The sequence below is a fragment of the Streptomyces sp. C10-9-1 genome (assembly GCF_024497955.1).
GTDB classification, from domain to species: Bacteria; Actinomycetota; Actinomycetes; order Streptomycetales; family Streptomycetaceae; genus Streptomyces; species Streptomyces sanyensis.
Map to the genome: position 1 here is coordinate 282,127 of NZ_JANHKP010000006.1, position 56,240 is coordinate 338,366.

At 73.5% G+C, this 56,240-nt stretch carries 52 protein-coding genes (2 of these 52 only partly in view); 21 read left to right on the forward strand and 31 right to left on the reverse strand.

Features of this window, described 5'->3' with window-relative positions; all coding sequences use genetic code 11:
- Positions 1-675, forward strand: the 3' portion of a protein-coding gene (locus tag NPS70_RS11040; RefSeq protein ID WP_256523959.1) for an aldo/keto reductase. The gene continues 363 nt to the left of window position 1, outside the view; only the last 675 of its 1,038 coding nucleotides appear in the window; its start codon lies off the left edge, out of view; its stop codon occupies positions 673-675.
- Positions 676-706: 31 nt separating this feature from the next.
- Positions 707-1,288 carry a TetR/AcrR family transcriptional regulator gene (locus NPS70_RS11045; protein ID WP_256523960.1) on the forward strand — a complete coding sequence of 194 codons (582 nt, stop codon included), beginning with the start codon at positions 707-709 and terminating at the stop codon, positions 1,286-1,288.
- A gap of 81 nt (positions 1,289-1,369) precedes the next feature.
- Here NPS70_RS11045 and NPS70_RS11050 read toward each other — a convergent pair whose 3' ends face one another.
- Positions 1,370-2,752 (reverse strand): glycine--tRNA ligase, encoded by a 1,383-nt coding sequence (locus tag NPS70_RS11050; protein WP_256523961.1) that lies wholly within the window; start codon positions 2,750-2,752, stop codon positions 1,370-1,372.
- Between the two features lie 154 nt (positions 2,753-2,906).
- Between NPS70_RS11050 and NPS70_RS11055 the strand changes: the two genes are divergently transcribed.
- From NPS70_RS11055 to NPS70_RS11070, 4 genes are all read left to right on the forward strand, one after another.
- Positions 2,907-3,932, forward strand: coding sequence for a metal ABC transporter substrate-binding protein (locus NPS70_RS11055; RefSeq protein ID WP_256523962.1), 1,026 nt, complete (start codon positions 2,907-2,909; stop codon positions 3,930-3,932).
- Between the two features lie 25 nt (positions 3,933-3,957).
- Positions 3,958-4,722 carry a metal ABC transporter ATP-binding protein gene (locus NPS70_RS11060; protein ID WP_256523963.1) on the forward strand — a complete coding sequence of 255 codons (765 nt, stop codon included), beginning with the start codon at positions 3,958-3,960 and terminating at the stop codon, positions 4,720-4,722.
- Positions 4,719-5,624: a metal ABC transporter permease gene (locus NPS70_RS11065; protein ID WP_256523964.1), complete on the forward strand. Its 906-nt coding sequence runs from the start codon at positions 4,719-4,721 to the stop codon at positions 5,622-5,624. Before NPS70_RS11060 ends, NPS70_RS11065 begins: the two co-directional genes overlap by 4 nt.
- 149 nt (positions 5,625-5,773) lie before the next feature.
- Entirely contained in the window at positions 5,774-6,205 is a 432-nt protein-coding gene (locus NPS70_RS11070; RefSeq protein WP_256523965.1) for a transcriptional repressor, read from the forward strand.
- An 82-nt stretch (positions 6,206-6,287) separates the two neighbouring features.
- Here the strand turns inward: NPS70_RS11070 and NPS70_RS11075 are convergent, their stop codons facing one another.
- The 3 genes from NPS70_RS11075 to NPS70_RS11085 form a co-directional block, all read right to left on the reverse strand.
- On the reverse strand, positions 6,288-7,133 hold the full coding sequence (locus NPS70_RS11075) for an isoprenyl transferase (protein WP_256523966.1): 846 nt from the start codon (positions 7,131-7,133) through the stop codon (positions 6,288-6,290).
- Positions 7,134-7,208: 75 nt separating this feature from the next.
- Entirely contained in the window at positions 7,209-7,955 is a 747-nt protein-coding gene (gene recO / locus NPS70_RS11080) for a DNA repair protein RecO (protein WP_256523967.1), read from the reverse strand.
- Positions 7,956-8,037: 82 nt separating this feature from the next.
- A complete protein-coding gene (locus NPS70_RS11085; protein WP_256523968.1) occupies positions 8,038-8,253 on the reverse strand; it encodes a hypothetical protein in 216 nt (71 codons plus the stop codon).
- Between the two features lie 619 nt (positions 8,254-8,872).
- Between NPS70_RS11085 and NPS70_RS11090 the strand changes: the two genes are divergently transcribed.
- Complete coding sequence (locus tag NPS70_RS11090; RefSeq protein ID WP_256523969.1) at positions 8,873-10,240, forward strand: FAD-dependent oxidoreductase; 1,368 nt, start codon at positions 8,873-8,875, stop codon at positions 10,238-10,240.
- Between the two features lie 87 nt (positions 10,241-10,327).
- Here NPS70_RS11090 and NPS70_RS11095 read toward each other — a convergent pair whose 3' ends face one another.
- On the reverse strand, positions 10,328-11,020 hold the full coding sequence (locus tag NPS70_RS11095) for a TerB family tellurite resistance protein (RefSeq protein ID WP_256523970.1): 693 nt from the start codon (positions 11,018-11,020) through the stop codon (positions 10,328-10,330).
- Positions 11,021-11,632: 612 nt separating this feature from the next.
- On the opposite strand from NPS70_RS11095, the gene NPS70_RS11100 reads away from it, so the two are divergent.
- The 9 genes from NPS70_RS11100 to NPS70_RS11140 all read left to right on the forward strand — a co-directional run bounded on the left by NPS70_RS11100 (position 11,633) and on the right by NPS70_RS11140 (position 24,840).
- Positions 11,633-12,679 (forward strand): iron-containing redox enzyme family protein, encoded by a 1,047-nt coding sequence (locus NPS70_RS11100; protein WP_256523971.1) that lies wholly within the window; start codon positions 11,633-11,635, stop codon positions 12,677-12,679.
- 35 nt (positions 12,680-12,714) lie between these two features.
- Complete coding sequence (locus NPS70_RS11105) at positions 12,715-13,401, forward strand: 2OG-Fe dioxygenase family protein (protein ID WP_256523972.1); 687 nt, start codon at positions 12,715-12,717, stop codon at positions 13,399-13,401.
- A 75-nt stretch (positions 13,402-13,476) separates the two neighbouring features.
- A complete protein-coding gene (gene dapF / locus NPS70_RS11110; protein ID WP_256523974.1) occupies positions 13,477-14,385 on the forward strand; it encodes a diaminopimelate epimerase in 909 nt (302 codons plus the stop codon).
- Positions 14,382-15,518: a pyridoxal phosphate-dependent aminotransferase gene (locus NPS70_RS11115; RefSeq protein WP_256523975.1), complete on the forward strand. Its 1,137-nt coding sequence runs from the start codon at positions 14,382-14,384 to the stop codon at positions 15,516-15,518. The genes dapF and NPS70_RS11115 overlap by 4 nt, the downstream gene beginning before the upstream one ends.
- A 128-nt stretch (positions 15,519-15,646) precedes the next feature.
- Positions 15,647-18,820 carry an amino acid adenylation domain-containing protein gene (locus NPS70_RS11120; protein WP_256523976.1) on the forward strand — a complete coding sequence of 1,058 codons (3,174 nt, stop codon included), beginning with the start codon at positions 15,647-15,649 and terminating at the stop codon, positions 18,818-18,820.
- Between the two features lie 71 nt (positions 18,821-18,891).
- Entirely contained in the window at positions 18,892-20,247 is a 1,356-nt protein-coding gene (gene glyA, locus NPS70_RS11125; protein ID WP_374211981.1) for a serine hydroxymethyltransferase, read from the forward strand.
- Positions 20,244-22,700, forward strand: a complete 2,457-nt coding sequence (locus NPS70_RS11130) for an amino acid adenylation domain-containing protein (protein ID WP_256523977.1) — start codon at positions 20,244-20,246, stop codon at positions 22,698-22,700. Before glyA ends, NPS70_RS11130 begins: the two co-directional genes overlap by 4 nt.
- Positions 22,697-23,533, forward strand: a complete 837-nt coding sequence (locus NPS70_RS11135) for a thioesterase domain-containing protein (RefSeq protein ID WP_256523978.1) — start codon at positions 22,697-22,699, stop codon at positions 23,531-23,533. Before NPS70_RS11130 ends, NPS70_RS11135 begins: the two co-directional genes overlap by 4 nt.
- Entirely contained in the window at positions 23,530-24,840 is a 1,311-nt protein-coding gene (locus tag NPS70_RS11140) for an MFS transporter (protein WP_256523979.1), read from the forward strand. The genes NPS70_RS11135 and NPS70_RS11140 overlap by 4 nt, the downstream gene beginning before the upstream one ends.
- Positions 24,841-24,859: 19 nt before the next feature.
- Here NPS70_RS11140 and NPS70_RS11145 read toward each other — a convergent pair whose 3' ends face one another.
- Both NPS70_RS11145 and leuA read right to left on the reverse strand, forming a co-directional pair.
- The gene (locus NPS70_RS11145; protein ID WP_256523980.1) at positions 24,860-26,545 is read right to left on the reverse strand and encodes a BTAD domain-containing putative transcriptional regulator; all 1,686 of its coding nucleotides are present in this window, start codon (positions 26,543-26,545) and stop codon (positions 24,860-24,862) included.
- Positions 26,546-26,927: 382 nt separating this feature from the next.
- Positions 26,928-28,691, reverse strand: coding sequence for a 2-isopropylmalate synthase (gene leuA / locus NPS70_RS11150; protein WP_256523981.1), 1,764 nt, complete (start codon positions 28,689-28,691; stop codon positions 26,928-26,930).
- 296 nt (positions 28,692-28,987) lie between these two features.
- On the opposite strand from leuA, the gene NPS70_RS11155 reads away from it, so the two are divergent.
- Complete coding sequence (locus NPS70_RS11155; protein ID WP_256523982.1) at positions 28,988-30,055, forward strand: M4 family metallopeptidase; 1,068 nt, start codon at positions 28,988-28,990, stop codon at positions 30,053-30,055.
- Positions 30,056-30,141: 86 nt separating this feature from the next.
- Here the strand turns inward: NPS70_RS11155 and NPS70_RS11160 are convergent, their stop codons facing one another.
- The 10 genes from NPS70_RS11160 to NPS70_RS11205 form a co-directional block, all read right to left on the reverse strand.
- On the reverse strand, positions 30,142-31,101 hold the full coding sequence (locus NPS70_RS11160) for a PDR/VanB family oxidoreductase (protein WP_256523983.1): 960 nt from the start codon (positions 31,099-31,101) through the stop codon (positions 30,142-30,144).
- A gap of 77 nt (positions 31,102-31,178) precedes the next feature.
- Entirely contained in the window at positions 31,179-32,660 is a 1,482-nt protein-coding gene (locus NPS70_RS11165; protein WP_256523984.1) for a cytosine permease, read from the reverse strand.
- Complete coding sequence (locus tag NPS70_RS11170) at positions 32,657-33,001, reverse strand: Rieske (2Fe-2S) protein (RefSeq protein ID WP_256523985.1); 345 nt, start codon at positions 32,999-33,001, stop codon at positions 32,657-32,659. The genes NPS70_RS11165 and NPS70_RS11170 overlap by 4 nt, the downstream gene beginning before the upstream one ends.
- Entirely contained in the window at positions 32,998-33,855 is an 858-nt protein-coding gene (locus tag NPS70_RS11175; protein WP_256523986.1) for an iron-containing redox enzyme family protein, read from the reverse strand. Before NPS70_RS11175 ends, NPS70_RS11170 begins: the two co-directional genes overlap by 4 nt.
- Positions 33,852-34,655: a dihydrodipicolinate synthase family protein gene (locus NPS70_RS11180; protein ID WP_256523987.1), complete on the reverse strand. Its 804-nt coding sequence runs from the start codon at positions 34,653-34,655 to the stop codon at positions 33,852-33,854. The genes NPS70_RS11175 and NPS70_RS11180 overlap by 4 nt, the downstream gene beginning before the upstream one ends.
- 21 nt (positions 34,656-34,676) lie before the next feature.
- The gene (locus tag NPS70_RS11185; RefSeq protein ID WP_256523988.1) at positions 34,677-35,225 is read right to left on the reverse strand and encodes a DUF6190 family protein; all 549 of its coding nucleotides are present in this window, start codon (positions 35,223-35,225) and stop codon (positions 34,677-34,679) included.
- Positions 35,215-36,393, reverse strand: coding sequence for an aminotransferase class I/II-fold pyridoxal phosphate-dependent enzyme (locus NPS70_RS11190; RefSeq protein ID WP_256523989.1), 1,179 nt, complete (start codon positions 36,391-36,393; stop codon positions 35,215-35,217). Before NPS70_RS11190 ends, NPS70_RS11185 begins: the two co-directional genes overlap by 11 nt.
- 227 nt (positions 36,394-36,620) lie before the next feature.
- On the reverse strand, positions 36,621-37,322 hold the full coding sequence (locus NPS70_RS11195; protein ID WP_256523990.1) for a DsbA family protein: 702 nt from the start codon (positions 37,320-37,322) through the stop codon (positions 36,621-36,623).
- Between the two features lie 77 nt (positions 37,323-37,399).
- Entirely contained in the window at positions 37,400-38,203 is an 804-nt protein-coding gene (locus NPS70_RS11200; protein WP_256523991.1) for an MBL fold metallo-hydrolase, read from the reverse strand.
- Between the two features lie 35 nt (positions 38,204-38,238).
- Positions 38,239-39,177, reverse strand: coding sequence for a DMT family transporter (locus NPS70_RS11205; protein ID WP_256523992.1), 939 nt, complete (start codon positions 39,175-39,177; stop codon positions 38,239-38,241).
- A 133-nt stretch (positions 39,178-39,310) separates the two neighbouring features.
- Here NPS70_RS11205 and NPS70_RS11210 point away from each other — a divergent pair, with 133 nt between their 5' ends.
- Positions 39,311-39,967 (forward strand): TetR/AcrR family transcriptional regulator, encoded by a 657-nt coding sequence (locus NPS70_RS11210; protein ID WP_256523993.1) that lies wholly within the window; start codon positions 39,311-39,313, stop codon positions 39,965-39,967.
- A 51-nt stretch (positions 39,968-40,018) separates the two neighbouring features.
- On the opposite strand, the gene NPS70_RS11215 is transcribed toward NPS70_RS11210, so the two are convergent.
- Positions 40,019-40,714, reverse strand: coding sequence for a TetR family transcriptional regulator (locus NPS70_RS11215; RefSeq protein ID WP_256523994.1), 696 nt, complete (start codon positions 40,712-40,714; stop codon positions 40,019-40,021).
- A 474-nt stretch (positions 40,715-41,188) separates the two neighbouring features.
- Between NPS70_RS11215 and NPS70_RS11220 the strand changes: the two genes are divergently transcribed.
- Positions 41,189-41,455, forward strand: coding sequence for a protealysin inhibitor emfourin (locus NPS70_RS11220; protein WP_256523995.1), 267 nt, complete (start codon positions 41,189-41,191; stop codon positions 41,453-41,455).
- A gap of 136 nt (positions 41,456-41,591) precedes the next feature.
- Here the strand turns inward: NPS70_RS11220 and era are convergent, their stop codons facing one another.
- From era to NPS70_RS11255, 7 genes are all read right to left on the reverse strand, one after another.
- Positions 41,592-42,542 (reverse strand): GTPase Era, encoded by a 951-nt coding sequence (gene era, locus NPS70_RS11225; RefSeq protein WP_256523996.1) that lies wholly within the window; start codon positions 42,540-42,542, stop codon positions 41,592-41,594.
- Positions 42,543-42,636: 94 nt separating this feature from the next.
- A complete protein-coding gene (locus NPS70_RS11230; RefSeq protein ID WP_256523997.1) occupies positions 42,637-42,990 on the reverse strand; it encodes a cytidine deaminase in 354 nt (117 codons plus the stop codon).
- Positions 42,991-43,050: 60 nt separating this feature from the next.
- The gene (locus NPS70_RS11235) at positions 43,051-43,746 is read right to left on the reverse strand and encodes a hypothetical protein (RefSeq protein WP_256523998.1); all 696 of its coding nucleotides are present in this window, start codon (positions 43,744-43,746) and stop codon (positions 43,051-43,053) included.
- 125 nt (positions 43,747-43,871) lie between these two features.
- Entirely contained in the window at positions 43,872-44,228 is a 357-nt protein-coding gene (locus tag NPS70_RS11240) for an MmcQ/YjbR family DNA-binding protein (RefSeq protein WP_256523999.1), read from the reverse strand.
- A complete protein-coding gene (locus NPS70_RS11245) occupies positions 44,225-45,529 on the reverse strand; it encodes a hemolysin family protein (protein WP_256524000.1) in 1,305 nt (434 codons plus the stop codon). Before NPS70_RS11245 ends, NPS70_RS11240 begins: the two co-directional genes overlap by 4 nt.
- The gene (gene ybeY / locus NPS70_RS11250; protein WP_256524001.1) at positions 45,526-46,023 is read right to left on the reverse strand and encodes an rRNA maturation RNase YbeY; all 498 of its coding nucleotides are present in this window, start codon (positions 46,021-46,023) and stop codon (positions 45,526-45,528) included. The genes NPS70_RS11245 and ybeY overlap by 4 nt, the downstream gene beginning before the upstream one ends.
- Positions 46,024-46,035: 12 nt before the next feature.
- Positions 46,036-47,052, reverse strand: coding sequence for a PhoH family protein (locus NPS70_RS11255; protein ID WP_256524002.1), 1,017 nt, complete (start codon positions 47,050-47,052; stop codon positions 46,036-46,038).
- A gap of 228 nt (positions 47,053-47,280) precedes the next feature.
- Here NPS70_RS11255 and NPS70_RS11260 point away from each other — a divergent pair, with 228 nt between their 5' ends.
- A complete protein-coding gene (locus NPS70_RS11260) occupies positions 47,281-47,508 on the forward strand; it encodes a potassium transporter TrkA (RefSeq protein ID WP_256524003.1) in 228 nt (75 codons plus the stop codon).
- 10 nt (positions 47,509-47,518) lie between these two features.
- Positions 47,519-48,997, forward strand: coding sequence for a cation:proton antiporter (locus tag NPS70_RS11265; protein ID WP_256524004.1), 1,479 nt, complete (start codon positions 47,519-47,521; stop codon positions 48,995-48,997).
- A gap of 26 nt (positions 48,998-49,023) precedes the next feature.
- Here NPS70_RS11265 and NPS70_RS11270 read toward each other — a convergent pair whose 3' ends face one another.
- The 6 genes from NPS70_RS11270 to NPS70_RS11295 all read right to left on the reverse strand — a co-directional run.
- Positions 49,024-50,136, reverse strand: a complete 1,113-nt coding sequence (locus NPS70_RS11270; RefSeq protein WP_256524005.1) for a PfkB family carbohydrate kinase — start codon at positions 50,134-50,136, stop codon at positions 49,024-49,026.
- 115 nt (positions 50,137-50,251) lie between these two features.
- A complete protein-coding gene (locus NPS70_RS11275) occupies positions 50,252-51,160 on the reverse strand; it encodes a ribonuclease Z (RefSeq protein ID WP_256524006.1) in 909 nt (302 codons plus the stop codon).
- A gap of 6 nt (positions 51,161-51,166) precedes the next feature.
- Positions 51,167-51,526 (reverse strand): histidine triad nucleotide-binding protein, encoded by a 360-nt coding sequence (locus NPS70_RS11280; protein WP_256524007.1) that lies wholly within the window; start codon positions 51,524-51,526, stop codon positions 51,167-51,169.
- Between the two features lie 141 nt (positions 51,527-51,667).
- Positions 51,668-54,910, reverse strand: coding sequence for a S41 family peptidase (locus NPS70_RS11285; protein ID WP_256524008.1), 3,243 nt, complete (start codon positions 54,908-54,910; stop codon positions 51,668-51,670).
- Between the two features lie 112 nt (positions 54,911-55,022).
- On the reverse strand, positions 55,023-55,529 hold the full coding sequence (locus tag NPS70_RS11290) for a hypothetical protein (RefSeq protein ID WP_308315000.1): 507 nt from the start codon (positions 55,527-55,529) through the stop codon (positions 55,023-55,025).
- Between the two features lie 78 nt (positions 55,530-55,607).
- Positions 55,608-56,240, reverse strand: partial view of a 16S rRNA (uracil(1498)-N(3))-methyltransferase gene (locus NPS70_RS11295; RefSeq protein ID WP_256524010.1) — the 3' portion only. 111 nt of this gene lie beyond the right edge of the window; the window shows 633 of its 744 coding nt (coding positions 112-744); the start codon falls outside the window, past its right edge — the gene reads right to left on this strand; it ends in the stop codon at positions 55,608-55,610.

Below are 56,240 nucleotides of genomic sequence, written 5' to 3' on the forward strand. Positions count from 1 at the left end.
GCCTACAGCCTTCAGCGGCTCGGCCGGGAGCACATCGACGTCTACCGCATCGCCCGGGTCGACCCGGCCGTCCCGATCGAGGAGACCGTCGGCGCCATCGCCGAGCTCGTGCAGGCGGGGCACGTGCGATACATCGGACTGTCCGAGGTCGGGCCCGAGACCATCCGCCGTGCCGCCTCGGTGGCCCCCATCGCCGACCTCCAGATCGAGTACTCCCTGCTGTCGCGGGGCATCGAGAGCACCATCCTGCCGACGGTGCGCGAGCTGGGCATCGGCGTCACGGCGTACGGGGTGCTCTCCAGGGGGCTGCTCAGCGGCCACTTCACACGCGACCGCCGACTCGGCACCGGCGACTTCCGCGGGATGAGCCCCCGGTTCCAGGGCGAGAACCTGCACCGCAACCTCGATCTCGTCGAGCGGCTGCGGCAGGTGGCCGAGGCGCGGGGCACCGGCGTCGCGCGGGCGGCCATCGCCTGGGTGCTGTCCCGGGGCGAGGACATCGTCCCGCTGGTGGGCGCCCGCACCCGGGCCCGGCTGTCCGAGGCACTCGGTGCCCTGGAGGTGGAGCTGACGGCGGAGGACCTGGCCGCGATCGAGCGCGCGATACCGGCCGGTGCGGCCTCCGGGGAGCGCTACCCGGCCGCGCAGATGGCGCATCTGGACAGCGAGCGCTGAGGGCGGGCGGCCTGCGGGTACTGTCGGCACCATGGCCACCGGGACCCTGACCGCCGAGCGCATCCTCGAAGTCACCGAGGAGGTGCTGCGCCGCTACGGTCCGGCCAAGGCGACCGTGGTCGACGTGGCGCGCGCGCTGGGCGTCAGCCACGGCAGCGTCTACCGGCACTTCCGGACCAAGGCCGCGCTGCGCGAGGCGGTGACGCACCGCTGGCTGGGACGCACCGAGCAGGCGCTGGAGGAGCTCACCGCGGCGCCGGGGCCCGCGCCGGGCAAGCTGCACGACTGGCTGGCGACGCTCTTCGAGGCCAAGCGGCACAAGGCCGGGGACGACCCGGAGCTGTTCGCCACCTACAACGTGCTGATCGACGAGAGCAGCGGGGTCGTCGACCAGCATGTGACGGTGCTGGAGGACCAGGTGCGCCGGATCCTGGAGGAGGGCGTGTCCGCCGGGGAGTTCGCCGCCCCGGACCCGGCCGCCTCCGCACGGGCCGTGTTCGCCGCCACCGCGCGCTTCCATGACCCCTCGTACGCCCCCACCTGGGAGTCCGAGACGGCCGAGGAGGAGTTCGAGCAGGTCGTGGGCCTGCTGCTGCGCGGGCTTCGCCCCTGAGCACTCGGCCCCCGCGCACGGCGAAGGCCCCCGGCTCCGCTCGGGGCGGAGCCGGGGGCCTTCGCCGCCGGAGTCGGGGTGTCAGCAGCCGAGCAGGCGGCTGCCGAGGTAGCCCTGGATCTGGTCCAGGGACACGCGCTCCTGCTTCATCGAGTCGCGCTCGCGGACGGTCACGGCGTTGTCGTCGAGGGTGTCGAAGTCGACGGTGACGCAGTACGGCGTGCCGATCTCGTCCTGGCGGCGGTAGCGGCGGCCGATGGCACCCGCGTCGTCGAACTCGATGTTCCAGTTCTGCCGGAGGTCGGCGGCGAGGCCCTTGGCCTTCGGCGAGAGCTGGGGGTTGCGGCTCAGCGGCAGGACGGCGACCTTCACCGGGGCGAGGCGCGGGTCGAGGCGCATCACGGCGCGCTTCTCCATGACGCCCTTGGCGTTGGGGGCCTCGTCCTCGTTGTAGGCGTCGAGCAGGAAGGCCAGCATGGTGCGGCCGACACCGGCGGCGGGCTCGATGACGTAGGGGGTCCAGCGCTCGCCGGCCTCCTGGTCGAAGAACGACAGGTCAGTGCCGGACGCCTTGGCGTGCGCCGACAGGTCGTAGTCGGTGCGGTTGGCCACGCCCTCCAGCTCGCCCCACTCACCGCCGCCGAACTGGAAGCGGTACTCGATGTCGGCGGTGCGCTTGGAGTAGTGGGAGAGCTTCTCCGCCGGGTGCTCGTACCAGCGCATGTTCTCCTCGCGGAGACCCAGGCCCGTGTACCAGTTCCAGCGCTGCTCCATCCAGTACTCGTGCCACTGCTCGTCCTCGCCGGGCTTGACGAAGAACTCCATCTCCATCTGCTCGAACTCGCGGGTGCGGAAGATGAAGTTGCCGGGCGTGATCTCGTTCCGGAAGGACTTGCCCATCTGCGCGATGCCGAAGGGCGGCTTCTTGCGGGAGGTCTGCTGCACCTGGCCGAAGTTGGTGAAGATGCCCTGGGCGGTCTCGGGGCGCAGATAGGCCACGGACCCGGAGTCCTGCGTCGGGCCGAGGTGGGTGGAGAGCAGCCCGGAGAACTGCTTGGGCTCGGTGAAGGTGCCCTTGTTGCCGCAGTTCGGGCAGTTGAGGTCGGTCAGGCCGTTCTCGGGGAGCCGGCCGTGCTTCTCCTCGTACGCCTCCTCCAGGTGGTCGGCGCGGTAGCGCTTGTGGCAGGAGGTGCACTCGGTGAGCGGGTCCGTGAAGGTGGCGACGTGCCCGGAGGCCTCCCACACCTCGGTGGCCAGGATCACCGACGAGTCGAGACCGACGACGTCCTCCCGCGAGGTGACCATGTAGCGCCACCACTGGCGCTTGATGTTCTCCTTCAGCTCGACACCCAGCGGCCCGTAGTCCCAGGCGGCCCGCTGTCCGCCGTAGATCTCACTGCACGGGTAGACGAAGCCACGGCGCTTGCTCAGGTTGACGATCGTGTCGATCTTGTCGGCGGCCACGGTGCTCTCTTCATGACGAGGACGAACGGAGAATGACTCAGGTTACCGGCGGCCGGGGGCCCCGGATCAAATCGGATCCGAGTGCGGTCCGGGTGAAGAGTCGCACACGGAGGTTTATTGACAATCGTTTCCGTTCTTGTTGAAAATGACTGTCATGAACGTACGACGCCTCATACCCGCCACCGCCGTCGCCGGAGCCAGCGCCCTGGGCCTCGTGGCCCTCTCCGCGTGCACCACCTCGGACGCCGCCGAGCGCACGGACGACGGCAGGCTCCGGGTGGTGGCGTCCTTCTACCCCATGCAGTACCTCGCCGAGCGCATAGGCGGGGACCACGTCGCCGTCACCACGCTCACCAAGCCCGGCGTCGAGCCGCACGACCTGGAGCTCAAGCCCCGCCAGACCGCCGAACTGAACGACGCCGGGCTGATCGTCTCCCTCAGGGGCGTCCAGCCGGCCGTGGACAAGGCGATCGAGCAGGCCGCGGCGCCGCACAAGGTGGACGCCGCCGACCTCACCGAGCTGCGGCACTTCGACGGCAGCGGCCACGACCACGACCACGGCGGCCACGAGGGCGAGACGGAGGAGGAGCACGCCGGCCACGCGGACGAGCCGGCGCACGGGGAGCACGAGGAGCCCGCCCCCGACACCGGGGACGAGGCGGCCGACCCCCACGTCTGGCTGGACCCCGCGAAGTACGCCGAGGTCGCCGAGGGCGTCGGCGCCGGCTTCGAGAAGGCCGACCCCGAGAACGCCGCCGACTACCGCAGGAACACCGAGGCGCTGGTCGCCGAGCTGACCGCCCTCGACGCGGAGTTCGAGAAGGGCCTGGAGAAGGCCACCACCCGGACCTTCATCACCACGCACTCCGCCTTCGGCTACCTCGCCGCCCGCTACGGCCTGGAGCAGGAGGGCATCTCCGGCGTCGGCCCGGAGAGCGAGCCCAGCCCGGCCCGGATCAAGGAGCTCCAGGAGATCGCGAAGAAGGACAAGGTCACCACCGTCTTCTTCGAGACCCTGGCCAGCGACCGCACGGCCAGGACCCTGGCCGGTGACACCGGCCTCGCGACCGACGTGCTGGACCCGCTGGAGGGCATCACGGACAAGTCCCGCGGCGACGACTACCTCCAGGTCATGCGCGCGAACCTCGCAGCCCTGCAGAAGGCCCTCGGCGCATCGTGACCCTCCCCCCGAAAGGCGGCCGCCCGTGAACACCGAGCAGGTCATATCCGTCCAGGGCGCCCGAGCCGTCCTCGGCTCCCGCCCCGTGCTGCGCGGCGTCGACCTCACCGTCCGACGCGGTGAGGTCGTGGCCCTGCTCGGCGCCAACGGCTCCGGCAAGTCCACCGCCGTGCGCTCGGTGATCGGCCAGGTGCCGCTGACCGAGGGCCGCATCGAGCTCTTCGGCACGGAGCTGCGCCGCTTCCGCCGGTGGCAGCGCCTCGGCTACGTCCCGCAGCGCACCACGGCCGCGAGCGGCGTCCCGGCGACGGTCCGGGAGGTCGTGGCCGCGGGCCGGCTGGCACGCAGCCGGTTCGGGCTGCCGTCCCGCGGCGACCGCGAGGCCGTCCGCCGCGCCATCGGACTGGTCGGGCTCGCCGACCGCGCCGGGGACTCCGTCAGCGCCCTCTCCGGCGGCCAGCACCAGCGGGTGCTGATCGCACGGGCCCTGGCCTCCGAGCCCGAGCTGCTGATCATGGACGAGCCGATGGCGGGGGTCGACCTCGCCAGCCAGGAGGTGCTCGCCGGGACCCTGCGCGAGCAGGTCGCCGCCGGCACCTCCGTGCTCCTGGTGCTGCACGAGCTCGGGCCGCTGGAGCCCCTGATCGACCGTGCCGTCGTGCTCCGCGAGGGCTGCGTCGTGCACGACGGTCCGCCACCCGAGGCCGTCGGCCAGCATGCGCTGCCCGGCCACGACCACGTACATCCGCACGCGGCCGACGAGCCGCTCCGCACGGGACTGCTCACATGATGCTCGAGATGCTGCAATCGCCGTTCATGCAGCGGGCGCTGCTCGCGGCCCTGCTGGTCGGCATCACCGCGCCCGCCGTCGGCATCTACCTGGTGCAGCGCCGCCAGGCCCTGATGGGCGACGGAATCGGCCATGTCGCGATGACCGGCGTGGGGCTGGGCTTCCTGATGTCGGCCAACCCGATCTGGATGGCGACCCTGGTGTCCGTGCTCGGCGCCGTCACGATGGAGCTGATCCGCACCTACGGGCGCACCCGCGGCGACATCGCCCTCGCGATGCTGTTCTACGGCGGCATGGCCGGCGGTGTGCTGCTGATCGAGCTCTCCGGGACGGGCACCACGGCCAACCTCACCACCTACCTCTTCGGCTCCCTGTCCACCGTCTCCGACGGCGACCTGGTGGCCATCCTGCTGCTCGCGGCCTTCGTCGTGCTGGTCTCGCTCGGGCTGCGCAGGCAGTTGTTCGCCGTCAGCCAGGACGAGGAGTTCGCGCGCGTGACCGGCCTGCCGGTGCGCGCGCTGAACCTGCTGGTGGCCGTGACCGCGGCGGTCACCGTCAGCGTCGCCATGCGGGTGGTCGGCCTGCTTCTGGTCAGCGCCCTGATGGTGGTGCCCGTGGCGGCGGCTCAGCAGCTCACCCGCTCGTTCCGGGCCACGTACGCGCTGTCGGTCGGGATCGGCGTCGTGGTGGCCCTCGCCGGCACCACCACGTCCTACTACCAGGACGTCCCGCCGGGAGCGACCATAGTGATGCTGGCGATCGCCGCGTTCATCGCCCTGACCGCGCTCGCCGCGCCCCTGGCGCGGCGCAGGGCCCGGGCGGCGGAGGCGGCGACGGCGGAGGCCGCGTGCGGCACCGCCCCGGGGAACGGGCGTCCCCCCGCCGACGACGTGAAGGTCTGACGCGGGGAGCACGGCCCCGGGCGGCCCGCCCCGGGGGTGGCGGCATCCCGCCCCGGCGGGTGGCCGGGCGGCGGCCCGGCAGGACCGTCGCCGGGCGCGGGCCTGGCACAATGGCCCGACGTATCTGCGGGCGAAGCGAGGAGGCTCCTGTGACCACGGCGCCAACCGGCGGGAACACCGCCCCGGTGCGAGGCCGGTCCACCCGGCAGCGCGCCGCGGTGGCGGCGGCGCTCGACGAGGTGGACGAGTTCCGCAGTGCGCAGGAGCTGCATGACATGCTCAAGCACCGCGGCGACTCGGTCGGGCTGACCACGGTCTACCGCACCCTGCAGTCGCTGGCCGACGCCGGCGAGGTGGACGTGCTGCGTACGAGCGACGGGGAGTCCGTCTACCGGCGCTGTTCCACCGACGACCACCACCACCACCTGGTCTGCCGGCTCTGCGGAAAGGCCGTCGAGGTCGAGGGCCCGGCGGTGGAGCAGTGGGCGGAGTCCGTCGCCGCGCAGCACGGCTATGTCAACGTGGCGCACACCGTCGAGATCTTCGGCACCTGCTCGGAGTGCGCCGCCAAGGCGGAGTGAGCTCCGCCTTCACGGCAACCGGAGGTGCCCGGCCGCGGTGGGTGAGCGGCCGGGCACCGTCGCGTCCGGGGCCGAGCGGGGCTCAGGCGCCCGGCGCGTCGGGGCGGCCCCGCATGGCGAGCAGCTCCTCGTTGGGGATCGCGCCGCCGAAGCGCCGGTCGCGCTGGGCGTACTCCAGGCAGGCCCGCCACAGGTCACGGCGGTCGAAGTCGGGCCAGAGGACGTCCTGGAAGACCATCTCCGCGTAGCTGGACTGCCAGATCAGGTAGTTGGACGTGCGCTGCTCGCCACTGGGACGCAGGAACAGGTCGACGTCCGGCATGTCCGGGTAGTACAGGTACTTCTGGAAGGTCTTCTCGTTGACCTTGGAAGGGTCGAGCCGCCCGGCCGCGACGTCCCGCGCGATGGCCTGCGCGGCGTCCGCGATCTCCGCCCGGCCGCCGTAGTTGACGCAGAAGTACAGCGTCATGGCGTCGTTGCCGACGGTCTGCTCCTGGGCGATCTGCAGCTCCTGGACGACCGACTTCCACATCTTGGGCATCCGGCCGACCCAGCGGATGCGGATGCCCAGCTCGTCCATCTCGTCGCGGCGGCGGCGGATGACGTCCCGGTTGAAGTTCATCAGGAAGCGGACCTCCTCCGGCGAGCGCTTCCAGTTCTCCGTGGAGAAGGCGTACAGGGAGAGGTTCTTGACGCCCATCTCCAGGCACCCCTTGAGCACGTCGAGGACGACGCCCTCACCGACCTTGTGACCCTCGGTGCGCGGCAGGCCGCGCTCCTTGGCCCAGCGGCCGTTGCCGTCCATCACGCAGGCCACGTGCTGCGGCACCAGCTCGGCAGGGATCTTGGGCGGCCTGGCGCCGGACGGGTGCGGCTCGGGGGCCTTGTACTCGCGGCGGGACCGCCCCAGGATTCCGCGTCGTGCCATGCGGTTCACAACTCCTCGCTCGGTGACTTCTCGGCGGCTTCTCGGCGTGCGGCGTCCTCGTCCTGCGGCGCCGCGCTACTTCTCCACGTACCGCAGCGAGCGCAGCCCGCGCTCCAGGTGCCAGTGCAGGTACGCGGACACGAGCCCGCTGCCCTCGCGGACGTGGCGCGCCTCGCAGGCGTCCGCCGCGGCCCAGTCGCCGGTGAGCAGCGCGCTGAGCAGGCCGATGGCCTCCGCAGAGGGTACGACGCTCCCGGGCACCCGGCAGTCCCCGCACAGGGCCCCACCGGCCCCGACGGAGAAGAAGCGGTTGGGGCCGGGCAGGCCGCAGCGGGCGCAGTCGCCGAAGCTGGGGGCGTAGCCGTTGACCGCGAGGGAGCGGAGCAGGAAGGCGTCGAGCACCAGGTTCGGGGCGTGCTCCCCGCGGGAGAGGGCGCGCAGGGCCCCCACGAGCAGCAGGTACTGCTGGACGGCGGGCTCGCCCTCGTGGTCGGTGAACCGCTCGGCGGTCTCCAGCATGGCGGTGCCGGCGGTGTAGCGGGCGTAGTCGGTGACGATGCCCCCGCCGTAGGCGGCGATGGTCTCGGACTGGGTGCACAGGGGCAGGCCGCGGCCCACCAGTTCACTGCCGCGCGCGAAGAACTGCACGTCGACGTGGGAGAACGGTTCCAGGCGCGCACCGAACTTGGACTTGGTGCGCCGGACTCCCCGGGCGACCGCGCGCACCCGGCCGTGACCGCGGGTGAGCAGTGTGATGATGCGGTCCGCCTCGCCCAGCTTCTGGGTGCGCAGGACGACGCCGTCGTCACGGAACAGGCTCATGCCGCCATTCTCGCGCACCGCGGGGATCCCCCGGGCCGGGGGCCGGGGCGGCTCCGGGGCGGGCCCTCGGGGGGCCGGGCGCTCAGGTCACCTCGCCGCGGCTCCGGGCGTTGACGTAGGCGGTGGTGGCGCTGATGCGCTCCGCGGAGGTGGCGGGACGGACCGCCTCGGGGTCGCACTCCCACTCCCGCCCCCCGCCGACCGGTCTCAGCGCCAGGAACGGACCGGCCGCCCCCATGTACCGGCCGACCCGGCCCGTGCGGGTGTCGACGACATACGTACCGATGGGCAGGGTCATGTCGTGCGACCCCCTTCCCTGGGCAGAGCTGCGGCGATCAGACGGCCAGTCTCCATCGGGCGGCGCCCCGATTCGACGAGCGGGCCCGGCGTGTCCCGGGCGTATGGGGACGGTTCACCGCACAACGGTGCAGGGACGGCCCCGAGACGTCGCCGGGCCGGGCTCAAGGGGTTCACGGCGTCCTCCGCATCCTGCGCGCGCACGCTCGCGCGTCCGCGCCCTCCGCATCGCCCGTCATTGTTTCCCGACCCCTCCCGGATTCACGTTTCGTGTGACATGCGCAACACTGCGCGAGTACGCTGAGGTCAGGTGTGCCTGCGGCACATGCGCACCGCGGGACCGGGGGCGGGCCGCACCCGCCGTGACGGGCACCCTCCGCCACACGCCTCCGGAGCCGCGCCACCGGGGCCGCGGGCGGCTGTTCGGCGGAGGCGGGGCCGTCGCGCGGACAGGAGGGGCACCCCCTGCCGGGAGCCTCCGAGGGCACCCATCAAGCATCCCTTTGGGTTGCCATAAGATCACCTTATGAGCTCATAGAGTGGGACCGGGTACTGACTTAGGCTTGCCTTTGCTTAGGGTTGCCGTCGAGCCTCCTGTCGCCGCTCGAAGGGAACCTGCCATGCCCCGCCCTCTGCGGGTAGCCATCGTCGGAGCCGGCCCCGCCGGGATCTACGCCGCCGATGCGCTGCTGAAGTCCGAGGCGGCCGCCGCCGAGCCCGGCGTGTCGATCGACCTCTTCGAGCGGATGCCGGCGCCCTTCGGGCTGATCCGCTACGGCGTCGCACCCGACCACCCGCGGATCAAGGGCATCATCACGGCCCTGCACCAGGTGCTCGACAAGCCGCAGATCCGCCTCTTCGGCAACGTCGACTACGGGCGGGACATCACCCTCGACGACCTGCGCACCTTCTACGACGCCGTGGTCTTCTCCACCGGCGCCACGGCCGACCGGGCACTCGACGTGCCGGGCATCGAGCTGGACGGCTCCTACGGCGCCGCCGACTTCGTGGCCTGGTACGACGGCCACCCGGACTGGCCCCGCACCTGGCCCCTGGAGGCCGAGAAGGTCGCCGTGCTCGGCGTCGGCAACGTGGCCCTGGACATCGCCCGGATCCTCGCCAAGACGGCCGACGAACTGCTGCCGACGGAGATCCCCCCGAACGTCTACGACGGGCTCAAGGCCAACCGCGCCAAGGAGATCCACGTCTTCGGGCGCCGGGGCCCCGCACAGGCGAAGTTCAGCCCCATGGAACTCCGCGAGCTGGACCACTCCCCCACCATCGAGGTCATCGTCGACCCCGAGGACATCGACTACGACAAGGGCTCGATCGAGACCCGCCGCTCCAACAAGCAGGCGGACATGGTCGCCAAGACCCTGGAGAACTGGGCGATCCGCGACGCGGGCGACCGCCCGCACAAGCTCTTCCTGCACTTCTTCGAGTCCCCGACGGAGATCCTCGGCGAGGACGGCAGGGTCGTGGGGCTGCGCACCGAGCGCACGGCGCTGGACGGCACCGGAAACGTCGAGGGCACCGGCGCGTTCACCGACTGGGACGTCTCGGCGGTCTACCGGGCCGTGGGCTACCTCTCCGACGAACTGCCCAAGCTGCCCTGGGACGTGGCCACGGGCACCGTCCCGGACGAGGGCGGCCGGGTCATCGAGGAGTCGGGGGAGCACCTGGACTCCACCTATGTGACGGGCTGGATCCGCCGCGGCCCGGTGGGGCTCATCGGCCACACCAAGGGCGACGCCAACGAGGCGATCGCGAACCTCCTCCAGGACCACGCGGCCGGCCGGCTGCAGCCCCCCGGGTCCCCGGAGCCCGAGGCCGTGGACGCCTTCCTCTCCGGCAAGGACGTGCGCTGGACCACCTGGGAGGGCTGGTACCGGCTGGACGCCGCGGAGAAGGCGCTGGGCGAGCCCCAGGGCCGGGAGCGCGTGAAGATCGTCGAACGCGAGGACATGCTCCGCGCCAGCGGCGCCTGAGAGCACGGCCGGGCGGCGGTCGTGGCCCGCGCCCGCCGCCCGTGCACCGCACCGCCCCCTCGGCCCGCGGCCGAGGGGGCGGACCCGTCAGGAAGGGGTGCGGGCCGTCTCCAGCAGGCGGGTGGTCGCGTCCTCGGACAGCTGGAGCGCCACGCCGACGGTCGCCAGGACCTCGCGCTCGGCCTGCGTGTACGGGCCGTCGGCCAGGGCGATACGGGCCCCCTGGAGCACGATCGACTCCCGCCCGGCGGGGGCGAGGTGCGGCGCCAGCGGCTCCAGCGCCTCGTGCAGCTCGATGGCGAGCGCCGCACCGTAGGGGGTGGTGTCCGCGACATAGCGCCCCGTGTCGGCGGCGAGCGCCTCGATCAGCGAGGTGAGCTGGTCCTCCGTGCAGTCCGCGAGCCCGGCGGCACGCACCGTGTGCACCGCCGTCCTGCGCACCGCGCGCGAGGAGGTGCCGCCCGAGACCAGGACGGCCAGCGCGACCGTGTGCACGGCGTCCTTGAGCATGGCCGAGAAGCGGGCCGTCGTCGGGTGGTCGAGCGCATCGGGGCCGAAGCGGGTGCGGCAGGCCGCGCACTCGACCACCGGTCCGGCGGCCCCGCGGCGCAGCAGGGGCAACCCGAGCAGGGTGAAGCGTCGGCGGCCGGTGCGGTGCCGGTAGTTCCGGTCCCCTCCGCACCCGGGGCAGAAGAACTCCCCGTCCCCGATCGTGGTCCATGACGTGCGGATGCCGCAGACCCGCGCATTCCGGCCGAACAGTCCCCGGGCTTGCAGCACGTCACACCTCCGTCATGCTGCGGCAACATTGCCGCGTGGACGTGATGTTAACCACACCGTTGATGTCGCGTCAGCACCTCCGCGGGAGGCGGTCCCGGAGGTGGCCGGATTCCGAGGGCCGTCCGCCCGCCCCGCGGGCGGCCGCCCGGCGGCCCGGACCGGACGGAACCGGACACCGCTCCCCCCGGACCACCCGGGCGGGTGAGGGTCGCGGGGTGCCCCGCGGGGGTGCCGCGGGCGGTGCGCGACGTGCTGCCGGCCCGCGGCCGGCGCGGCGGGCGGGACCGGCGGCCCGCACCGGACCTCTCCGTATCCAGACGGTATACAGAGCGCACCCAGAGGAGCGCCGCAGAATGGCGTGAGCCCGCCAACAGCGGACCGCGGCTCCCGCCTCCCGGACACCCACACGACCGCGGCGGGAGGCACGCCCCGGCGGCGGGCCGAACCGGCGGCACGGCCGCCCCGCGCGGCGGCCGTCCCGTGACGCCCGCCGCACCGGGCGGGGGTTGCCCCCTGCCCGTGCCCGCCGCGACGACGTACCGCCCTGCACACCCCTGCACACGGCAAGTGATCCACCCCCTGTGACCCCACGTGAACCCCAAAAGGACGCACATGCTCACAGCCGGACGTTCCGAAGCCGCCCCCGTACCCACCGACCCCTTCCTGTCCACGGTCGACGAGATCACCGCATGGTTCGCCTCCTCCCCGGAGAAGGTCGACGCGGCTCTTTCCGGCAGCGAGCGGGAAGGCGTGCTGAGCAGGGTCGCGGGGATCAACGACGCAGCCGCCGCCGGTGACCGGCAGGCGCTCTACGCACAGCAGTTCCTGCTGGACCGCATCTACCGACTGCACACCACGCTCCCGGAGCAGGAGAGCGCCGAGGGCTCGGTCGTCGTCCACGAGATCGGACGGATGCTGGAGACGGCGACCTCGCAGGCCCAGGACGCGCTCGTGGAGCCCGGCCTGCTCGACGAGCTGCCCTCCGAGCCGCGCCGGTACCTCTCCTGGCTCAAGCAGACCGCGCGCAACCACCGGGTCTACAAGCACCCGTACTACCACGAGTTCATCCGCAACGACGCCACGGAGAACGACCTCCGCAACTACGTGATGCAGGAGTCGGTCGTGGACGGCCGCTTCGACGACCTGCTCGCGATGATGCAGGTGGGCACCGCCGGGGCCGCCAAGCTGGAGATCGCCTCCAACTTCTGGGACGAGATGGGCAACGGCGACCCCGCCGAGGTCCACACCCACCTCTTCAACAAGATCTTCGAGGTCTTCGAGATCCCGGAGGAGGAGCTGGAGCGCTCGCTGAGCGCCACCTCCCTGCTCAACGGCAACCTCGCCGTACTGCTCGCCCGCTACCGCGCCCTGTACGGGGAGTCCGTGGGCTTCCTGGGCATGACCGAGTGGATGGCACCCGACCGGTTCGTCCAGGTCGTGCACGCCTGGGAGCGGCTGGGCCTGCCGGACGTGGGCATCACCTACCACCGGCTGCACATCACCATCGACTCCCAGCACGCGCAGGGCTGGTTCCACAACGTGGTGCTGCCCGCCGCCGAGTCCCCCGCCATGCGGCGCGCGATCGCGCGCGGTGTGCTGTGGCGCCTCAACTCCTCGGCCGCATACCTCGACGAGCGTATGCCGTCGGCCGCCGCCTGACCCTTTCGTCCACCCGGCTCTGGAGGAGACACGCCATGCCGCTCGGCAGCCAAGGCTTCAGCATCATCGACCTGCCGGACACAGCACCGGACATCCTGCCCAGCTACGACGACTGCCCCGTCGACGAGTACATGGGCAACGGCACCCGCTTCAAGCGGTTCTCGCAGTACCGGCTCCGGCCGGAGGGCACCGACGCGTGGTCGTTCGAGCGGCTCCCGCACCGCGACTACACGACCTACAGGAAGTTCAACTCGGTGGGCGGCGGCATCCGCCGCGTCTACGAGCCGATCAAGGTCGACTTCACCCCGCTGATCCGCGCCGGCATCACCGAGCTGGGCCTGGACCGGTCGGAGGACTGGCAGATCAACGTCCACCAGAACCGGACGCGCGCCGAGGGCGGCCGGCCCGGCCCGCTGACGCCCGAGGGCGTGCACCACGACGGCCACGAGTTCGTCATGATCGGGATCCTCAACAAGGTGAACGCCGCCGGCGGGACGACGCGGCTGTGGAACCCGGGTGCGGACGAGCCCTTCTGGAGCGGCACCCTGGAGCCCGGGCAGGCGGTCGTCCTGGACGACCGGGCGCTGGCGCACGACGTGACCGACGTGCTCTCCGCGGACGGCGGCCCCGGCCACCGGGACATCGTCATCATCGCCTTCTCCCGCTGGGCGGAGAAGTGGTACGGCGAGGAGCACGACGCCGCCGCACTCGCCGAGCAGTAGCGACTCCCGGTGCGGTCCGCCCCGCGGCGCACGCCGCCCGGGGCGGTCCGCACCCGCCGCCTGACAGGACGGGTCATGACCGATTTCTTCAAGTACCAGGCAGCGGGCAACGACTACCTGGTGATCGACCCCCGCCACACCGGGCTCGCCGTCTCCCCCGAGACCGTCCGGCTGCTCTGCGACCGGCACCTGGGCATCGGCGCGGACGGGGTGCTGCACGGCCCCCTGGAGCCCTTCTCCCCCGGTTCCCCGGTCCGCCTGGCGATGTACAACTCGGACGGCTCGGTGTGCGGGCGCAGCGGCAACGGGCTGCGGATGTTCGCCCTCCACCTCGCCGAGCGGGAGCCGGGCACCTGGGGCGGGGGCGAGGAGTTCACGGTGCGCACCCTCGCCGGGGACAGCCCCGTGCGGATCACCGACGCGGCCGCCGGACGGGTCCGGGTGGGCATGGGGCGTCCGAGCTTCGACGCCGCCGACCTCCCGCTCGCCGACGAGGACGGCAAGCCTCTCTCCGGCCGCGCGGTCGACGTGCCGCTGTCGGTGGGCGACGAGGTCCTGCACGTCACCTGCGTGCACAACGGCAACCCGCACACCGTGGTCCCGGTGGAGCGCCCGACCGCGGGGCTGGCACGGCGCCTCGGCCCGGCGATCGCCCGGCACGACCGCTTCCCCGAGGCCACCAACGTGCAGTTCGTCCGGGCGGTCGGCCCGGACGTGCTGGAGATCGAGGTCTTCGAGCGCGGCGCCGGGTACGTCACCGCCTCGGGCAGCAGCGCCTGCGCCGCCGCCTCCGCCGCGCGCGAGCGGGGCCTGTGCGGCGACAACGTGGAGGTGCGGATGCCGGGCGGCAGTGTGCACATCGGCCTGGCCGCCGACGGCGGGGTCACCATGACCGGGACCGCCGAGCAGGTGGCGGCCGGGGTCCTCGCGCCGGCCCTGCGCTCCCGGCTCGCCCGGCTGACCGCGGCGGAGGGCACGCGGTGAGCGCGCCCGCGGCTGCCGCAGGCACCGGCGAGGGCCACGACTACCCCATACGCACCTGGGTGTTCGAGGACGCCGCCGGGCGCTTCGACATCGACCTCGGGGACAGCAACATGCGCCCCGTCCGGTTCGACGAGCTCACCGTGCCGCCCGGGCTGGAGCTGGACTACGGCCACGACCGCGGCATCCCCGCCCTGCGCGGGAGGGTGGCCGCGCTCTACGGCGGCGACCCCGGCTCCGTGCTGGTCACCCAGGGCGCCCAGCAGGCACTGCACCTGGTGTACACGACCCTGCTGACGCCGGGCGCCCAGGTCGTCACCTTCCGCCCCGGCTGGCAGCAGTCCTGGGACGTCCCCTCCGAGCTCGGCTGCCGGGTCGAGCTCGTCGGCTACCGTCCCGACCTCACCTTCGACGTGGAGGCGGCCGAGCGGGCCGCCGGGCCCGACCTGAGGCTGATCGTCGTCAACAGCCCGTGCAACCCCACCGGCCGCCACATCGCCGGGGCCGACCTGCGCAGGCTGGCGGCCCTGGCCGAGCGGACCGGCGCCTACCTGCTGCTCGACGAGGAGTACGCACTCGAACTCTCCGCGTCCTTCGCCGTCGGGGCGGACCGGGTGGTCTCGGTGTCGAGCCTGTCCAAGGTCTACGGCTTCCCCGGGCTGCGGGTCGGCTGGATGTACGGGCCGCGGGCCGTCGTCGACGCCTGCGCGCGGAGCAAGTTCCTCGCCACCATCTCCAACTCCGTGCTGTGCGAGGAACTCGCGTGCACGGTGCTGGACGAGCGGGAGCGGCACCTGTCCGCCTACCGGGAGCTGACCGGCCAGGGCCTGGCGCTGGTGCGCGGCTTCGCCGAGCGCAACGCCGACGCGGTACGGCTCGTGGAACCGCAGGGCACCCCCTTCGCCTGGCTCTGGCTCACCACCGGCGAGCGGCCCCTGGCGATGTGCCGCCGCGCCCTCGACCTGGGCGTGCTGCTGATGCCCGGCGAGACGCTCGGCGCACGGGACGGTTTCCGGATCTGCTTCGCCCGGGAACCGGAGGCCGTGGCCGAGGGCCTGCGGCGGGTGGAGCGGGTCCTCAGACCTCCGGGAGCCCCCGGCCCCGGGGTTCCCGCCGGGCCGCCCCCGCCCTCCTGAATCCCCGGCCGGCCCGGCTCCCGCCGTCCCCGGCTCCCGCCCCCTCCCTCCGTCCGGGCCCCGCGCCCGGGCGGTCGGGCTCGCCACCGAGTGACCACCCCGCGACAGCCGAATGGAGTCCCGCAACGATGAGCACCCTGGACGCCGCCGAGGACCGCATGCCCCTCTCCTTCGGGCAGGAGCAGCTGTGGTTCCTGGACCAGATGAACCCGGGGACCACCACCTACAACGTCACCTCCGCGTACCGCCTGCGCGGGTCCTTGGACGTCCCGGCCCTGGAAGGCGCCCTCAACCTGCTGGTCAGGCGCCACGACCAGCTGCGGGTGACCTTCCACCAGGCGGACGGCGTCCCCTACCAGGTCGTCGCCCCCGCCGAGGACACACCGCTGGCCGTCGAGGACCTGACGGGCGCGGACGACCCCGAGGCCGCGCTCCGCGAGACGCTCCAGGCCGAGGGCGACACCCCCTTCGACCTGTCGGCGGGCCCGATCCGGCGCTTCCGCCTGCTGCGCCTGGGCGACGGCCACCACGTGCTCTGCACCAGCTTCCACCACATCGTCACGGACGGCTGGTCGGGAGGAGTGATCAACCGGGAGATCGCGGAGGCGTACCGGGAGCTCGCCGCCGGGCGCACCCCCGCCCTGCCGGAGCCCGAGGCCGGCTACCCGGACCACGTCCGGCGCCAGCGGCAGCAGCGCGCCGAGAACGTCTGGGAGACCGAACTGGACTTCTGGGCCGAGCGGCTGGCGGGCCTGGAGGCCCTGGAGCTGCCCGCGGACCGGCTCCGACCGGCGCAGCCGACGCACAGCGGCGAGACCTTCGTGGTGGAGTTCCCGCCGGAACTGCTCACGCAGGCACGGGCCCTGGCCCAGCAGCAGGGCGCCTCGCTCTACATGGTGGCCGCGGCGGCGGTGAACGTGGTCCTCAGCCGCTACAGCGGGCAGGAGGACATCGCCCTCGGCGTGCCGATGCTGGGCCGCACCGAGCCCGAGCTGGAGGACGTCGTCGGCCTGTTCATCAACATGACGGTGCTGCGCTCGGACCTGTCCGGCGGCATCACCTTCGCGGAGCTGATCGAGCGGATCGCCGACGCCAACCTGGACATGTACGACAACCAGGACGTGCCCTTCGACCAGGTCGTCGACCGTGTGCAGCCGGCCCGCGACGCGGGCCGCAACCCCCTCTTCCAGATCGCCTGCCAGCTGCTCGGCGAGACGACCTCCGGCGACGCCCTGGCGCTGGCGGGGCTTGCGTCGGAGACCATCACGGTGGCGGGCAGGCAGTCCCGGTTCGACCTGTCGTTCACCTTCATCGAGGGCACCGAGCGGCTGCGCCTGATCGTCGAGTACGCCACCGACCTGTACGACCGCTGGCGGATCGAGGCCCTCGTCGGGCACATCCGGACGGTGCTCGGCGCGGCGGCCGCGGCGCCCGGCACCCCGGTCGCCCAGCTGCCGCTGCTCACCGAAGAGGAGCGCACCGCGCTGCTCGACGCCGGCCGCGGGGCGGACTTCGACTTCCCCTCCGAACCGGTCCACGCCACCATCGCGCGCGTCGCCGCGGAACACCCGGACCTCGTGGCGGCGGTGTGCCGCGGGGTGGAGATGACCTACGGCGAGCTGATGCGCCGCGCCACCGCGCTGGCCCGCTACATCCGCTCCCGCGGGGTGAAGCCGGAGCAGGTCGTGGCCATCGCCATGGACCGCGACCTCGACGCCCTGGTGTCCGTCCTGGGCGTGATGGTCTCCGGCGCGGCGTACACCCTGCTGGACCCCTCGCACCCGAACGCACGGCTGGACCACATGCTGCGGGACACCGCCTCGCCGCTGGTGATCACGCGGTCCTCGGTGAAGGACTTCCCCGACTCCTGCGGCTGGGAGCGGTTCCTGGTCGACACCGAGTGGGACGCCGTCGAGGCCCTGCACAGCGACGAGCCGCTGGAGGAGTGGGCGACGCCCACCTCGCTGGTGTACGTGCTCTACACCTCCGGGTCCACCGGCCGCCCCAAGGGCGTGATGATCGAGCAGCGGGGCCTGCGGATCTTCATCGAGGCGTACCGGCGCTCCTTCGGCGAGTGGGGCCACCGGGACCGGCTGCTCCAGCTCCCCGCGCTGACCTTCGACATGTCCCAGGGCGAGATCTTCGCGGGTCTGATCAGCGGCTCGGCCATGGTGCTGGTGGCGCCCGAGGACGCCTCCTCCCCCGAGTCCCTGGCCGCGCTGATGCGCGGGCAGCGGGTGACCTACGCGGGGCTGTCGCCGGCGATCCTCTCGGTCGTCGAGGCAGGCCCCTACCCGGACCTGAAGCACATCATGGGCGGCGCCGAGGCCCTGCCCGCCGAGCTGGTCAACAAGTGGAACCAGCCGGGCCGGATGTTCGTGAACCTCTACGGGCCCACCGAGGCGTCCATCGCCACGACCGAGTACCTGTGCGAGCACAAGGAGTGGCGCTCCTCGCCGCCCATCGGCCGTCCCGAGTTCGGCCGCCTGCACTACGTGGTGGACAGGGAGTTCAACCTGGTGCCCGTCGGCGTGCCGGGCGAGCTCCTGATCGGCGGTGACGAGGGACTGGCACGCGGCTACCTTAACCTCCCCGAGATGACCGACGAGAAGTTCGTCCCGGACCCCTTCCAGGAGACCGGGCGGGTCTACCGGACCGGCGACCTGGTGCGCTGGACCCCCGACCTGCAGATCGACTTCATCGGCCGCCTGGACAACCAGGTGAAGCTGCGAGGTCTGCGGATCGAGCTCGGCGAGATCGAGTCGGGGCTGCTGACCCACCCGAAGGTGCGGATGGCGCTGGTCCTGCTGCGCGAGGACGGCGGCGAGAAGCAGCTCGTGGCCTACTACACGGTGCTCGGCGAGGAGTCCCCGACGGTGACCGAGCTGCGGGAGCACCTGGGCCGCACCATGCCCGAGTACATGGTGCCCACGGCCTGGGTGGAGCTGCCGGAGTTCCCGCTCACGCCGGCCCGCAAGATCGACCGGGCCGCCCTGCCCGCCCCGGCGGGTGCGGAGGGCGGGGGCGGCTCCTACGTCGCGCCCGCCACGCCCACCGAGGAGAAGGTCGTCGAGGCGTTCGAGGCGGTGCTCAAGCGCGGTGAGATCGGCACCGCGGGCGACTTCTTCGGCCTCGGCGGCAACTCGCTCCAGGCGATGCGGGTGGTGAGCCGCCTGAACAAGCACTTCAAGGTGAAGGTCAACGTCCGCCTGCTGTACGGCAGCGCGACCATCGCCACCATCGCCGAGGGGATCGACGCCCTGGTGGCGGAGAAGGCCGCCAGGACGGCGGGCGCCCGGTGACCGAGGCCCTGCGGGCCGGGGCCCCCTCGGGGGGCCCCGGCGCCGGGCGCGAGGGTGCGCAGCACCGGCTGCTGCGCCGGGGCGCCGCCCTGCTGGAGGAGTCGGACCCGGAACTGGCCCGGCTGCTCGACGCGGAGGCGGACGAGCAGACGCACACCCTCGCCATGGTGGCCTCGGCCAGTGTCGCGGACCCCGCGGTGCTGGCCGCGGGCGGCGCCGCGCTCTCCAACGTGACGGCGGAGGGCTACCCCGGTGCCCGGTACCACCCCGGGGCCGCGCGGTTCGACGCCGTGGAGCGGCTGGCCGCCGAACGCGCCCGGCACGCCTTCGGCGCCGCGTACGCCAACGTCCAGCCGCACTCCTGCTCCTCGGCGAACCAGGCGGTGCTGGCGGCCCTGCTGGCACCCGGGGGGACACTGCTCTCCCTCGACCTGGACTCGGGCGGCCACCTCACCCACGGCTCCCCGGCCTCGGTCACCGGACGCCACTACCGGGCCGTGCACTACGGGCTGGACGCCGCGGGGCTCGTCGACTACGGCGCGGTGGAGGAGCTGGCGCGCCGGCACCGGCCGCAGGTGCTGATCGCCGGGGCCAGCGCCTATCCGCGGCGGCTCGACTTCGCGCGCTTCCGGAGCATCGCCGACGAGGTGGGCGCCTACCTGGTGGCGGACATCTCGCACATCGCGGGGCTGGTGGCGGCCGGCGAGCACCCCAGCCCGGTGGACGTCGCCCACCTCACCACCACCAGCACGTACAAGCAGCTGGGCGGCCCCCGGGGCGGGCTGATCCTCAGCGGGGCCGAGCACCGCACCCCGGGCCCGGACGGACGGACCCCGCTGGAGCGGCTGGTGCAGCGGGCGGTCTTCCCCCAGTCGCAGGGCACCCCGGCCCCGGCGGCGATCGCCGCCAAGGCGCGGGCTCTCGCCCTGGTCGCGGAGCCGGCTTTCAAGGAGGCCATGCGGCTGGTGGTCGAGGACGCCTCGGCGCTCGCGGCCGCGCTCGCCCTGCGCGGCCACCGGGTGCTGACCGGGGGGACCGACAACCACATGGTGCTGCTGGACATGGGCGCCCGCGGGATGAGCGGGGTGGTCGCGGAGCGCGCGCTGGAGGAGTGCGCGATCCTGGCCAACCGCAACCGCATCCCGTCGGACACCAGGCCGCCGCTCGTCACCAGCGGCCTGCGCCTGGGAACGAACATCCTGGCCCAGCGCGGCATCGGGCCGGACGAGATGCCGCGCTGCGCGGAGCTGATGGACCGGGTGCTCGGCGCCACCACCGTCCTCGGCGACACGGAGCACCGCGTCGACCCGGGTGTCCGCGACGCGGTCCGCCGTGAGGTCGCCGCGCTCTGCCGCGCCCACCCGCTGCCCTTCTGGCCCGCCGCCCGCACCGCGGTGACCCCCGACCGCTCAGGAGAGAGGCATTGACCGCGCACACCACACCGCCGCCGCGAGAGGCGGCGCCGCCCGCGCTCCTGCCCGCCGACCGGCCCCGCCAGCCCGGGCTGGCGCCCGCACCGCCCGCCTGCGAGCGCCTGGTGCTGGAGGGGTCCTCCGCCGCGGCGGAGGACCCGTCGCTGCTGGGCGCGTTCGCCGCCGTGCTCCACCGCTTCACCCAGCAGGACGCGTTCGCCTGGACCGCCCGCACCGGGGCGCGGGCGGCGCGCGTCCGCCTGCACCACCGGGTGGCCGCCGGCACGACCGCCGCCGACCTGGCACGCGCCGCGGCATCCGCCGGATCCGCCTCCGGGAGCGAGGAGCGGGACGGGCCGCACGCCGGGGACGAGTTCGAGCTGGTGCTGCACCCGTGCACGCCCTCGCCGGAGCCGCGGCGCACCGTCGAGCTGCGCTACGACGCCCGGCTCTTCGACGCGGCCAGCGCGCACCGGCTGCTGGCCTCCTACCGCACGCTGCTCGGCGACGCACTCGCCCGTCCCGACGCCCCCGTGACCGGCCTGCGGCTGCTGGACCCGGACGAGCTCCACCGGATCCTCGTCGAGTGGAACGACACGGCCGCGGCCCTTCCCCGCGACAGCTGCCTGCACACGGCGTTCGAGCAGCGGGCGCTGCTGTCGCCGAAGGCACCCGCCGTGATCGAGGGCGGCCGCGAACACGGCTACGACGAGATCGACACGGCGGCCAACCGCCTGGCCCACCGTCTGCGCGGGCTCGGGATCGGGCCGGACGCCCGCGTCGGCGTCTGCCTGGACCGCTCCACCGACCTGCTGGTGGCCGTGCTCGGGGTACTGAAGGCGGGCGGCGCCTATGTGCCCCTCGACCCCGACTACCCCGGCGCACGGCTGGCGGCCATGGTGGCCGGCAGCTCCTGCTCGGTCGTCGTCAGCCGCGGGGACCTGGCGGGGAACCTGCCCGCCGCACGGGCTGCCGGGGAGGCGGGGCCGGAGCTGGTGCTCCTGGACCGGGACGGGGCGGCCCTCGACGCGCTGCCCGCGCACGCCCCCGAGGGCGGTGCGGGACCGGACGACCTGGCGTACGTCATCCACACCTCCGGCTCCACCGGCGCCCCCAAGCCCATCGCCCTGCGGCACCGCGGGGTGGTGAACAACATCGCGGACCTCAACACCCGCTTCGGCGTGGGTCCCGAGGACCGGGTGCTGGCGCTGTCCTCGCCCAGCTTCGACATGTCGGTCTACGAGTTCCTCGGGCTCACCGCCGCCGGAGGCACGGTCGTGGTACCCGACCCGGCGCGGACCAGGGACCCGGCGCACTGGGCGGAACTGCTCGCCGCCCACCGGGTCACCGTGTGGAACTCGGCGCCCGCACTGCTGGAGCTGGCCGTCGACCACCTGGAGGTCACGGGCGCGGCGGCCCCGGACAGTCTCCGCCTCGCCCTGCTGGGCGGGGACTGGATCCCCGTGTCGCTGCCCGACCGGGTCCGAAGGCTCGCACCCGGGCTGCGCTTCGTCGCCCTCGGCGGCGCCACCGAGGCGTCCATCCACTCCACGCTGTACGAGGTGGCCAGGACCTCCCCGCGGTGGACGAGCATCCCCTACGGCCGCCCGATGGCCAACCAGCGGACCTACATCCTCGACCCGGAGTCACGGCCCGTCCCGCCCGGTGTGCCGGGGGAGCTCCATCTGGCGGGCACCGGCCTGGCGCGCGGCTACCTGGACCAGCCGGAGCGTACCGCCGAGCGGTTCTTCGACTGGTCCTTCGGCGAGGTGGCGGGCGAGCGCCTGTACCGCACCGGGGACATCGCCCGCTTCGGCCACGACGGGCTGATCGAGCTGCTCGGACGCTCGGACTTCCAGGTGAAGCTGAACGGGCTGCGGATCGAGCTGGGCGACATCGAGGCCGCGCTGCGCGGTCACGAGGCGGTCAGGGAGGCGGTCGTCGCCGCCCGCGAGGACGCATCGGGGACACGGCGCCTGGTCGGGTACGCGGTGCCCGTGCCCGGGCGGTCCCCGGCTCCTGCCGAGCTGCGGGAGCACGCCGCGGCACTGCTCCCGCCGTTCATGGTGCCGGGTGCGGTGCTGGTGCTGGACCGTCTGCCTCTCACCCCGAACGGCAAGGTGGACCGGCGGGCGCTGCCCGCGCCGGAGGACGCGGAGCCCGGCGGTGGTGCCGCGGCGCACGCGGTGGACGTCGTACCGCCGTCCACGGCGACCGAGCGGAAGATCGCCGAGATCCTCTCCGAGGTGCTGCCCGCGCCGCGGTTCGGCGCCGACAGCGACTTCTTCGCCTCCGGCGGCAACTCGCTCCAGGCCGTGCGTGCGGTCACCCGGATCAACAAGCACTTCGGCATCAAAGTCAACGTGCGCCTGCTGTACGGCGGGAACACGGTCGCCGCCATCGCGTCGGCCGTGGACCGGCAGCTGTCGGCGGCGCGAACACCCCCGAACGGAGAACGGACACCGTGACCGCGCCCACTGCGGACAGCCTGGTCCCCCTCAGGGACACCGGAGACCTGGCCCCCCTCTACTGCATCCACCCGGTGTCCGGATCCCCCTACTGCTACTCGGGTCTGGTGAACGCCCTCGACCCGCGGCGTCCGGCCTTCGGGCTGGAGGCCCCGGGCTTCGACGGCGAGTCGGAACCCGCGGGATCGATCGCGGAACTGGCGGAGCGCCATGCCGCCACGCTCCTCGACGCCCGGCCCGAGGGCCCCTTCCTGCTGCTGGGCTGGTCCCTCGGCGGCGTGCTGGCGTACGAGACGGCGCGGCTGCTCACGGCTGCCGGGCGGGAGGTGCCGCTGGTGGTCGTCATCGACGCGGCTCTGCGGCAGCAGATCGCGCTGCCGCCCGAGAACGAGATGGTGCGCTACTTCCTGCACGACTTCCTCGGTGTGATGAGCGGCATGCTCGGTTCGGCCACCGGCGAGGCGCCCGCCCTCGACGCGGTGCTCGACGGTCTCGGACCGGTGGCCGGACCGGCCGAGCGGCTGGCGGCCGTGGAGGCCTCCGGTGCCGTCCCCGAGGAGTTCGACGCCGAGTTCCTGCTGGAGCGGTTCGTGCTCTTCCGCGCCCATGTCACGGCGATGTACGCGCACACCGTGACCTCCGTGCACGACGGGCCCGCGGTACTGATCCGGGCCGCGCGGTCGAACCACGCGCTGATGGAGTGGAAGCCGTTCCTGCCGCGGCTGTCCTCCCACATCGTGACCGGTGACCACCACTCGATCTGGCGGGAGCCCGGTCTGGGGGAGATCGGCACGGTGGTCTCCGCGGCGCTGGAAGCCGGGGCGGCCGGGTGAGCGGCGACACGACGGGGACGGTGGGCGCCCCCGCGGAGCACCAGGACGCTCCGCCGCCCCGTCTGTGGCGCAACCGCGACTTCATGGTGTTCTGGGTGGGCGAGGCCCTGTCCGTCTACGGGACGCAGATCACCGCGCTTGCCCTGCCGCTGACGGCCGTGCTGGTCTTCGACGTCGGCCCGGAGCAGCTGGGCCTGCTGCGCTTCGCGCAGCTGGTGCCCTTCCTGGGCCTGGCGCTGCTGTTCGGGGTGTGGGTGGACCGGGTCCGCAAGCGCCCGGTGATGCTGGGGGCGAACCTCTCCCGGCTGGTACTGATCGGCCTGGTGCCCCTGCTGTACCAGTTCGACCTGCTGACCCTGCCGATGCTGTACGCGCTGGCCCTCGGCGTCGGTGTGGCCACCGTGTTGTTCGACGTCAGCTGGATGTCGTACGTGCCGATCCTGGTGAAGGACCGGCGCAGCCTGCTGGAGGCGAACACCAAGCTCAACGCGACCCTCTCGTCCGCGGACGTCGCCGGGCCCGGCATCGCGGGCGCCCTGGTCAGCGCGGTGTCGGCGCCCTTCGCGATGGTCGCCAACACCTTCTCGTACGCGGTGTCCGTCGTCTCGCTGCTGGCCATCCGGGCACCTGAGCTGCCGCCTCCCGCGCGGGAGACGACGCGGCGGCTGCGCACCGAGCTCGCCGAGGGCCTGCGGTGGGTCTTCGGCAACCGGTGGCTGCGCGCGATGGGCCTGGTGGGCTGCTCGTGCAACTTCTTCCTGACGATGGTCCAGTCGCTGTTCCTGCTGTACGCGGTGCGGGAGCGGGGCCTGTCGGCGGCGGCGGTCGGCTTCGTCATGGGCGCGGCCGCCCTCGGCGGTCTGCTGGGCGCGGTGATCGCTTCCACGGTGGTGCGCCGGCTGAGCGTGGGCACGGCCTACCGGGTCTCGGTGTCGGTGATCTTCCTGGGACCGCTGCTCGTGCCCGCCGCGGGTGGTCCGCAGTGGCTGCTGATGTCGCTGTTCGTGGCCTCGTTCTTCCTCGAGTACCTGGGCGGCAGTGTCTCCAACGTGCTGATCGTGAGCCTCCGCCAGGCCATCACCCCGCAGCACCTGATGGGCCGGATGACGGCCGCGATGCGGATGCTGCTGTACGGCGGCGGCGCGCTCGGCGGGCCGGTGGGCGGTGTGCTGGCCGGCGTGGTGGGCCTGCGCGAGGCGCTGTGGGTGGCGGGGGTGCTCTCCGCCCTGATGCTGGTCCCCATCGTCCTCTCGCCCGTGGGCCGGCTGCGGACCATGCCGACGGGTCCGGACGACATGCCGGCCTGATGCCGTCCGGTGCCGGGGGTCACGGGGGGAAGCCGTGGCCGGCCAGCCCCAGGGCGCGCTCCGGCCCGCCGGGGCCGGGGTGGTCGAGGGCCGTGTCCAGGCGGACGGCGGCCTCCCGCAGCGGCATGGGCAGCCCCTTGCACAGGCGCACCAGCCGGGAGGTCGCGGCCTGCCCCTCCACCAGCCCGCTGCGGGTCAGGCTGCGCAGCAGCTGGGCGGACTCGCTGTCGGAGAGCGGCCCGAGGGTGATCATGTGCGCGCCGTCCCTGACGGCCAGTCCGGTCAACCGCCTGCGGCTGGTCGCCAGCACGCAGGAGGAGCCCCGGGGGACGAGCGGACGCAGCTGGTCGGCCTCCGCGACCCCGTCGAGCACGACGAGCATCCGCCGCCCGGACAGCACGCTGCGGTAGAGGGCGGCGCGGCTGGCCAGGTCCGGCGGTATTCGCGCGGGCTCCACGCCCAGGGTGCCGAGGAGGCGGCGCAGCGCCTCCGAGGCGCACCGCGGCGGGTGCCCCTCCCACGGGTCGGGCGGAGCGTCGAGGTCCACGTACAGCTGTCCGTCGGGATAGCGGTCGAGGAGCCGGTGGGCCAGTTTCAGCACGAACGCCGACTTCCCCACGCCGGCGGGTCCGTCGACCACGGCGATCGGCGTGGCGGAGCCCTGCGCGGACGCCGTGTCCCGCAGCCGCCCCTCCAGCCAGGACAGCTCCGTCTCCCGTCCGACGAAGCCCCGTGCCAGCGGGGGAAGCTGAAGGGGCCGGGGCATACCGGAGGCGAGGGGTGCGGACGGCCCCTCCCGATCCGCGGCGGGGGCCCTTCGGGCGTCGGCCCGGGGCCTCCGCGCCTCCTGCGGGGCGCCCGCCGCCGCGGTCGCCGGAGCGGCGGACGGACCGCCCGACGGGGCCAGTTCCGGGGATCCGGCGAGGATCTGCTGGTGCAGGGTGCGCAGTTCGAAGCCGGGCTCTATGCCGAGCTCCCGGCTCATCATCCGCCGGGTCTCGGCGTAGACCGCGAGGGCGTGGGCCTGGCGGCCGCTGCGGTACAGCCCCAGCATCAGCAGCCAGCGCAGCCGCTCGCGCAGCGGTTCCTCGGCGACGGCCTCGAACAGCTCCGTGACGGCCTCGCCGTGGCGTCCGGCCTCCAGCATGTCCTCGGCCCACTCCTCCACCGTGGTGAGCCGCAGATCGGCCAGGCGCCGCCGCTCCCGGGCGGCGAAGGGGCCCGGGACCCCGGAGTAGGCCGCCCCGTGCCACAGGCCGAGCGCGGCCTCGTGCCACCGCAGCGCGCCGTCGAGGTCCCCGTCGCCGCGCAGGCGCCGCGCGGTGGCCCGGTGCTGGGCGAACAGGACGGCGTCCACCTCGCCCGCGTCGATCCGCAGCCGGTAGCCGCCGGACTCGGAGGTGAGCAGGGCGCCGCCCTCGCGCCGCCCCCGGCCGGGTTCGAGCACCCGGCGCAGTCCGGCCACGTAGGTGTGGACTCCGTTGACGGCGGTCTGGGGGACGTCGCTCCCCCACAGGGCGTCCACGATGGTCTCCACGGCCACGAACTCGTCGGCGCGGCAGGCGAGGAGGCAGAGAACGGCGCGCTGCTTGGGGGGCCCGAGGCGGACCTCCCGGCCCTGGCGCCACGCGCGGACGGGGCCCAGCAGTTCGACACGGAGCGGTGGTGCGCCGCCGGAGGCGGGGGAGCGCTCCTCGGAGGTCATGTCCGGCCCCCTCGGTCCCGGTACCGGGCGGCCCGGCCGACGGTGGCGGATAAGCGGCGGGGCCGGACCGCCTCGGGGCCGCCTCCTCGCGGCCGCCGACGGTGTAAGCCTGCCCGTGCCGCGGCTAAGACCTGGTACATGCGCGTCTCCCCCTTGAAAGTGCACATGAGAGCCTCGAACTGAGGTCCCGGCCCGCCAGGCAAGATACGTGCTAGCCGGATTGAACGGCAATACACATAAATCGCCCAAACCTCCCAACACGAGCAACAGCGGCGGGCGCACCGCCGGGGGGCGCGGTGCCGGGTGGCCGAAAGGATGCGCTCCTGCGGCGGCGGCAGGGGGACGCGCCGGTGCGGGCGCGCCCCTCCTGCCGGAGGCCGGGTCAGCGTGCGGCGCGGTTGACCGCCGAGACGACGGCCTTCAGGGAGGCCCGGGTGGTGTTGGCGTCGATGCCGATGCCCCACAGCACCTTGCCGTCGATGGCGCACTCGATGTAGGAGGCGGCCTGCGCGGAGGCGCCCTCGCTCAGGGTGTGCTCCTGGTAGTCCAGCAGGCGCACGTCCACGCCGATCGCGTTCAGCGCCTCGAAGAACGCCGAGATCGGGCCGTTTCCCGTTCCGGTCAGCACGGTCTCGGTGCCGTCCACGACCGCCTCGACCGTCAGCGTGTCCACACCGTCGGTGTCGGTGGTGGTCTGACCCGAGCGGATCCGGATGCGCCCCCACGGGTTCTCCGGGTTGGGCAGGTACTCGTCCTGGAAGGCGGACCAGATCTGCGCCGGGGTCACCTCGCCGCCCTCGCTGTCGGTCTTGGCCTGGATGATCCGCGAGAACTCGATCTGCATCCGGCGCGGCAGGTCCAGCTTGTGGTCGTTCTTCAGGACGTAGGCGATACCGCCCTTGCCGGACTGGGAGTTGACCCGGATGACGGCCTCGTAGGAGCGCCCGACGTCCTTGGGGTCGATGGGCAGGTAGGGCACGGCCCACTCGATGGCGTCGACGCTCTTCCCGGCGGCGGCCGCGTCGGCCTCCATCGCGTCGAAGCCCTTCTTGATGGCGTCCTGGTGGGAGCCGGAGAACGCCGTGTAGACCAGGTCGCCCGCGTAGGGGTGGCGCGGGTGGACCTCCATCTGGTTGCAGTACTCGCTGGTGCGGCGGATGTCGTCGATCTGGGAGAAGTCGATCTGCGGGTCGACCCCCTGCGAGAACAGGTTCATGCCCAGCGTCACCAGGTCCACGTTGCCGGTGCGCTCGCCCTGGCCGAACAGGCAGCCCTCGATGCGGTCCGCGCCCGCCATGATCGCCAGCTCGGCGGCGGCCACCGCGGTGCCGCGGTCGTTGTGCGGGTGGACGGACAGGCAGACGTGCTCCCTGCGGGTCAGCCCCCGGGACATCCACTCGAAGCGGTCGGCGTGCGTGGAGGGCGTCGAACGCTCCACCGTGGCCGGCAGGTTGAGGATGATCTCGCGGCCCGGGCCGGGCTGCCACACGTCGCAGACGGCCTCGCAGACCTCCAGGGCGAAGTCCAGCTCGGTGTCGGTGAAGATCTCGGGGCTGTACTGGTAGCCGAAGACGGTCTCGTCGCCCAGCAGCTTCTCCGCGTACTCCATCACCAGGCGGGTGCCGTCGACGGCGATCCGGCGGATGTCCTCCTTCGACCCGCGGAAGACCACCCGGCGGAAGACGGGGGCGGTGGCGTTGTACAGGTGGACCGTGGCGCGCTTCGCCCCGACCAGCGATTCCACCGTGCGCTCGATCAGGTCCTCGCGGGCCTGGGTCAGCACCGAGATGGTCACGTCGTCGGGGATCGCACCCTCCTCGATGATCGAGCGCACGAAGGCGAAGTCGGTGTCGCCGGAGGACGGGAAGCCGACCTCGATCTCCTTGTAGCCCATGCGCACCAGCAGGTCGAACATCTCCCGCTTGCGGGCCGGGCTCATGGGGTCGATCAGCGCCTGGTTGCCGTCGCGCAGGTCGGTGGAGAGCCAGCGGGGAGCCCGGGTGATCCGCTTCTCGGGCCAGGTGCGGTCCGGGATGTCGACGGCCTCGTAGCGGCCGTAGCGGTGGATCGGCATACCGGACGGCTTCTGGCTGTGCGTCGTGTTGGTGATCGGCGTGGGGCGGCCGATCCACTGCGACTGCGTCATGGCGTAGGGCTCCTCGGGATCCTGCGGGGGTAGGGCCGACCGGGTCGCACGCAGCACCAGACTCCGCGGGGAGGGGGTCGGCCTACGACAGGGGACCCTCGCCGCGGCAGCTAAGGAGAAGCAGCCCGAAACGCATGATGCGGAGCAGCCTAGCCGAGCTTCGGCACGGACGCGGATCCCGTTTCAGTATGCGGGACGACCGGCCGGGAACCGGCATATGACGCGAATCACCCCATCGCACCAGTACCGGAGTGGCAGGGCGACACCACCCGGACACCCTCTGCGACATTGCCGGGATGGACCACGCCCTCCCCGCCCCCTGCGGCATCGTGCCGCCCCACCTCCTCGACCGGCTCGCCCGCTCCGGCGGTGCGGCGCCCGCCGAGGCCGCGCGCCGCACCCTGGAGGCCGACGCCCGGCTGCGCACCGCACGGCGCCTCGGCCCCGGGCACCGGGCCCGCGCCGCCGGGGACGGCGACTGCGGGGACGGCGGCACCGCACGCCGGACGCTGTACGACGCGGGCAACCGCACCCTGCTGCCGGGCGTGCGGGTGCGCTCCGAGGGCGGGGAGCCCGTCGCGGACGCCTGCGTCAACCGCGTCCACGCGGGGCTGGGGGCCACCGCCGAGCTGCTGCACGAGGTCTACGGGCGCCGCTCCCTGGACGGGGCGGGCCTGCCCCTGGACGCGAGCGTCCACTACGGCGAGGGCTACGCCAACGCCTTCTGGGACGGCCGGCGGCTGGTCCTCGGCGACGGCGACGGCGAGGTGCTCGGCGACTTCACGGCCGCCGTGGAGGTGATCGCCCACGAGCTGGCCCACGGACTGACGCAGCACAGCGCCGGACTCGCGCACTTCGGGCAGCCCGGTGCCCTGAACGAGTCCGTCTCCGACGTCGTCGGCAGCCTGGTCAAGCAGCGCGTGCTCGGCCAGGACGCCGAGGAGGCCGACTGGCTCGTGGGCGCCGGGCTGCTCGGACCGCGGGTGTCGGGCGCGGCCCTGCGCTCGCTGCGGGCTCCGGGGACCGCCTACGACGACGCGCTCCTGGGCACCGATCCGCAGCCGGCGACCATGGCCGGGTATGTGCACACCCATCGCGACGACGGCGGTGTGCACATCAACTCGGGCATTCCCAACCACGCCTTCTACCTGCTGGCCACCCGGCTCGGCGGCCCGGCGTGGGAGCGGGCGGGGCGGATCTGGATCGACGTGCTGACCGGGGGGAGGCTGCACCGGGACGCGGACTTCGCCGCGTTCGCCAGACTGACGGCGGCGGCCGCCGCAAGGCGCTACGGCCCGGGCGAGGAGCACGAGGCCGTGATCAAGGCGTGGTCACAGGTGGGAGTGGACCCGGGCGCGCGCTGAGGCCCGCAACGCCGTCCGGGCCCCGCGCGGCACCGCGCCCCCCTGCACCGGGACCGGACGCGCGGCGGCGCCGGGTGCCCCGGCCCTCACAGGTCGAGGGTGAGGCGCCGGCTCCGGGAGCGCCCCACGCAGATCATCATCGTGGCGCCGGTCTCCCGTTCGGCCGGCCCGAGCACGCTGTCGCGATGCTCGGGCACGCCGCCGAGGACCTTGGTCTCGCAGGTGCCGCACCAGCCCTCCTCGCAGGAGGAGGGCACCCGGGGCACCACGTCGCGGACCACCTCCAGCAGGCTCCGCTCCGGCGGCACCGGCAGGACGGCGCCGCTGCGGCGGAGTTCGACCTCGAAGGCCCCGCCGGGTGCCGGTTCCGCGGTCCCGCCCGCCTCCGCGGGCTCCGCACGAGGCCCGGAGCCCGCGGCGGGCGGCGCCCCGAAGCGCTCGGTGTGCAGCGGCCCGCTCCAGCGCTCCGCGACGGCGCGCAGCAGGCCCTCGGGGCCGCAGGCGTAGACGGCGGTCCCCGGTGCCAGCCCGCCGAGCGCCGCGTCCAGGTCGAGCGGTCCCTCGCGGTCCTCGGGCACCAGGACGGTCCCGGGCAGGCCGACGAGCTCCTCCCGGTAGGCCATCGACGCCAGGCCGCGCCCCCCGTAGAGCAGCCTGAAGCTGCCGGGGGGCAGCGAGCGGACCATCGGCAGCAGGGGGGTGATGCCGATCCCCCCGGCAAGGAACAGGTAGCGATCGGCGGCGACCAGCGGGAAGCGGTTGAACGGCCCGCGCACCCGCAGTGCGGTGCCGGGGCGGACGGCGGTGTGGACCTCCTCGGAGCCGCCCCGGCCGCCGCGTTCGCGGAGCACACCGAGCCGGTAGGCGGCCCGGTCGGCCGGATCGCCGCACAGGGAGTAGTGGCGCACCCTCCCGGAGGGGAGCTCCACCTCCAGGTGGGCGCCGGGCTCCCACGGGGGCAGGTCCCTTCCCGCGGGGTCGGTGAGGAGGAGCCCGAGGACGCCCTCGGCCTCCCGTACGGTCGAGCGCACCCTGAGCAGGGCCATGGCGGTGTCTCCTCGTCTGTGGTGGTCCGGCGCGTTGGGCGTCCCCGGCGGCTGCCCCGCCGGGGACGCCGGCCGTCTCAGCGCACCTCCGCGGGGCCCTCCCGCCCGGGGCCGGCCGGCGGCAGCAGCGCCCCGGTCTCCGGGCTCAGCCGGCACAGCAGGGCGTACAGCAGGGCGGAGACCGTGAAGGAGGCGGGCAGACTCAGGTCCACGCCGCCGGTGGCGGAGGCGAGCGGCCCCAGGTGGATCGGGCTGTTGACCCACAGGATCCCCACGGCCGACCCCGCGGCGAAGGCGGCGAGCGCCCGCGGGTTGACCCCGCCGGTGTACCAGTAGCGGCCCCCGCCGCCGGTCGTGAAGGTGCGCAGCGCCCCGGGGTCGTAGCGGCCCCGGCGCTGGGCGTAGCCGACGAACAGCACGGCGGCCCAGGGCGCCACCACGGTCAGCAGCAGGGTCACGAAGGCCGCCATGGCGTCCATCGCGTCGTAGACCACCGCGCCCAGGTACAGCACCGCCGCCGCCAGCGCGGAGACGACGCTCGTGACGACCGTGCGGGAGGTGCGCCAGAACACCGAGTTCGCCGACAGCCCGGCCGCGTACAGGCACAATCCGGCCTGCGGGAGCGTTCCGGCGAAGCCGAAGACGACGACCACCACGGCGAACCAGCCCGGCACCGCGTCGGTCAGCCCCTGGAGCCAGGGTTCGTCGGGCACCGGGAACAGCGTGGTGACATAGGCGCCGGTGAGCAGTGCGGCGAGGCTGCTGAGGAACATGGCGGCGCCGCTGTGGCGCACCAGCCGGCCGGTCGGGGTGCGGCGCGGCATGAAGCGGGTGTAGTCGCCCTGGAAGGTGGCGTAGGAGAGCGGGACGGTCGCGGCCGCGGTGGTGGCGAGCAGCCAGGTGTGCAGCGGGTTGTCGAGCGCGAGCGGGCCGCCGGCGTAGCCCGGGTCGAAGTCGGGAGCCAGCACCAGCACGGTCGCCAGCAGGACCGTCCCCCCGGCCAGGGCGGTGACCTTGTAGGTGCGCAGCAGCACCTGGTGGCCGCGCACGGCGACCAGGGCGACGGCAGCCGTGGTGACGGCCATCGCGGCGGTGAGGGCTCCGGGACCGGTGGGGGTGGACAGCAGCCGGTGGGAGGCGACCATCACCGCGGTGCCGCCCGTCCACACGGCGATGGCGAAGAAGCCGAGGGCGGTCACCACGGTGATCACGCTGCCGACCATGCGTCCCCGCACGCCGAAGTGCGCCCCGCTGGCGACGGGGTCGTTGACGCCGGTGCGGACGCCGAAGCGGGCGAGCGGAGCGAGCAGGGCCGTCCCGGCGGCGACGCCGATCAGGATGGCGCTCGCGGCGGCCCACCAGCCGAGCCCGAAGACCACGGGCAGGGCGCCGAGCACGACGGTGCCGAAGGAGAACTGCGCGGAGGGCCAGATCCAGCCGAAGTCGGAGGTGCGGGAGGTGCGGTCGGACTCGGGCACCGGGGCGATGCCGTCGTGCTCGGCCTCCGCACGGGGCGGCACCGCGGTGAGCGGTGCCGCCCCGGTCGGGTGGAGGGTCATGAGGCGGCTCCGTGGGGTGTGTCGCCCGGGGCGGGCGGGGGCGCGGCCCCGAGGTGCTGCGGCAGCGCGTCCAGCACGCGCAGGGTGTCGCAGGCCGGCCCGGAGGTCCGTTCCCCGCTGGCGAGGTCGAAGGTGGAGTAGTGCAGCGGGCAGGTGATCCGCAGGCGGTCGCCGTCGACCCGGCCGAACTTGAGCCTGCCCTGGCGGTGGGGGCAGCGGGCGGCCGCGAGGACCTTGCGGTCCCCGATCTCGACGAGCACCAGGTCCTCGGTCACCTGGCGGACGGTCGGCTCGGGTGCCGGGCCCGGGCCGGGGCCCGCCGCGGCGGACGCGGCCGTCACCGGGGGGTCTCCCGGGCCAGGGCGACGGCGGTCTCGGTGGCCTCGCCGACGATGTCGCTGGTCAGCCTGACCCCGGCCCAGATCTTGGCCAGGTCGGGCTGTTCGAGGACGCGGATCGCCGTCCGCATGTGGTTGCTGTGGTACTCGTCGATGTAGAGGTGCTCGGAGTAGTAGCCGCCGTTGCGGATGCCGAGCCGCCGGGCGGCACGGGCGAAGCTCTGGAAGCCGTAGAGGACGCTGGACTCGAAGTAGGCGTAGGCGCCGAGGAAGTACTGCGGCGAGGCGGCCCGGCCGGCGAGCCAGTGGAACATGTTGACGTAGGCGAAGCCCTCCGCGCTGGTCGTGTCGAGGTAGTCGTCGGGTTCGAGGCTCATGCCCAGCTCGGAGAGCAGGTCGCGGTAGAGCTGGGAGTGCGCCTTGTCCTCGTTGCCGCAGCCCAGTTCGTCGATCAGGACGCGGAAGACGGCCATGCCCGAGCGGTACGGCAGGCGCGGGACGACCGGCAGCAGGGACTCCGACTCGGTCAGGCCGTCCAGCGCGAACTCCCCCACCACCACCCGGAACTGCTCGCGGGTGGCGTGCTCGGCGAGGAAGGTGTGGCTCTCGGGGAGCGACGCCTCCTCCTCGGAGAGCAGTTCCCGCAGGGCGCCGAGGAGTTCGCCCGCCGAACCGAACCGGGGGGCGGACGCCTCGTAGGCGCGCGCCTTGGGCAGGATCCACTTCTCCTCGATACCGGTCATCGCCGCGTAGTCGCCGACGTCCGGCACCCGGCGGTAGAGGCGGTGCAGTTCGCGCTGGGACGCCAGGGCGGGGGCGCGCACGGAGTGGGCCGCCACGGGCGGGGTGGGGCTCACACCGCCACCTCGTCCCGGACCGCCGGGGAGGCGATGACCCCGCGCCGGTGGAGCTCCTTCTTGACCCAGCGGTACCAGTCGTCCTTGAAGACGCCGTACCGCTCGCAGACGGCGTTGACCTCCGCCTGGCGTGCGGGGGTCGGGTCGCCGAGCATGGCGTTGCACAGGCCCGGTTCCAGGTTGGCGAGCGGGCCGATGAAGCCGTCCACGCCGGTCGCGTCGGCCAGCAGGTTCTCCCAGCCCTCGAAGACCGGGATGCCGGTGCCGGCGGCGGCCATCCGCCGGGTGAAGGCCGCGTCGCCGCTGGACTCCTTGATCCCCGCGATCCCGGGGATCTCCGCGCAGATCCGCAGCAGGGTGTCGTACGCGATGCGGTTCCCCGACAGCGCCTCCTCGTTGTAGAGGAAGATCGGCACCTCGGTGGCGGCGCGGAGCGCCTTGTAGTGGTCGACGATGGCGTCCTGCCCGACGTCCTTGCCGAAGGGCGTGGTCACGACAACCGCGTCCACGCCGATCGAGGCGGCGGTGCGCGCCCGGTCCACCACCGAGGCGGTGTCGGGGAGCTGGATTCCGGCGAGGACGGGGAGGCCCCGGGCGTGCCGGACCGTGTGGGACACCATGTCCCGCCACTGCCCGGCGTCGAGCTTCCACCCCTCGCCGGAGGTCAGGGCCGGCATGAGGCCCGCAACCTCGGTGTGCACGTGGTCGACCAGTCGGCGGACGCTCTGCTCGTCGACGGTCCCGGTCGGGTCGAGCGGGGTGATGAGAGGGACGATGGTCCCTGCGTACCTGCCTTGCATGGAAGTTGCTCCTCGCGGTTCTCAGAGGTCTTCGGATGCCACCGTGAGCACCAGGGACCGCCGGTAGAGGCGTTCCAGGGGCTCGGGGAAGGACTCCTCCTCCCCCGCCGCGGCGGCCGCGACCGGTGCGACGGGCAGCCCGGTGAGCCGGGAGAGCCGGGGGCTGGCCGTGTGCAGCCGGCCTCCGCGCCCGACGACCTGGGCCAGCAGGAGGCGTTCGTGGGCGGGGAGGCCGTCCAGTCCGGGGGTGGTGAGGGCGCGGCGGACGTCGTCCTCGTCGTAGCCGATCCGGTCGATGGCGAGGTCGGTGTGGAGGACGTCCATGAAGGGGTAGTAGTCGTCCTGGACGCCGCGTGCGTAGCCCCAGACCAGGTCGTCGCAGCGGCCCACCTGCTCCCAGCTCATGACGACCCGTCCGGCCTCGCCTGCCGCCAGGCGGCGGGCGAAGAAGGTCTTGGCCGCGGCACGGACGGTGTCGTCCTTGCTGTGCATGCCCATGAAGAGGGTGGCGTCGACGAAGTCCGCGGGTCCTGCGCCGGCGGCCCCGGCGGCTTCCCGGTCAGCCGGCATAGCGTTCGAGGACCTTCCGCATCCGCTCCATGGCACCGGCGAACACCTCGGGCTCGCGGGCGAGCGCCAGGCGCAGGTACCGCTCGCCCCTGGCCGGGGTGTTCCAGTAGAAGAAGGTGCCCGGCAGGACGTAGACCTCCTCGTCGAAGAGGACGGCCTGCAGTTCGGTGGCGGTGAGGTGCTCGGGCGTGATGCGGAACCAGGCCACGCTGGTGCCGACGACGGGCTCCTGGAACTCCAGGACGCTGCCGCTCAGGGCCTTGCGGGCGGCCTCGGCGTTGGTCTCGATGATGCCGCGCACGGAGGCGAAGCCGTCGCTGATGGAGTCCTCGACGTACTGGGTGACCATGTTGAGGACGAAGGGCGAGACGTTGAGCAGGACGCTGGTGTGGAGGTTGTAGACCTCGTCCTGGATGTCCCGGCTGGCGGTGATCATGGCGCACTTGGCGTCCTGGATGGGCCAGGTCTTGCCGGTGTCCTCCATGACCATGTAGGTGACGCCGGACTCCTCCAGGAGGTCGTAGACGTCCACCCGGCCGATGGTCTCGTCGCACAGGGCGAAGGAGGCGAAGCAGAAGTCCATGACCAGGACCTTGTCGTGGTCCACGCAGTAGCGGACCACCTCCCGGAAGCCCTCCAGCCCCTCCGCGAGGAGGGTGAAGCCGGTGGGGTTGTTCGGGTCGACCAGGTAGATGGCGTCGGCGTCGACCTGCTCGGCTAGGCGCTCGTAGAGGGTCCCCCTGTCGTGCAGCGCGGACTCGTCGAGCGGGGAGATCGGCACCTGCATGTTGCGCAGCAGGTCGACCAGGTTGTCGAAGCAGGGCTCGACCAGGGCGACGGACATGCCGCGCTGCTTGAGGTACATGCCGGCGACCATGGTGGAGACGCTGGCGGAGTAGGAGAGCAGGGTGCGGCCCATGGCCAGGGCGGTGGGCTGGCCGTGCAGCCGGAAGAAGGCGTCGAGGAAGCGGCGCTCGAAGTGGGCCTGCTGCTTCGTCTCGGACTCGTGCCAGAGCTCGGGGAGGCGGGAGACGATCCGCTCCTGGGACGCGGACTGCCGCTGGTGGGTGTGGGCGTCGGCCAGGTTGAATCGGGTCTTCAGTGCTTCGATCTCGTGCTGGGTGAGGTCGACGAAGGTGCTGACGTCAGCCTTTTCGCTCAGGGACATGAAGAACTCCGGATCGAATCGAATCTGCGGATGTGTCGGAGTGGTGTTCCCGATCCTGCGGAATTCACTGTATGAGCTTCGGCCGCTTTCGCGAATAACGGCCGGGTCACGCAATTAATAATCATCGCGATGATATGCCGGGGAAAAGAAAACGGCGACCGGGCATTCCGCTTCCGGGAATGCCTGGTCGCCGTTTCGCCGCCCTGCCGTCCGGCGGCGGTGCGCGCCTATTCGGTGGCGGCCTGGAGGAGGAGGTCCTCGTACACCTTCGGGTCGTCGGAGTGGATCACGGGCCAGCCGATGCCGTAGGAGCCCTCCCAGCCCACCTCGATGCCGGGGTTGGGGTGGTCGGACCCGTCGGGCAGGAACAGGTGCGGACTGCAGTCGACCCGCTCCGTGGCCGAGACGCGGGCCTGGTCCGCCAGGGCCCTGCGGGCCCGGCCGTCGTCCAGCGCCTCGACCAGCGCGTCGACGTCCACCGCCTCGGTGTCCCTGGCGACGTCCACGATGACCTTGCGGTGGCTGATGCAGCGGGACTCGGCCCAGAAGGCCCGGCGCAGACCGAGGTCGAGCTGCTCCGAGGCGTTCAGGCTCTGCTCCTTGGCCGCGAGGACGGCCTCCAGCGCGGGCAGGGTCGTGGAGGGGTACAGCCAGTCCTTGGCCTGCCACAACTGCCAGCCGGCGCCCGGCTCCAGGGAGGCCATCCGGGCCACCTCGCTGTCCGTGCCGGGGCGGGGGCTGGGCGCGTCGTTGAGCAGTTCGAGGGGGAAGGCCCGCAGGTCGAAGGCGACCTGCTCGTCCAGGCCGAGGCGGGTGCGGGTGGCGTGCAGCCGGTGGATCGCGATGTGTGCGAAGGAGCACCAGATGTCGGAGAAGACCGTGATCACACCGCGCGGCGGGGCCAGTTCGGTGCGGGGGGCGTCGGGCATGGCGTACTCCTCGGGTTCGGTGCGTGCGGGGGGGGTCCGCCTCGGTGCGGGCGGAGTCGGGAGGGAGGCGGCTCGGTCTAGCGCCCGCCGGCCGCCTCGTGGGCGTCGAGCGCGGCCTCCAGGTCGAGGTCGGCCCCGGGGAGCCAGGCGGGCAGCGAGGGGATGCGGGCCATCGCCTCGAAGAGCCGCTCGACGGCCGCGCCGCGCACGGTGGGTCCGTGCGCGCTCAGCAGGCGCTCGGGGCGCAGCCCCGCCAGGGGGCGCAGCCGGGCGGCGAACCGCTCCTCGTCGACGATCGCGGTCCACGGCGCTATGGCCCGGTTGAGGACGTCGAAGCCCTCGAAGAATTCCTTCTCGGCCACCTCGGAGAAATCATGGCCGATTTCCTCCAGCACCGTTCCGAAGCTGTCGGAACTGTAGAGCGTGCCGTCCGAGTGGTCGAACAGGGCGAGCGTTCCGGGTGAATCGAAGGTGGGCGGCCGGTGGAAACTCAGCTCACGGTCGGCGAGCTTGATCCGGCTTCCGGGGTTGGCCGTCACAACACGTTCTCCAGGAATGGTAAATTCCTCGGAAATTCGGGTGACGGATATGGCGTTGGCGACGACCTTCGCCTGCGGCGCCGCCCGCAGGAGGGACCGCAGCGCGCCGGTGTGGTCGCGGTCGTCGTGGGTGACCGCGATCCACCGCAGGTCGGCGGGGTCGATCAGCGACCGGAGGGCGTCCAGGAACTCCTCCCGGTCGACGGGCATGCCCGTGTCCACGAGCAGGGGCTCGGCCCCGCGGACGAGGAAGGCGTGGACCGGCTGGTCGCCCAGCCCGGGTATCGGCAGCACGGACGGCAGGACGTGGATGTCCGGCCCGGCGGTGTAGGGCGCTTTCATGGCGTACTCCGGTGGGTCGCGGTCGGTCCGGTACGTCAGACGAGCTGGATGGTGAGGGAGCCGGCGACGAGCAGGGCGAGGCCGGTCAGACGGGGTGCGGTGAGCGTGCGCCGCGGCAGGCGGAAGAGGCCGCGGTGGTCGATGAGCGCCGAGGTGAGCTGCTGGCCGGTGACCGTGAGCGCGATGGTCACGGCGGCGCCGATGGACGGCATCAGCAGGAAGGTGCCGGTGACGTAGGCGGCGGCGCAGGCCCCGCCCAGCCAGCCCCACCAGGGCATCTTCCTGAGCGGGGCGATCTTCGGCCTGGGCGTGCGCCGGGTGGCGTAGAGGACCAGGAGCACCACGGCGATGGTCAGGGTGGCCACGGCGAAGCTGATCACGGCGACGGTGATGGGCTCGTCGAGCCGGGCGCGCAGCTGCGCGTTGACCGCGCCCTGCACCGGGAGCACGGCGCCGGCGAGGATGCCCAGCCCGAGCCAGCCGACCCGCCCCACGGGGGACATCCTGGGCGCCCCGGCGGGCGCGGCGGCCTTCTGGCCCCTGATGATCACGACGATGCCGACCAGCACGGCCAGGGCCCCGGCCACGATGCCGACGCTCAGGTCCTTCCGGGCGAGACCGAGCAGGCCGAACAGGTCCAGCGCCAGCGAGGCGAACATCTGGCCGGTGACGAAGAGCCCGACGGCGGCGAGGGCGCCGAGGCGGGGGAACAGCAGGATGCCGCTGGTGATGTAGAGCGGGCTCGCGAGCCCGCCGAGGAGCTGCCAGGGCTCCACGTCCGGCAGCTTGCCGAGGGCGCCGAGGGCGCCCGCGCCGACGGCGAGGACCAGCAGCAGCCCGGTCGCCACGCCGAGCTGGATCGTCGAGGCGCCGTACGGGGTGCCGACTGCCGAGTTGAGCTGGAGGTTCACCGAGGCCTGGACGGCCAGCAGACAGCCGACCAGGAGGGCCGCGGCGAGGAGCGCGGTGTGCATCTGGATCTCCCTGGAGCGGGTGGGTGGGGACAGGAGGGAGGGGGTAAGTGGACTCTGTGTCCGCTTAGCATGGCATGCAGCGGCCCAAGCGGACAAGATGTCCATTTAACGGGAGGGGAAGTAGGGTCGGCTCATGAGCGACGAGCAGCGTGGGCGCCCGTCCGCCTCCGTACACCGCGTCGGCGGCCCCCTGGGCGACCTGCAGGCCCCGCAGGACAACCCGGCCACACCCCGGCGGCGGGCGGACGCGGTGCGCAACCGCGCGCAGATCCTGGCTGCCGCCGAGCAGCTCTTCACGGAGCACGACCCCCGCACGATCACCATGGACCGGATCGCCAAGGCCGCGGGCGTGGGCCGGGCGACGCTGTACCGGAGCTTCCCCGACCCGTCCTCGGTCGCGGTGGCCCTGCTGGACGAGCACGAACGCCGGCTCCAGGGCCAGCTCATCTACGGCCCCCCGCCGCTCGGCCCCGGAGCGCCCCCGGCCGAGCGGCTCTCGGCCTTCTACCTCGCCATGCTCGACCTGCTGGAGCGCCACCTGCCGCTGGCGCTCGGCGCGGAGGTGGGGCCCGACCGGTACACGACCGGCGCCTACGGCTTCTGGCGGGTGCATGTGCGCACCCTGCTGGTGGAGGGCCGGGTCTCCGATCCGGACGCCCTCATCGACATCGTCCTCAGCCCCCTGGCACCGGAGCTCTTCCGCTTCCAGCGCCACGGGATGGGGCTCTCACGGGACCGGATCGCCTCCTCGCTGACAGGCCTCGCCCGACGGCTCATCCCGCCCGGCTGAGCAACCGCCGACGGCCCGCGCCGCTCTGCCGGGGAGCGCCCGGACGGGAGGTCAGGAGGCGGGCGCCGGGGCGGTTTCGCGGGCGCGCACGGACGGCACCCCCCGGCGCGGCAGGCCCGCCGGGCCCGGCGGCACCAGGCCCGGCAGGATCAACTCCCAGATGCGCTCCAGCCGTTCGGCGGCGGAACCGTGGAACGAGCCGATCTCGTCCGGCCAGGGCTCCCCGTCCGGCGACGCGGGCGCCCTCATGGCGAGTTCCACTCCCTGGACGACATAGCCGATCAGGGCCGCCACCACCGTGCCGTCGACACCGGGGTGCAGCGCGCCCTCGTCCCCCGCACGCCGGACCAGCCGTGCCACCTCGCGCCGCCAAGGGCACTCCAGGGTCACCGGCGATCCGGCGGGCTGTAACTCCCGGGCCAGGCGCTCCCCCGCACGGGCCACGCAGTCCGTCTCCAGCAGCCGGACCAGGGCCCGGGTCGCGGACACCAGCTTCTCGACCGCCGTGCCGCCGGACAGGCAGGCCGTCTCGACCGTGACGCCCGTGACCGCGCGCGCCCGCTCCCGGACGGCGGCCGCAAGGTCCGCCTTGGTCGCGAAGTGGAACACCAGCGCCCCGGTGGTCACCTGCGCCTCGGCGCTGATCCGCGCGAGCGAGGCCCGCTCGTAGCCGAGCGAGTCGAACACCCGCGCCGCGGCCGTCAGAATCGCCAGTCTCGTCCGTTCCGCCCTCTGCTGTATCGCCACCTTGTCCCCCCGTCGGTAGACGCCACGCCGGACCGCGCACTCTTCACCCTAGTGCAACACAGTGGACTTGACAGTCCACTGCAATGTACGAAACATGTCTGGTTCCCCACATGGAGCGCCCCTGGGCGCAGCGGAGGGGTGCAGCACGACCGAGCTGACGCTATCCGGATGGTGGTTCGGCAAACACGCCGCCGATCGAACGCCCGGCCGAAAGACGGGCCTTGACTCGGAGGGTCCCTGATCGCACCGGTGTCAGGACCGTCCCCGGCCCTTCAACCTGTCCTGAATCGGCACCCGTCCGCCGCCCCCGAACCGGCCGGGGCCGCCCGGGCCCGCCCGTCACGGGAGCGAAGCCCGGCCACCCGGCGCCGCAGGGGGCCGGGGCACTCCCGCACCCGGGGCCCGCCGGGCGCCCGTTGCGGCCACCATGGAGCCGTCCCGGGAAACCGGGCCGGCCACCACGGGAGGGGCGCGATGAGGATCGAGGTACGGCGCAGCGGAGGATTCGCCGGCATCGAGCGGCGGGGCGAGGTCGACACCTCGGCGCGGGAGGACGCGGCAGGGCTGCGGGCGCTCGCCGAGCGGGCCGTGTCGGACGGGCACGGGACACCGCCCCCGGGCGTCCCGGACGGCTTCGCCTACCGGATCACCGTCGACGGGCGGACGGCGCACTGCGCCGACCCCCTGCTGTCGGCGGCCCAGCGGGAGCTGGTCGCGCTCGTCCTGGGCGAGGGCGCCTGAGCCCGCCGGCGCCCCGGGCCGGAGAGCCGGTCACGGGGCGGCGGGAGGCCGTCCCGGGTGCCCGCGGGCAGGCCCCGCCGGCGCGGGAGCACGGTGGGGCGCGGGGCCCCGCGCGCGCGGGGCCGCCGGGGAGCCGTCAGAAGCCGAGCCGGCGCAACTGCTTCGGGTCGCGCTGCCAGTCCTTGGCGACCTTCACATGGAGGTCGAGGTAGACCGGGGTGCCCAGCAGCGCCTCGATGTGGCGGCGCGACTTCATGCCGACCTCCTTCAGGCGCGCACCCTTGGGGCCGATGATGATGCCCTTCTGGCTGGGCCGCTCGATGTAGACGTTGGCATGGATGTCCAGCAGCGGGCGGTCCGCCGGGCGGTCCTCGCGGGGCAGCATCTCCTCGACCACCACGGCGATCGAGTGGGGCAGCTCGTCGCGCACGCCCTCCAGCGCCGCCTCACGGATCAGCTCGGCGACCATCACCTGCTCCGGCTCGTCGGTGAGGTCGCCCTCCGGGTAGAGCGCCGGGCCCTCGGGAAGCAGCGGGACCAGCAGGTCGGCCAGCAGGCCGACCTGCCGGTCGCCGACCGCCGACACCGGGATGATCTCCGCCCACTCGATGCCCAGCTCCTTGCCCAGCCGGTCGACGGCGATCAGCTGCTCGGCGAGCGCCTTGGAGTCCACCAGGTCGGTCTTGGTGACCACCGCCACCTTGGGCGTCTTGCGGATCCCGGCGAGCTCCTTGGCGATGAACCGGTCGCCCGGTCCGAGCTTCTGGTCGGCGGGCAGGCAGAAGCCGATCACGTCGACCTCCGCCCAGGTGGTCCGCACCACGTCGTTGAGCCGCTCGCCGAGCAGCGTGCGCGGCTTGTGCAGCCCCGGGGTGTCCACCAGGATCAGCTGGGCGTCGGGGCGGTGGACGATGCCCCGCACGGTGTGCCGCGTGGTCTGCGGCCGGTTGGAGGTGATGGCCACCTTCTGGCCGACCAGAGCGTTCGTGAGGGTGGACTTGCCCGCGTTGGGTCGGCCGACGAAGCAGGCGAAACCGGCCCGGTGGACGGTTTCGGAGGACTGGGTACGAGCGCTCATGACGCCCATTCTCCCTGATGCCGGAGGCCCTCCGGTACGCCGTGCCCGGCGGGGCGGGGCGCCGCGCCCGGCCGGCGCCGGGAGCGGGCCCCGCATCCGGGCCTCAGCCGGCCTCCACCCGGGACCTCAGCCCGCCGTCGGGACCGGCGAGGAACACCGGCGTCCCGGGGCCCCCGAGCTCCCGGACGGCCGCGAGGTCGTCCTCGGCCGGCGCCTCCGCGGCGGAGACGACCGCGGCCGCCTCCAGGGACGTGGCACCGCTCGCGACCGCCATGGCCACGGCCGTCCTCAGGGCGCTGAGCCGGAGCGAGGCCAGGGCCACCGTCCCGGCGACATAGGTGCGACCGGTCTCGTCGCGGACGGCGGCGCCCTCGGGGACGCCGTTGCGGGCCCGGGCGCTGCGGGCCAGCGTGATGATCTTGCGGTCCTCGGGGCCGGGTTCGGGGCTCTGCGTCATGGAGCGAGCATAGATCGGCCCCGGAGGGGCCGCGAAGGCCGCCCCGGGGCCGGAGGGCGGTCAGCCCCGGACGCCCTCGACGAACCTGTCGCCGACGCGGGTGACGAGGTCGGTGTGGGTCTTCCCGGCCTCGGCGCCACCGTCGTTGACGAAGGCGACGCGGGTGAAGCCGGTGCCCTCCTGGGCGACGACCAGGTCGGCCGTCACCTCGACGCCGGGAGCGAAGGCGAGGGTCATCGCGAAGGACTCCGAGCTCTCACCGATCTTCGGCGCGTCCGTGCGCGCGATCTTCACCGGCACCTCGCTGCCCTCCACGGTGAAGTTCACGGCGGGGCACGCCTCCACCGCCTCGCCGATCGCCGCCACCCGGTCGGCGGCACCGGTGCCGGGGAACGTGAAGACCTGCTGGGTCAGCTCCGTCCTGCCCCCGTCCTGCTGGAAGTCGGCGCTGCCTCCGGCCTCGGCACCGCCCACCGTGCCGCCCATCATGTCGGCGAGCGGCTGGCACTCGGGCTCGGCGGCCCTCGGGGGCAGATCCCCGGAGGTCGGCGCGGTCGTCTCCGCCCAGCCGGAGGGCAGGTCCTCGAGGACCAGGACGGCCGCCGCCATCTGCTCCGCCGTCAGCGGCTCGGCGGCGGGCGCGTCGGCGGCGGGCTTCTCCTCCCCGCCACCGCCACCGCCACCGCAGGCGACGGTGAGGCACAGGACGGACGCGGCGAGCAGAGCGGCGGCGCCGCGGCGGACACGCACGGACATGGTTCTCCCCAGGATGCGAAGGACCGCGGGGAGGCCCCTCCCCTCGGGCGACCACCGAGGATACACAGCATCCCCGAACACCAGTTCGCCGCCCGAGGCGGGGCGGCCGGACGTGTTCCCCGGCGCTAGGGGCGGTCCAGCCGCAGGCGCTCGGCACGGGGCAGCCCGGCCACGACCAAGTCGTAGGAGTCCTCCACCAGTTCGCGCACGAGCCGCTCGGGCAGCGCGGACACCGTGACCGTGTTCCAGTGGCGCTTGTTCATGTGCCACCCGGGGACGACGGCCTCCGGGTGCGCGGCCCTGAGCCGGACCGCGTCCTCCGGGTCGCACTTGAGGTTGGCCTTCAGCGGCCGGGCCTCCAGCGCCGCGAGGGCGAACATCTTCCCGCCGACCTTGAACACGGAGGTCTCCGGGCCGAACGGGAACTCCTCGGTGGCCGCCGCGAAGGACAGGCACAGCGCCCGCAGCCCCGCGGCCCTCATCCGCTCGCCTCGTCGCCCTCGGGCTTGTCCACCGGTTCGGCGAGCACCGTGACGATCTTGTTCCGGCGCCCGGCGGGCGACTCGGCCGTGAGCCGCAGCGAGCGCCCGTCCGGCAGGTCCACCTCCGCACCGGCACCGGCGATCGGGACCCGGCCGAGGGCCTTGGCCAGCAGGCCGCCGACCGTCTCCACGTCCTCGTCGTCCAACTCGTCGGCGCCCAGCCCGTACAGCTCGCCCAGATCGCCGATGTCCAGGCGCGCCGTCACCCGGAAGCGGCCCTCGCCGAGGTCCTCGACGGGCGGCAGCTCGCGGTCGTACTCGTCGGTGATCTCCCCGACGATCTCCTCCAGGATGTCCTCGATGGTCACGATCCCGGCCGTGCCGCCGTACTCGTCGACGACCACGGCGACGTGGTTGCGCTTCTGCTGCATCTCGCGGAGCAGGTCGCCGGCGTTCTTGGTGTCGGGGACGAAGACGGCGGGCCGCATCGCCGTCGAGACGAGGTCGGCCTCCGCGTCGCGGTTGATGTGGGTCTTGCGGACCAGGTCCTTGAGGTAGACGACGCCGACCACGTCGTCCTCGTTCTCCCCCGTGACGGGGATGCGGGAGAAGCCCGAGCGCAGGGCGAGCGTCAGCGCCTGGCGGACCGTCTTGAACCGCTCGATGCTGACCAGGTCGGTGCGCGGCACCATCACCTCCCGGACGAGGGTGTCCCCCAGCTCGAAGACCGAGTGCACCATGCGGCGCTCCTCGTCCTCGATCAGGCTCTCCTGCTCGGCGAGGTCGACCAGCGCCCGCAGTTCGGCCTCCGAGGCGAAGGGCCCCTTGCGGAAGCCCTTGCCGGGAGTGAGCGCGTTGCCGAGGAGGATCAGCAGCTGCGGGACCGGGCCCATGATCCTGGCCAGGGGCAGCAGGACGTACGCCGCCGCCGTGGCCGTGTTCAGCGGGTGCTGGCGGCCGATGGTGCGCGGGGAGACCCCGACGGCCACGTAGCTCACCAGCACCATCACGGCGATCGCGACGAGCAGCGCCGCCCAGGTCTCCTCGAACTCCTCCAGGCAGACGTAGGTGACGAGGACACCCGCCGCCATCTCGCAGGCCACCCGCACCAGCAGGGCGACGTTGAGGTAGCGGGTCGGGTCGCCGGCCACCTGCTCCAGCCGCGCCGCCCCGCGGCGCCCGTTGCGCACCGCCTCCGCGGCCCGGAACCCGGAGACCCGGGCGATGCCCGCCTCCGCGCAGGCCGCGAGCCAGGCCACGACCACCAGCGCGACCGCCCCGGCGAGGAGTTGGCCGGTCATGACACGGTCGGGGCCGGCGAGGGGCCGGTCAGCCCCCGCTCCGCCCGCCAGCCGTCGACGATGGCGGCCTGGAGGCCGAACATCTCCGCCTTCTCGTCCGGCTCCTCGTGGTCGTAGCCGAGCAGGTGCAGCACCCCGTGGACGGTCAGGAGCTGGAGCTCCTCGTCCATGGAGTGCCGGGTCGGCGCATCGGCACCCTGCCGCTCGGCGACCTCGGGGCAGAGCACGATGTCGCCGAGGAGCCCCTGCGGGGGCTCCTCGTCGTCCTTCGCTGGCGGGCGCAGCTCGTCCATCGGGAAGGACATGACATCGGTCGGCCCGGGAAGGTCCATCCACTGGATGTGGAGCTGCTCCATGGCCTCGGCGTCCACCACGATCACCGAGAGCTCGGAGAGCGGGTGGATGCGCATCCGCGCGAGCGCGTAGCGGGCCACGTCGAGGACGGCCTGCTCGTCGACCTCGGTGCCGGACTCGTTGTTGACGTCGATCGACATGGTGCGCTGTGACTACTTCCCGTTGTCGTACTTCTCGTAGGCGTCGACGATACGGCCGACGAGCCTGTGCCGTACGACATCCTGGCTCGTGAGCCGGGAGAAGTGCACGTCCTCCACCCCGTCCAGGATCTCCTGCACCTGGCGCAGCCCGCTCCTGGTGCCGTTCGGCAGGTCCACCTGCGTCACGTCACCGGTGATCACGATCTTCGAGTCGAAGCCGAGCCGGGTGAGGAACATCTTCATCTGCTCGGGGTTCGTGTTCTGGGCCTCGTCGAGGATGATGAAGGCGTCGTTGAGGGTTCGTCCGCGCATGTAGGCGAGCGGTGCGACCTCGATGGTGCCGGCCGCCATCAGCCGGGGGATGGAGTCGGGGTCGAGCATGTCGTGCAGCGCGTCGTACAGCGGCCGCAGATAGGGGTCGATCTTCTCGTACAGGGTGCCCGGCAGGAAGCCCAGCCGCTCCCCCGCCTCGACCGCGGGCCGGGTCAGGATGATCCGGTTGACCTGCTTGGACTGGAGTGCCTGGACCGCCTTGGCCATGGCGAGGTAGGTCTTGCCGGTGCCCGCCGGGCCGATCCCGAAGACGACGGTGTGCTTGTCGATCGCGTCGACGTACCGCTTCTGGTTCAGGGTCTTCGGCCGGATGGTGCGCCCTCGGCTGGAGAGGATGTTCTGGGTGAGCACCTCGGCCGGGGACTCGGCGCCCGGCTCCCCGGTGCCGTCCTCGGCCGCCTTGAGCATGGCGATCGAGCGTTCCACTGCGTCCTCCGTCATCGGCTGCCCGGTGCGGAGCACGAGCATCATCTCGTCGAACAGGCGCTGGACCAGGGCGACCTCCGCCGGGTCGCCGACCGCGCTCACCTCGTTGCCCCGGACATGGATGTCGGCCGCCGGGAAGGCCTTCTCGATCACGCGCAGCAGGGCGTCACCCGAGCCGAGGACCGTCACCATCGGATGCTTGGCGGGGACGGTGAACTGGGCTCGCGCCTGCCCAGGCGCCGGGTTCTTGGCTGTGGGTGTCTGAGTCATGGGCCGGCTCTGTGGCCTGCACATACCTCCCGTTGCAGGGTTCTCGCCGATCGACAACCTCTGGACCATCCAGGGTACGGCCTGGGGCCCGGTGCACCGAGGGCTTTTCCCGGCCCCGACAAGGCACGCGAACCCCTGCACAGCCTGACATTCTGTCCCTGAGGGGATGAGCCCCGCCCGGGCCGGGCCGGGCCCCCGTCCGTCGAGCGGACCGCGCGAGGAGGAGCCATGGGCCAGGGAGTGCACGTCCAGGAGCTGCCCGGGATGGGCAAGCGGTACGACATCGAGCTCGGCCGTTCCGACCAGCGGATCTCGGTGGTCGTGCGGGCCGGCGGGATGCGGGACCTCTATGTGTTCGACGACCGTTCATCCGAGCCGGCGGCGGTCATCGAGCTGAGCGACGAGGAGGCGCGCAAGGTCGGCGCTGTGCTGTCGTCCACGTACTTCGAGGGCTGAGGTCCTGCCGGTGCACGCGGACCTCGTCGGGCTCGGCCTGGCGGTGCTCGTCGCGGGCCTGGTCGCCCGGCTGGCGCGGCGGGTCGGGCTGCCCTCCGTCCCCTGCTACATGCTCGTGGGCATCCTCCTCGGCCCGGGCACCCCGGGGCCGGCCGTCATCGCCCACCCCGAGGACCTGGGGCTCCTCGCGGCCCTGGGGCTGGTGCTGCTGCTGTTCCACCTCGGCGTGGAGTTCCCCCTGGAACAGGTGCTCGGCGGGGGTCGCCGCCTCTTCATCGCCGCGGGCTGCTACATCGGGCTCAACGTCGGCGCCGGGTTCCTCTTCGGGCTCGCACTGGGCTGGGGCGGTGCCGAGGCGCTGGTCGTCGCCGGGGCGCTCGGAGTGTCCTCGTCGGCGATCGTCACCAAGCTGCTCGTCGAGCTGCACCGGCTGACCAACGCGGAGACCCCGGTGATCCTCGGGATCATCGTGATCGAGGACCTGTTCCTCGCCTTCTACCTCGCGCTGCTGTCCCCGGTGCTCTCGGACGCCGACTCCCCGCTGGCGCTCGTGGGGGAGGTCGCGGTCAGCTTCGGGTTCCTCGCCCTGCTCTTCGCCGTGGCCCGGTTCGGGGCCCGCGCGGTGGCCTGGCTGGTCGGGGACCGCGAGGACGAGCTGCTGATCGTGCTGACCGTGGGGCTGGCCGTGCTGGTGGCGGGGGTGTCGGAGGAGGTCGGGGTCTCCGATGCGATCGGCGCGCTGATGATCGGCCTGGTCATCTCCCGGACCCGCCTGAAGGAGCGCCTGGAGCGCCTGGTGCTGCCGCTGCGGGACGTGCTGGCCACCGTCTTCTTCGTGGCCTTCGGGCTGAGCATCGAGGTCGGCGAGATGGGCGCGGTCGTCGTACCGGTCCTGATCGCCGTGCTCGTCACCCTCGTCGGCAACGTCGCGGCGGGGATCGTGGCGGCACGGCTGTTCGGCTTCAACCAGCGGGGGGCGGCCAACATCGGGCTGACCGTGCTGGGCCGGGGCGAGTTCTCGCTGATCCTGGCGACCCTGGCGCTGGGGGCGGGGCTCGACGCCCGGATCGGGCCGTTCGTGGCGCTCTACGTGCTGGTCCTGGCGGTGGTGAGCCCGGTGCTCGCGGCACGCTCCCACCGCCTGGCCCGCGTCATGCCGGACCGGCTGCTGCGCGCGAACTGGACCTACGTCCGCGAGGAGACCATCAGCACCTCGTGCACCCATCTGGACCGGATCCGGGTGACCGGCACGGACACGGCCGTGTGCGAGGAGTGCGTGCGGCTGGGCACCCCCTGGGTCCAGCTGCGGCTGTGCGTCACCTGCGGCCACGTCGCGTGCTGCGACGACTCGCCGCACCGGCACGCCCGGGTGCACGCCGAGGCGGCCGGGCATCCGATCATCCAGTCCGCGCAGCCCGGTGAGGACTGGCGGTTCTGCTTCGTCGACGACACCCTCGTCCGCGCGCCGATGGGCTCGCCGCGCGGCTGAGGGCCGGGGCCCCTGCCCGCGCGGGGTCAGGAGGAGCGGCCGAAGCCGATGGTGGGGACGGCGCGCCTCAGGGGCCAGGGGCGCGTCGGGGGCGGCACGAGCCGTTCCAGGAAGGAGTAGCGGCGCAGGGCGGCGGGGTCCTGGCCGGGAAGGCTCTGCACGGACTGCCACCAGGCCGCGACCTCCCACCAGCCGGGGGCGGAGAGCGAACCGCCGAACTCCTGCACCGACAGCGCGGCCGTGAGCCCGCCGAAGGCGAGCCGGTCGGCCAGCGGCCAGCCCGCCAGGGTGCCGGTGACGAACCCGGCGACGAACACGTCCCCCGCGCCCGTGGGGTCGAGCGCCTCCACCGCGATCGCGGGGACCTGGGCGGTCTCCCCCGTGGCGGCGTCCACGGCGTAGGCGCCCTCGGCGCCGAGGGTGACGACCGCCAGGCGGACCCGTTCGGCGAGGGCGTGGGCGGCGGCGCGGGGGCAGTCGGTGCGGGTGTAGTGCATGGCCTCCTCCGCGTTGGGCAGGAAGGCCTCGCAGTGCGCGAGGTCGGCCAGGTCGGCCGGGTCCCAGCGGCCGGACTCGTCCCAGCCGACGTCGGCGAAGATCCGGGTGCCGCCCCGGGCTGCCGCGGCGATCCAGTCGGCGCCCGCGCCGGGGGCGAGGGAGGCCACCGCGGCCCGGGCCGGCGGCGGGCACCCGGGGGCCGGCCCGGGCGGCGGGGCCTCGTGCCCGTGCGAGACCATGGTGCGCTCGCCCTCGTAGGCCATGGAGACGGTGACGGGCGAGTGCCAGCCGGGCACGGTACGCGAGAGCGAGAGGTCGATGCCCTCCCCCTGGGCGAGCGCGTCCCAGCAGTACTCGCCGTAGTGGTCGTCGCCGAAGGCGGCCGCGAGGGAGGTGCGCAGGCCGAGCCGGGCGAGGGCGGTCGCCATGTTGGCCACCCCTCCGGGACTCGACCCCATGCCCCGTGCCCAGGACTCGGTGCCGCGGACCGGCGCCGAGTCGAGGCCGGTGAAGACGATGTCGAGGAAGACCGTGCCGGTGAGGTAGACGTCGCAGGCCGGATCGCCGGGGGTCCTCAGGGCGGCCAGGGGGTCCAGGCACGCCGTCCGCCGCTGCGGCTCGTCTGGGTCGGGTGTGGTCACCGTCTGCGCTCCCGTGCATGTGCGGTCGGGGCCAGTGTGCCTGATCGGGCCGTCCCGGCGGGGCCGCGTCGGCGCGTGCCGGGCGCGGGGACGCGGCGGCCGGTGCGTGCGCCGCTCAGCTCCTCGGCGGCACGGGGATGCGCGACAGGTCCTGGGCGACGGTCACCTCCCCCGTGAAGCCCGCCGCGCGGGCCTGCCGCTCGAAGACCTCGGCGGCGTCGGTGTAGCGCTGCGAGAAGTGCGTCAGGACCAGGTGGCGGACCCCCGCCTCGTGCGCGGCCCGGCCCGCCTGGCCCGCGGTCAGATGGCCGTGCTCGGTGGCCAGCCGGAGATCCTCGTCGAGGAAGGTCGACTCGATGACGAGCAGGTCGCAGCCCTCGGCCAGCGTCCGCACCCCCTCGCACAGCCGGGTGTCCATGACGAAGGCGAACCGCTGACCGCGGCGCACCTCGCTGACCTCCTCCAGGGTCACCCCGCGCAGCACGCCCTCGCGCTGGATCCGCCCCACGTCCGGGCCCTGGATCCCGTGGGCGGCGAGCCGCTCCGGGAGGATCCGCCGCCCGTCCGGCTCGACCAGCCGGTAGCCGAAGGACTCGACCGGGTGCGACAGCCGGTGGGCGTGGAGCGTGAAGGCGGGCGACTCGGCGACGGGCCCGTCGCCGGAGACGGGGCGCACGTCGAGGACGGCCGTCTCGCGGTAGGCGGTGGCGTACCGGAGGCGGTCGAAGAAGTGGCGGCCGCTCTCGGGGAAGTGGACGGACACCGGGTGCGGGACCTGGTCGAGGTTGATCCGCTGGATCACCCCGGCCAGGCCCAGGGAGTGGTCGCCGTGGAAGTGCGTGACGCAGATCCGGTCGATGTCGTGCGCGGAGACCCCGGCGCGGAGCATCTGGCGCTGGGTGCCCTCGCCGGGGTCGAAGAGGATGCCGCCGCCGTCCCAGCGCAGCAGGTAGCCGTTGTGGTTCCGGTGCCGGGTCGGGACCTGGCTGGCGGTCCCGAGGACCACCAGCTCGCGGGCGGACACGGCCGGCTACCCGGGGGGCCAGGCGAGCCCGCGGCCGCCGAGGACGTGGGCGTGGGCGTGGAAGACCGTCTGCCCCGCCCCGGAACCGGTGTTGAAGACGACCCGGTAGCCCGTCTCGTCGATCCTCTCGTCGGCGGCCACCCTGCCCGCCTCGCGCAGCAGGTCGGCGACGGTCTCCGGTGCCTCGGCGGCGAGGGCGGCGGCGTCCCGGTGGTGGGCCTTGGGGATGACCAGGACATGGCTGGGTGCCTGGGGGTTGATGTCCCGGAAGGCGACCGTCGTCTCGGTCTCCCGGACGACGGTGGCGGGCACCTCCCCGGCCACGATCTTGCAGAACAGGCAGTCCGCCTGCGGTTCTCCGGCCATGTGCGCGGAGCCTCCTCGCGGTGTCGATCACGTGTCAGGGCATGCTATCCGCCCGTCCCTCGGGCCGCCGCGCGCCCGGGAGCCGCCCGGGGAGCGCGAGTGGGCTCGCGCTCCGTGCTCCACCGGGCGGCTCCCCCGGTGTCAGGGCAGCGACGGCGGGGTCTTCGCCGGGGACGCCTCCAGCGCGGCCAGCGCGATCCGGACCGCTTCGTCCAACTGCGGGTCGCGGCCCGCCGCGTGGTCCGCGGGCGTCGGGACGACCTCGACGTCGGGCAGGACGCCGCGGTTCTCCACGTCCCAGCCGTGTCCCTCCAGCCAGATCGCGTACTTGGGCTGGGTCACCAGGGTGCCGTCGACCAGCGAGTAGCGGCTGTCGATGCCGACCACGCCGCCCCAGGTGCGGGTGCCGACCACGGGGCCGATGCCGAGGGCCTTGACGGCCGCGTTGACGATGTCGCCGTCCGAGCCGGAGAACTCGTTCGCCACGGCCACCACGGGACCGCGCGGGGCGTCCACCGGGTAGCTGACCGGGCGGCGCCCGCGCGGGAGGTCCCAGCCGACGATGCGGCGGGCGAGCTTCTCCACCACCAGCTGGGAGGTGTGCCCGCCGCGGTTCTCCCGCACGTCCACGATCAGGCCCTCGCGGGCGACCTCGACCCTGAGGTCGCGGTGGATCTGCGCCCAGCCGGGTGCCTGCATGTCGGGCACGTGGAGGTAGCCGAGCCGCCCGTCCGAGCGCTCGTGGACACGGCGGCGCCGGTCGGCGACCCAGGCGTGGTAGCGCAGCGGCTCCTCGTCGGCGATGGGCACCACGACGGCGTGGCGCAGGTCGCCCCCTCCCGCGGGGGAGACGGTCAGTTCCACGGGACGTCCGGCCGCGCCCACCAGGAGCGGCCAGGGCCCGCGGACCGGGTCGACGGGCCTGCCGTCGACGGCGACCAGGGCGTCGCCGGACCGCAGCGCCACGCCCGGTGCGGCGAGGGGCGAGTGGGCGAGCGGGTCGGAGGTCTCGGAGGGCAGGATGCGGTCGATGCGCCAGAAGCCGTCCTCGTCCCGCGAGACGTCGGCCCCGAGCAGCCCCTGCCGGGAGCCGCGGCCGCCGCGGCCGCCCGGAGGGATGACGTAGGCGTGGGAGGTGCCGAGCTCACCCTGCACCTCGTACAGCAGGTCGACCAGGTCGTCGTGGGTGGCCACCCGCGCGAGGACGGGCCGGTAGCGCTCCAGCACCCCGTCCCAGTCGACACCGCCGAGGTCCTCGCGCCAGAAGTGGTCCCGCATCAGGCGCCCCGCCTCGTCGTACATCTGGCGCCACTCCGCGGCCGGGTCGACGGTGCGGCGCACCCGGCCGAGGTCCACGGTGATGTTGGTGTCGCTGTCCTCGTCCCGGGAGGCGCGGCGGTCGCTGGGGACCAGCTTCAGCTTCCCGTCGGTGTGCAGCAGCACGCGCCTGCCGTCGCCGCTGACGCGGAAGCGCCCCGCGTCGCCGGACAGTTCCTCCACCCGCAGCCGCGTGAAGTCGAAGCGCTCCAGGGCGGTGGTGGGACCGGAGTCGTCGGGGTGGGCGCGGGTGGTGCCGAGGACTCCGCTCATCGGGTGGCGCAGCCACAGCAGGCCGTCCCGGGCCGCGCGCAGGGTCGAGTAGCGGGCGGCCTCCACCGGGAAGGGCACGATCCGGTCCGCCAGGCCGTCCAGGTCGATCCGGGTGGCGGGGGCGGACTGCTCGTCGCCGTCCGGCCCGTCGCCCTCGTCCTCGGCCTCGAAGGGGCGGCCGTGCCGCTGCGGGCCGAACGGCGAGGGGGTGGAGGCGGCGAGGGTGATCAGGTGGGGGCGGCAGCCGCCGACGAAGGCGAGGTCGAAGACATGGGAGTCGTAGACGGGGTCGAAGGCGCGCTCGGAGAGGAAGGCCAGGTGCCTGCCGTCGAGGGTGAACGCGGGCTGGTAGTCGGCGAAGCGCAGCGGGGTGGCCTCGCAGACGGTCAGGTCGCCGGTGCTCGCGAGCTTGATCTGCCGCAGCGGCTCGGGACCCGCGTGGGACCAGGCGAGCCAGGCGGAGTCGGGTGAGAAGCACAGGCCCTCGGCGTCGCCGTGCTCGCTGCGGTCGACCTCGCGCACCTCGCCGGACTCCCGCTCGACGAGCAGGACGCGGCCGTCGTGGGCGGCGACGGCCGCACGGCTGCCGTCCGGTGCCGCGGCGAGTTCCACGACGCGCCCCAGACGGCCCGCGGCGAGGCGGCGGGGGGTGGCTCCGGCGGGCCTTCCGGTGGCCGGGGCGAACTCCAGCGCGTCGTCGCCCTCGGCGTCGGTCACCCAGACGACGTGCTCCTCGCCGTCCGCCCGGAAGGTGCGCGGCATCCGGGCGCGCACGCCGGGTTCGGCGGAGAGCTCCCGGGCGGGGCCCTCCCGGTGGGTCACCCAGTGGATGCCGCCGCGGACCTCCACGGCGCTGCCCCGGCCCGTGTGGTCGGGTGCGGCGGCGCCGAGGTGGTGCTCGGCGCCGACCGTCCAGGGCCGCAGGTCGGTGCGCTGGCCGCCGAGCCGGGGGGCGAGGCGCCGGGGGGCGGCGTCCTCCAGGTCGTCGAGGATCCACAGCTCCCCCGCGGCGGTGTAGACGACGCGGGTGCCGTCGGTGGCGGCATGACGTGCGTAGAAGCCGCCGAGCGGGGTGTGCCGGCGCAGCGCGGACCCGTCGGGCCGGGAGGAGTACAGCGCGCCCACGCCCTCGTGGTCGGAGAGGAAGGCGATCCGGTCGCCGACCCAGAGCGGGTACTCGAGGTTGCCGTCGAGTTCCTCGTGGACGCGGGTGAAGCCCCCGCCGCCCCCCGTCCCCTCCGGCGTGGTGCCGGGGGCGGTGCCGCCGTCCGCAGCGTCCTCGATCCACAGCTTGCCCGCGGTGCCTCCGCGGTAGCGCTTCCAGGCGGCGGCCTCGCGTCCCATGGCGGCGGAGAGCAGCAGGGTGCGCGGGCCGAAGGCGACGTCGCCCACGGGACCGAAGGGCAGCCTCTCGGCCGGGCCGCCGTCCAGGGGCACCGCGCGTGCCCAGGTGCGGCGCAGGGAGGGCTGGTCGTGTGCGGCGAGCGCCAGCACCCGACCGTCCGGCGTCCAGCCGCGGACCGCGGTCCGCATGCTCCCCCAGTGCGTGAGGCGGTCGGCGGGGCCTCCCCCGACGGGTGCGACGTGCACCTCGGGTGCCCCGTCCCGGTGGGAACTCCAGGCGATGCGGGTGCCGTCGGGCGAGAAGCGGGGGTGGTTCACGGGCATGTTGTCGGCGCTGACACGCCACGCCCGGCCGCCGTCGAGCGGCGCCACCCAGACGTCGTCCTCGGCGGTGAAGGCGATCAACTCACCGTGCAGATGCGGAAACCGGAGGTAGGCAGGGTGCGTCACGGACTCACCCTAGGCGCGCCGGCACCCGGTGCGGAGGGCTTCGGATCACTTGGCCGGATCGGCGCAGCGCGGGGAGCGGCCGCCCCCGGGGACGGCCCGGACCGGGCGGGGGTCACTTGGCGGGCTCGGCGGTGACCGTGACCGTGCGGGTGACGGTGACGGTCGCCCCGGGGACGGGCCGGTCGCCGGGCTGCCGCGAGGGCTCCGGCGAGGCGGTCGCCGCCGCCGAGCAGTCGCCGAGCATGGTGGCCTCGAAGACGGTCTCCCCGGCGATCCGGGCGGTCATGTCCCCGCGGACGCAGACCCCTGCGCGCTCCTCGGTCACCGTGCCGTCGAGCGTGATCTCCTGGCCGGATTCGGTCTCCCCCTCGCAGTCGACGGTGGCCGCGGCGGGGGCTCCCGTCGCCGTGGAGCCCGGCGCCGGCGTCGGGGCCTGCGCCCGGCAGCTGAACCAGGCGACCTCGAAGGTGAGTCGTTCGAGTGTGCTGGTGGCCGTGCGGTCGGTGGTGACGGCCACGGCAGCGGAATTGAGCCCTCCGCCGACCGGCTGGCAGGCGGCGGTCCCGGCAAGGCCCACCGCGCAGGCACCGGCGGCGGCCACGGTCCTCCACGCCCTCATGCGGGGCATGGTCCCATGCCGGAACCCGGCTGAGAAGGCGAGTTGCGGCCATGTCGCCCTGCCGCCGCAGGCGCCCTCTCAGGACCAGCGGCCGGTCCTCCCCAGCAGCAGGGCGACCGCGGCGGTACCGGCCGTCGAGGTGCGCAGCACGCTGCGGCCCAGGCGGTACGGCCGGGCCCCCGCCCGGGCGAAGACCGCGGCCTCCTCCGGGGAGACGCCGCCTTCGGGGCCGACCACCAGCACGATCGACCCCTCGGCGGGCAGTGCGGCGGTGGCCAGGGGCTCGGCCCCCTCCTCGTGCAGCACCGCGGCGAAGTCGGCCTGCGCCAGCAGCGCGGCGACCTGCTTGGTCGTCGCCGCCTCGGCGATCTCCGGGAAGCGCAGGCGACGGGCCTGCTTGCCCGCCTCGCGTGCCGTGGAGCGCCATTTGGCAAGGGACTTGGCCCCGCGGTCGCCGCGCCACTGGGTGATGCAGCGGGCGGCGGCCCACGGCACGACGGCATCCACCCCGGTCTCCGTCATCGTCTCCACGGCGAGTTCCCCGCGGTCGCCCTTGGGCAGCGCCTGGACCACGGTGATCCGCGGCACCGGCTCCGGTTCGGCCGGAAGGCCGGCCACCTCGACCACGAGGCGGTCCTTCCCCTCGGCTGCGAGTACGGTCCCGGACGCGCCGGAGCCCCGCCCGTCGGTGAGCACGACCTCCTCACCGGG

Coding starts and splice junctions, on each gene's coding strand:
- NPS70_RS11210 (WP_256523993.1), top strand. CDS start 39,311: ATGAGCGACGAGCAGCGTGGGCGCCCGTCCGCCTCCGTACACCGCGTC.
- NPS70_RS11220 (WP_256523995.1), top strand. CDS start 41,189: ATGAGGATCGAGGTACGGCGCAGCGGAGGATTCGCCGGCATCGAGCGG.
- NPS70_RS11185 (WP_256523988.1), bottom strand. CDS start 35,225: ATGCCGGCTGACCGGGAAGCCGCCGGGGCCGCCGGCGCAGGACCCGCG.
- NPS70_RS11090 (WP_256523969.1), top strand. CDS start 8,873: ATGCCCCGCCCTCTGCGGGTAGCCATCGTCGGAGCCGGCCCCGCCGGG.
- NPS70_RS11290 (WP_308315000.1), bottom strand. CDS start 55,529: ATGAGGGCGTGGAGGACCGTGGCCGCCGCCGGTGCCTGCGCGGTGGGC.
- dapF (WP_256523974.1), top strand. CDS start 13,477: ATGACCGATTTCTTCAAGTACCAGGCAGCGGGCAACGACTACCTGGTG.
- NPS70_RS11075 (WP_256523966.1), bottom strand. CDS start 7,133: ATGGCACGACGCGGAATCCTGGGGCGGTCCCGCCGCGAGTACAAGGCC.
- NPS70_RS11190 (WP_256523989.1), bottom strand. CDS start 36,393: ATGTCCCTGAGCGAAAAGGCTGACGTCAGCACCTTCGTCGACCTCACC.
- NPS70_RS11160 (WP_256523983.1), bottom strand. CDS start 31,101: ATGGCCCTGCTCAGGGTGCGCTCGACCGTACGGGAGGCCGAGGGCGTC.
- era (WP_256523996.1), bottom strand. CDS start 42,542: ATGGGCGTCATGAGCGCTCGTACCCAGTCCTCCGAAACCGTCCACCGG.
- NPS70_RS11200 (WP_256523991.1), bottom strand. CDS start 38,203: ATGAAAGCGCCCTACACCGCCGGGCCGGACATCCACGTCCTGCCGTCC.
- NPS70_RS11255 (WP_256524002.1), bottom strand. CDS start 47,052: ATGACTCAGACACCCACAGCCAAGAACCCGGCGCCTGGGCAGGCGCGA.
- NPS70_RS11100 (WP_256523971.1), top strand. CDS start 11,633: ATGCTCACAGCCGGACGTTCCGAAGCCGCCCCCGTACCCACCGACCCC.
- leuA (WP_256523981.1), bottom strand. CDS start 28,691: ATGACGCAGTCGCAGTGGATCGGCCGCCCCACGCCGATCACCAACACG.
- NPS70_RS11155 (WP_256523982.1), top strand. CDS start 28,988: ATGGACCACGCCCTCCCCGCCCCCTGCGGCATCGTGCCGCCCCACCTC.
- NPS70_RS11245 (WP_256524000.1), bottom strand. CDS start 45,529: ATGACCGGCCAACTCCTCGCCGGGGCGGTCGCGCTGGTGGTCGTGGCC.
- NPS70_RS11235 (WP_256523998.1), bottom strand. CDS start 43,746: ATGTCCGTGCGTGTCCGCCGCGGCGCCGCCGCTCTGCTCGCCGCGTCC.
- NPS70_RS11085 (WP_256523968.1), bottom strand. CDS start 8,253: ATGACCCTGCCCATCGGTACGTATGTCGTCGACACCCGCACGGGCCGG.
- NPS70_RS11205 (WP_256523992.1), bottom strand. CDS start 39,177: ATGCACACCGCGCTCCTCGCCGCGGCCCTCCTGGTCGGCTGTCTGCTG.
- NPS70_RS11165 (WP_256523984.1), bottom strand. CDS start 32,660: ATGACCCTCCACCCGACCGGGGCGGCACCGCTCACCGCGGTGCCGCCC.
- NPS70_RS11280 (WP_256524007.1), bottom strand. CDS start 51,526: ATGGCCGGAGAACCGCAGGCGGACTGCCTGTTCTGCAAGATCGTGGCC.
- NPS70_RS11180 (WP_256523987.1), bottom strand. CDS start 34,655: ATGCAAGGCAGGTACGCAGGGACCATCGTCCCTCTCATCACCCCGCTC.
- ybeY (WP_256524001.1), bottom strand. CDS start 46,023: ATGTCGATCGACGTCAACAACGAGTCCGGCACCGAGGTCGACGAGCAG.
- NPS70_RS11120 (WP_256523976.1), top strand. CDS start 15,647: ATGAGCACCCTGGACGCCGCCGAGGACCGCATGCCCCTCTCCTTCGGG.
- NPS70_RS11055 (WP_256523962.1), top strand. CDS start 2,907: ATGAACGTACGACGCCTCATACCCGCCACCGCCGTCGCCGGAGCCAGC.
- NPS70_RS11105 (WP_256523972.1), top strand. CDS start 12,715: ATGCCGCTCGGCAGCCAAGGCTTCAGCATCATCGACCTGCCGGACACA.
- NPS70_RS11045 (WP_256523960.1), top strand. CDS start 707: ATGGCCACCGGGACCCTGACCGCCGAGCGCATCCTCGAAGTCACCGAG.
- recO (WP_256523967.1), bottom strand. CDS start 7,955: ATGAGCCTGTTCCGTGACGACGGCGTCGTCCTGCGCACCCAGAAGCTG.
- NPS70_RS11230 (WP_256523997.1), bottom strand. CDS start 42,990: ATGACGCAGAGCCCCGAACCCGGCCCCGAGGACCGCAAGATCATCACG.
- NPS70_RS11145 (WP_256523980.1), bottom strand. CDS start 26,545: ATGACCTCCGAGGAGCGCTCCCCCGCCTCCGGCGGCGCACCACCGCTC.
- NPS70_RS11065 (WP_256523964.1), top strand. CDS start 4,719: ATGATGCTCGAGATGCTGCAATCGCCGTTCATGCAGCGGGCGCTGCTC.
- NPS70_RS11195 (WP_256523990.1), bottom strand. CDS start 37,322: ATGCCCGACGCCCCCCGCACCGAACTGGCCCCGCCGCGCGGTGTGATC.
- NPS70_RS11260 (WP_256524003.1), top strand. CDS start 47,281: ATGGGCCAGGGAGTGCACGTCCAGGAGCTGCCCGGGATGGGCAAGCGG.
- NPS70_RS11240 (WP_256523999.1), bottom strand. CDS start 44,228: ATGAGGGCCGCGGGGCTGCGGGCGCTGTGCCTGTCCTTCGCGGCGGCC.